51 protein-coding genes and 1 other annotated feature are annotated in these 46,064 nt (G+C 41.0%); of the genes, 14 read left to right on the top strand and 37 right to left on the bottom strand.

Annotated elements, in window-relative coordinates; genetic code table 11:
- The first annotated feature begins 261 nt into the window (after positions 1 to 261).
- Positions 262 to 705 carry a PAS domain S-box protein gene (locus EIZ39_RS23740; RefSeq protein ID WP_129203590.1) on the top strand — a complete coding sequence of 148 codons (444 nt, stop codon included), beginning with the start codon at positions 262 to 264 and terminating at the stop codon, positions 703 to 705.
- Between the two features lie 64 nt (positions 706 to 769).
- Here the strand turns inward: EIZ39_RS23740 and EIZ39_RS23735 are convergent, their stop codons facing one another.
- Positions 770 to 1,294, bottom strand: a complete 525-nt coding sequence (locus EIZ39_RS23735; RefSeq protein ID WP_129203588.1) for an HPP family protein — start codon at positions 1,292 to 1,294, stop codon at positions 770 to 772.
- 215 nt (positions 1,295 to 1,509) lie between these two features.
- Here EIZ39_RS23735 and EIZ39_RS23730 point away from each other — a divergent pair, with 215 nt between their 5' ends.
- Complete coding sequence (locus EIZ39_RS23730) at positions 1,510 to 2,376, top strand: LysR family transcriptional regulator (RefSeq protein ID WP_164985286.1); 867 nt, start codon at positions 1,510 to 1,512, stop codon at positions 2,374 to 2,376.
- A 101-nt stretch (positions 2,377 to 2,477) separates the two neighbouring features.
- Positions 2,478 to 3,431 carry a DMT family transporter gene (locus tag EIZ39_RS23725; protein ID WP_129203584.1) on the top strand — a complete coding sequence of 318 codons (954 nt, stop codon included), beginning with the start codon at positions 2,478 to 2,480 and terminating at the stop codon, positions 3,429 to 3,431.
- A gap of 61 nt (positions 3,432 to 3,492) precedes the next feature.
- On the opposite strand, the gene htpG is transcribed toward EIZ39_RS23725, so the two are convergent.
- From htpG to EIZ39_RS23690, 7 genes are all read right to left on the bottom strand, one after another.
- Positions 3,493 to 5,373: a molecular chaperone HtpG gene (gene htpG, locus EIZ39_RS23720; protein WP_129203583.1), complete on the bottom strand. Its 1,881-nt coding sequence runs from the start codon at positions 5,371 to 5,373 to the stop codon at positions 3,493 to 3,495.
- A gap of 171 nt (positions 5,374 to 5,544) precedes the next feature.
- Positions 5,545 to 5,970: a VOC family protein gene (locus tag EIZ39_RS23715; protein WP_129203581.1), complete on the bottom strand. Its 426-nt coding sequence runs from the start codon at positions 5,968 to 5,970 to the stop codon at positions 5,545 to 5,547.
- Between the two features lie 382 nt (positions 5,971 to 6,352).
- Complete coding sequence (locus tag EIZ39_RS23710) at positions 6,353 to 6,679, bottom strand: MGMT family protein (protein ID WP_129203599.1); 327 nt, start codon at positions 6,677 to 6,679, stop codon at positions 6,353 to 6,355.
- Between the two features lie 121 nt (positions 6,680 to 6,800).
- Positions 6,801 to 7,718: an oxygen-dependent tRNA uridine(34) hydroxylase TrhO gene (gene trhO / locus EIZ39_RS23705; protein ID WP_129203579.1), complete on the bottom strand. Its 918-nt coding sequence runs from the start codon at positions 7,716 to 7,718 to the stop codon at positions 6,801 to 6,803.
- 20 nt (positions 7,719 to 7,738) lie between these two features.
- A complete protein-coding gene (gene helD, locus EIZ39_RS23700; RefSeq protein ID WP_205668632.1) occupies positions 7,739 to 10,093 on the bottom strand; it encodes an RNA polymerase recycling motor HelD in 2,355 nt (784 codons plus the stop codon).
- 25 nt (positions 10,094 to 10,118) lie between these two features.
- Positions 10,119 to 10,769 carry a TetR/AcrR family transcriptional regulator gene (locus tag EIZ39_RS23695; protein ID WP_164985285.1) on the bottom strand — a complete coding sequence of 217 codons (651 nt, stop codon included), beginning with the start codon at positions 10,767 to 10,769 and terminating at the stop codon, positions 10,119 to 10,121.
- 168 nt (positions 10,770 to 10,937) lie between these two features.
- Positions 10,938 to 12,137, bottom strand: a complete 1,200-nt coding sequence (locus EIZ39_RS23690) for a DUF418 domain-containing protein (protein ID WP_164985284.1) — start codon at positions 12,135 to 12,137, stop codon at positions 10,938 to 10,940.
- A gap of 98 nt (positions 12,138 to 12,235) precedes the next feature.
- Here EIZ39_RS23690 and EIZ39_RS23685 point away from each other — a divergent pair, with 98 nt between their 5' ends.
- Positions 12,236 to 12,637 (top strand): hypothetical protein, encoded by a 402-nt coding sequence (locus EIZ39_RS23685; RefSeq protein ID WP_129203572.1) that lies wholly within the window; start codon positions 12,236 to 12,238, stop codon positions 12,635 to 12,637.
- Between the two features lie 337 nt (positions 12,638 to 12,974).
- Entirely contained in the window at positions 12,975 to 14,366 is a 1,392-nt protein-coding gene (locus tag EIZ39_RS27680; RefSeq protein ID WP_129203570.1) for a M20/M25/M40 family metallo-hydrolase, read from the top strand.
- Between the two features lie 58 nt (positions 14,367 to 14,424).
- Here EIZ39_RS27680 and EIZ39_RS23675 read toward each other — a convergent pair whose 3' ends face one another.
- Positions 14,425 to 14,787: a hypothetical protein gene (locus tag EIZ39_RS23675; RefSeq protein WP_129203568.1), complete on the bottom strand. Its 363-nt coding sequence runs from the start codon at positions 14,785 to 14,787 to the stop codon at positions 14,425 to 14,427.
- Positions 14,788 to 14,960: 173 nt separating this feature from the next.
- On the opposite strand from EIZ39_RS23675, the gene EIZ39_RS23670 reads away from it, so the two are divergent.
- Positions 14,961 to 15,212 carry a hypothetical protein gene (locus tag EIZ39_RS23670; protein WP_129203566.1) on the top strand — a complete coding sequence of 84 codons (252 nt, stop codon included), beginning with the start codon at positions 14,961 to 14,963 and terminating at the stop codon, positions 15,210 to 15,212.
- A 105-nt stretch (positions 15,213 to 15,317) separates the two neighbouring features.
- Here EIZ39_RS23670 and EIZ39_RS23665 read toward each other — a convergent pair whose 3' ends face one another.
- A complete protein-coding gene (locus tag EIZ39_RS23665) occupies positions 15,318 to 16,352 on the bottom strand; it encodes a potassium channel family protein (RefSeq protein ID WP_205668631.1) in 1,035 nt (344 codons plus the stop codon).
- A gap of 193 nt (positions 16,353 to 16,545) precedes the next feature.
- Positions 16,546 to 16,802, top strand: a binding site (T-box leader).
- A gap of 118 nt (positions 16,803 to 16,920) precedes the next feature.
- On the opposite strand from EIZ39_RS23665, the gene trpS reads away from it, so the two are divergent.
- Positions 16,921 to 17,916, top strand: a complete 996-nt coding sequence (trpS, locus tag EIZ39_RS23660; protein WP_129203564.1) for a tryptophan--tRNA ligase — start codon at positions 16,921 to 16,923, stop codon at positions 17,914 to 17,916.
- Positions 17,917 to 17,937: 21 nt separating this feature from the next.
- Here the strand turns inward: trpS and EIZ39_RS27615 are convergent, their stop codons facing one another.
- The 3 genes from EIZ39_RS27615 to EIZ39_RS26895 are packed head-to-tail and all read right to left on the bottom strand — an operon-like array spanning position 17,938 to position 19,141.
- Positions 17,938 to 18,069 (bottom strand): hypothetical protein, encoded by a 132-nt coding sequence (locus tag EIZ39_RS27615; protein ID WP_255434053.1) that lies wholly within the window; start codon positions 18,067 to 18,069, stop codon positions 17,938 to 17,940.
- Between the two features lie 20 nt (positions 18,070 to 18,089).
- Entirely contained in the window at positions 18,090 to 18,956 is an 867-nt protein-coding gene (locus EIZ39_RS23655; RefSeq protein WP_129203562.1) for a permease, read from the bottom strand.
- 17 nt (positions 18,957 to 18,973) lie between these two features.
- A complete protein-coding gene (locus EIZ39_RS26895; RefSeq protein WP_164985283.1) occupies positions 18,974 to 19,141 on the bottom strand; it encodes a hypothetical protein in 168 nt (55 codons plus the stop codon).
- Positions 19,142 to 19,387: 246 nt separating this feature from the next.
- Here EIZ39_RS26895 and EIZ39_RS23650 point away from each other — a divergent pair, with 246 nt between their 5' ends.
- Positions 19,388 to 19,831, top strand: coding sequence for a MarR family winged helix-turn-helix transcriptional regulator (locus EIZ39_RS23650; RefSeq protein ID WP_129203560.1), 444 nt, complete (start codon positions 19,388 to 19,390; stop codon positions 19,829 to 19,831).
- A 56-nt stretch (positions 19,832 to 19,887) separates the two neighbouring features.
- On the opposite strand, the gene EIZ39_RS23645 is transcribed toward EIZ39_RS23650, so the two are convergent.
- Together EIZ39_RS23645 and EIZ39_RS23640 are read right to left on the bottom strand one after the other, a co-directional pair.
- Positions 19,888 to 22,179 (bottom strand): copper amine oxidase N-terminal domain-containing protein, encoded by a 2,292-nt coding sequence (locus tag EIZ39_RS23645; protein WP_164985282.1) that lies wholly within the window; start codon positions 22,177 to 22,179, stop codon positions 19,888 to 19,890.
- A gap of 158 nt (positions 22,180 to 22,337) precedes the next feature.
- The gene (locus EIZ39_RS23640) at positions 22,338 to 22,973 is read right to left on the bottom strand and encodes a nitroreductase family protein (RefSeq protein WP_129203556.1); all 636 of its coding nucleotides are present in this window, start codon (positions 22,971 to 22,973) and stop codon (positions 22,338 to 22,340) included.
- A 175-nt stretch (positions 22,974 to 23,148) separates the two neighbouring features.
- Between EIZ39_RS23640 and EIZ39_RS23635 the strand changes: the two genes are divergently transcribed.
- Positions 23,149 to 23,583, top strand: coding sequence for a MarR family winged helix-turn-helix transcriptional regulator (locus EIZ39_RS23635; protein ID WP_368666356.1), 435 nt, complete (start codon positions 23,149 to 23,151; stop codon positions 23,581 to 23,583).
- A 70-nt stretch (positions 23,584 to 23,653) separates the two neighbouring features.
- Positions 23,654 to 24,217 (top strand): FAD-dependent oxidoreductase, encoded by a 564-nt coding sequence (locus EIZ39_RS23630; RefSeq protein ID WP_129203551.1) that lies wholly within the window; start codon positions 23,654 to 23,656, stop codon positions 24,215 to 24,217.
- 52 nt (positions 24,218 to 24,269) lie between these two features.
- Here EIZ39_RS23630 and EIZ39_RS23625 read toward each other — a convergent pair whose 3' ends face one another.
- The 7 genes from EIZ39_RS23625 to EIZ39_RS23595 form a co-directional block, all read right to left on the bottom strand.
- Positions 24,270 to 25,907 (bottom strand): catalase, encoded by a 1,638-nt coding sequence (locus tag EIZ39_RS23625; RefSeq protein WP_129203549.1) that lies wholly within the window; start codon positions 25,905 to 25,907, stop codon positions 24,270 to 24,272.
- 151 nt (positions 25,908 to 26,058) lie between these two features.
- On the bottom strand, positions 26,059 to 27,066 hold the full coding sequence (locus tag EIZ39_RS23620; RefSeq protein ID WP_129203547.1) for a DUF3231 family protein: 1,008 nt from the start codon (positions 27,064 to 27,066) through the stop codon (positions 26,059 to 26,061).
- Positions 27,067 to 27,153: 87 nt separating this feature from the next.
- The gene (locus EIZ39_RS23615; protein ID WP_129203546.1) at positions 27,154 to 28,191 is read right to left on the bottom strand and encodes a siderophore ABC transporter substrate-binding protein; all 1,038 of its coding nucleotides are present in this window, start codon (positions 28,189 to 28,191) and stop codon (positions 27,154 to 27,156) included.
- A gap of 152 nt (positions 28,192 to 28,343) precedes the next feature.
- On the bottom strand, positions 28,344 to 29,111 hold the full coding sequence (locus tag EIZ39_RS23610; protein WP_129203544.1) for an iron ABC transporter ATP-binding protein: 768 nt from the start codon (positions 29,109 to 29,111) through the stop codon (positions 28,344 to 28,346).
- Positions 29,108 to 30,064 (bottom strand): iron chelate uptake ABC transporter family permease subunit, encoded by a 957-nt coding sequence (locus EIZ39_RS23605; RefSeq protein ID WP_129203541.1) that lies wholly within the window; start codon positions 30,062 to 30,064, stop codon positions 29,108 to 29,110. Before EIZ39_RS23605 ends, EIZ39_RS23610 begins: the two co-directional genes overlap by 4 nt.
- Complete coding sequence (locus EIZ39_RS23600) at positions 30,051 to 31,007, bottom strand: ABC transporter permease (protein ID WP_129203539.1); 957 nt, start codon at positions 31,005 to 31,007, stop codon at positions 30,051 to 30,053. The genes EIZ39_RS23605 and EIZ39_RS23600 overlap by 14 nt, the downstream gene beginning before the upstream one ends.
- 327 nt (positions 31,008 to 31,334) lie before the next feature.
- Entirely contained in the window at positions 31,335 to 31,802 is a 468-nt protein-coding gene (locus tag EIZ39_RS23595; RefSeq protein ID WP_129203537.1) for a GNAT family N-acetyltransferase, read from the bottom strand.
- Between the two features lie 225 nt (positions 31,803 to 32,027).
- Here EIZ39_RS23595 and EIZ39_RS23590 point away from each other — a divergent pair, with 225 nt between their 5' ends.
- Positions 32,028 to 32,282, top strand: coding sequence for a hypothetical protein (locus EIZ39_RS23590; protein WP_129203535.1), 255 nt, complete (start codon positions 32,028 to 32,030; stop codon positions 32,280 to 32,282).
- 272 nt (positions 32,283 to 32,554) lie between these two features.
- Positions 32,555 to 33,436, top strand: a complete 882-nt coding sequence (locus tag EIZ39_RS23585) for a cation diffusion facilitator family transporter (RefSeq protein ID WP_129203533.1) — start codon at positions 32,555 to 32,557, stop codon at positions 33,434 to 33,436.
- A 39-nt stretch (positions 33,437 to 33,475) separates the two neighbouring features.
- Here EIZ39_RS23585 and EIZ39_RS23580 read toward each other — a convergent pair whose 3' ends face one another.
- From EIZ39_RS23580 to EIZ39_RS23560, 5 genes are all read right to left on the bottom strand, one after another.
- The gene (locus EIZ39_RS23580; protein ID WP_205668630.1) at positions 33,476 to 34,306 is read right to left on the bottom strand and encodes a polysaccharide deacetylase family protein; all 831 of its coding nucleotides are present in this window, start codon (positions 34,304 to 34,306) and stop codon (positions 33,476 to 33,478) included.
- Between the two features lie 114 nt (positions 34,307 to 34,420).
- Positions 34,421 to 35,140 carry a YebC/PmpR family DNA-binding transcriptional regulator gene (locus tag EIZ39_RS23575; RefSeq protein WP_129203595.1) on the bottom strand — a complete coding sequence of 240 codons (720 nt, stop codon included), beginning with the start codon at positions 35,138 to 35,140 and terminating at the stop codon, positions 34,421 to 34,423.
- Between the two features lie 139 nt (positions 35,141 to 35,279).
- The gene (locus EIZ39_RS23570) at positions 35,280 to 36,542 is read right to left on the bottom strand and encodes a hemolysin family protein (protein WP_129203530.1); all 1,263 of its coding nucleotides are present in this window, start codon (positions 36,540 to 36,542) and stop codon (positions 35,280 to 35,282) included.
- A 137-nt stretch (positions 36,543 to 36,679) separates the two neighbouring features.
- On the bottom strand, positions 36,680 to 37,309 hold the full coding sequence (locus tag EIZ39_RS23565) for a pyridoxamine 5'-phosphate oxidase family protein (protein ID WP_129203528.1): 630 nt from the start codon (positions 37,307 to 37,309) through the stop codon (positions 36,680 to 36,682).
- Between the two features lie 11 nt (positions 37,310 to 37,320).
- Positions 37,321 to 37,851, bottom strand: a complete 531-nt coding sequence (locus EIZ39_RS23560; RefSeq protein WP_129203526.1) for a GNAT family N-acetyltransferase — start codon at positions 37,849 to 37,851, stop codon at positions 37,321 to 37,323.
- A gap of 136 nt (positions 37,852 to 37,987) precedes the next feature.
- On the opposite strand from EIZ39_RS23560, the gene map reads away from it, so the two are divergent.
- Entirely contained in the window at positions 37,988 to 38,734 is a 747-nt protein-coding gene (gene map, locus EIZ39_RS23555; protein WP_129203524.1) for a type I methionyl aminopeptidase, read from the top strand.
- 45 nt (positions 38,735 to 38,779) lie between these two features.
- Here map and EIZ39_RS23550 read toward each other — a convergent pair whose 3' ends face one another.
- The 10 genes from EIZ39_RS23550 to EIZ39_RS23505 all read right to left on the bottom strand — a co-directional run bounded on the left by EIZ39_RS23550 (position 38,780) and on the right by EIZ39_RS23505 (position 45,433).
- Positions 38,780 to 39,286, bottom strand: a complete 507-nt coding sequence (locus EIZ39_RS23550) for a GNAT family N-acetyltransferase (RefSeq protein ID WP_129203522.1) — start codon at positions 39,284 to 39,286, stop codon at positions 38,780 to 38,782.
- Positions 39,287 to 39,602: 316 nt separating this feature from the next.
- Complete coding sequence (locus EIZ39_RS23545; protein ID WP_129203520.1) at positions 39,603 to 40,052, bottom strand: DinB family protein; 450 nt, start codon at positions 40,050 to 40,052, stop codon at positions 39,603 to 39,605.
- Between the two features lie 173 nt (positions 40,053 to 40,225).
- A complete protein-coding gene (locus tag EIZ39_RS23540; RefSeq protein WP_129203518.1) occupies positions 40,226 to 40,540 on the bottom strand; it encodes a hypothetical protein in 315 nt (104 codons plus the stop codon).
- Positions 40,541 to 40,635: 95 nt separating this feature from the next.
- Positions 40,636 to 41,226 (bottom strand): DNA-3-methyladenine glycosylase, encoded by a 591-nt coding sequence (locus EIZ39_RS23535; RefSeq protein WP_129203516.1) that lies wholly within the window; start codon positions 41,224 to 41,226, stop codon positions 40,636 to 40,638.
- 9 nt (positions 41,227 to 41,235) lie between these two features.
- Positions 41,236 to 42,138, bottom strand: a complete 903-nt coding sequence (locus EIZ39_RS23530; protein ID WP_129203514.1) for an MBL fold metallo-hydrolase — start codon at positions 42,136 to 42,138, stop codon at positions 41,236 to 41,238.
- Between the two features lie 70 nt (positions 42,139 to 42,208).
- On the bottom strand, positions 42,209 to 42,637 hold the full coding sequence (locus EIZ39_RS23525) for an SRPBCC family protein (protein WP_240675924.1): 429 nt from the start codon (positions 42,635 to 42,637) through the stop codon (positions 42,209 to 42,211).
- Positions 42,638 to 42,695: 58 nt separating this feature from the next.
- Complete coding sequence (locus EIZ39_RS23520; RefSeq protein WP_129203511.1) at positions 42,696 to 43,457, bottom strand: exodeoxyribonuclease III; 762 nt, start codon at positions 43,455 to 43,457, stop codon at positions 42,696 to 42,698.
- A 23-nt stretch (positions 43,458 to 43,480) separates the two neighbouring features.
- Positions 43,481 to 44,623: an N-methyl-L-tryptophan oxidase gene (solA, locus tag EIZ39_RS23515; RefSeq protein WP_240675923.1), complete on the bottom strand. Its 1,143-nt coding sequence runs from the start codon at positions 44,621 to 44,623 to the stop codon at positions 43,481 to 43,483.
- A gap of 182 nt (positions 44,624 to 44,805) precedes the next feature.
- Positions 44,806 to 45,015: a hypothetical protein gene (locus EIZ39_RS23510; protein ID WP_129203509.1), complete on the bottom strand. Its 210-nt coding sequence runs from the start codon at positions 45,013 to 45,015 to the stop codon at positions 44,806 to 44,808.
- 37 nt (positions 45,016 to 45,052) lie between these two features.
- Positions 45,053 to 45,433, bottom strand: coding sequence for a DUF3895 domain-containing protein (locus tag EIZ39_RS23505; protein ID WP_129203507.1), 381 nt, complete (start codon positions 45,431 to 45,433; stop codon positions 45,053 to 45,055).
- Between the two features lie 138 nt (positions 45,434 to 45,571).
- On the opposite strand from EIZ39_RS23505, the gene EIZ39_RS23500 reads away from it, so the two are divergent.
- Complete coding sequence (locus EIZ39_RS23500) at positions 45,572 to 45,769, top strand: cold-inducible protein YdjO-related protein (protein ID WP_129203505.1); 198 nt, start codon at positions 45,572 to 45,574, stop codon at positions 45,767 to 45,769.
- Positions 45,770 to 46,064 lie beyond the last annotated feature (295 nt).

The following is a 46,064-nucleotide window of genomic DNA, read 5'->3' as shown; positions in this document are numbered from 1 at the left end:
GTGTCCAATCCTGTTAGGGGGCTTTAGAGTTTTTACCACCCGAAGTAGAAATAACAGGAAAATCTCCGCTTATTCTTACTCCCGTAACTTCCTCCCTCTGCCTCCCATATAGATCTTGTAGATATTATGAACAACCTACTCGATGATTGTCAAATATTGTATAATATTAACAGGGAGGTATCCGGTTAAGCGCCCACAATCCCTTTCATCCAGGCTCGACCGGCCAATTCTTTCCTTAAATCATAGGGAAGGATAGTGATCATGATGTTTTGGTCTTATGTAGATGAAGTCGCGGACATGGTTGAACCTTTTCATCCAACAGTCACCCAAGTGCAAGATCTAAAACGATGGTTGGATGAGACGGAAGAAGACGTCGGAATGGTCGTAACGGATAAGCACTCTAATATCATCATGGTGAACAAAGTTTTCATGGAAGTAACGGGTTATCAACCTACTGAAGTTATTGGCAGGAATCCTCGAATGCTTCAATCTGGAAAACATAACGTTGAATTTTATAAGCTCATGTGGAATAGCCTGCTGGAGAAAGGTCGCTGGAATGGTCGGATATGGGACCGTCGTAAGAACAGGGAAATTTATCGCGAATGGCTCAATATCACCGTGATTGAAGATAAACTCGGAGAACCTATGTATTACATTGCTTCTTTTATGATCTCTAAGATACAGGCTAATGGAGCGGGGAACTAAGATTGATCGTGAGACATCATAACGGCCACGGAGTAATGAACTTACTTCGTGGCCCTTAGCTTCATTATACCCAGAATGTAGGGTACCTTCTATTTTCATCTAAGTTATTAAACAAAAGAGCCGCTACGACAATAATGATGGAACCTAACAAAACTGGAGTGAATAAAAAGCCCCAGCTGCTCCCAGCCAAAATCACCACAATAGGATCCGCCCCAGCTGGTGGGTGAGTGGTTCGTGTGACGATCATAGCTCCAATGGCCAACCCTACCCCTAAGGCTAGTACCCATGGCTGATTTCCCCAGAGATGATATAAACCTAAACCTACCGCCGTGGATACAAGATGCCCTCCGATAATATTTCTTGGCTGAGAAAGAGGAGATTCCCATACCGCAAAGGCCAGAACACAACTTGCTCCGAAGGGGGCCATCAAAAGTATAGAGGAAGTAACATTCGTCATATAGACAAGTAAAGCAATCGTTAAGAATCCTCCAACAGAGCTAATTAATAATGTTTTAGGGATCACCTTTAACGGACTTTTTCCCGTCCCTCTCATTTTTGCTATATACGGCTTAAGCTGACCCATGATCATTAAAAAATGACCTCCTCTCCATCTTTCTGCATCATCACTTGATTAGGATCACAGTTCAATCCATAATGGTTCATTGCATTCCTCTCGCCTTCTTCCAACCTCTTGCCAAATTTTAGATTTTAACTTAGTGTAGCATTAACACTAAAATGGGAGAATTTCCATTCTTCTATATAGATATAACCTAATGTTATACCCCAGCGAAAAGGATGAATCCTATGCCGAGACTTCAGCAACTGAAATACTTTATCGCGGTCGTTGAGAATGGCAGTTTGAACCAAGCAGCCAAATCGCTCTTTCTTTCTCAACCTGCACTTACTAAGCAGTTAATGATATTAGAAGGTGAACTTCAATGCCCTTTGTTTATCCGGAAAAAAACAGGAATGGAGTTAACGAGTGGGGGAAGATTCCTCTATGAGAAAGCCTGCACTATCGTTCAACAGGTAGAGCAGCTTAAGGAAGAGCTCCAGATGTTTAATCAGAAGATTCATCTCCGCATAGGCGCCCTCCCTAGCATAGGGACCTACTATTTACCTTTATTTATGGATTGCTTGACATCCCACCGGCCTTATCAATTGGAGATCATTCTCCGTGATACGACGAAAGAACTCATAGAACTAGTCAAACAGGATCTGCTCGATATCGCCTACGTTCAAGACTGTATGAAGCCCGAAGGACTGGAGTGGATTTCTTTATTCCGAGAGCCCTACCTTGCCGTCCTGCCAAAATCGCATCCCCTCGCACAACAAGAGGAGATCAGCTTGCAGGAGCTCGTAGCGCATAGAATGATACTGTATAAAGACCCTTGCGATATCCGCACATCCTTTCGAAAAAGCTGTAATGAAGCGGGCGTCCACCCAACCCAAACGATGGAACTCGAATTCAATGAATCCGTTCTTTCATTTGTAGCCAATGGGCTTGGTATCTCTATTACGCCTAATATGGTGGCTGAGCGTATTACAGACCCTCTTCTTACCACGAGAAAGGTCTCATCCCCATCTTTGGAGCGAACGGTCGACGTTGTCTACCGACAGGATAATCAAGAACATACACAAAAATTCATTCAATTCACCTTAGGGATATAACCTTGAGTTATATCCCTAATACCCGATGTGTATTACCTTGAAATTGATATCGCATGTTATCCTTTCTCTAACTTGAAAGTAGTTGGAGAAAGGAGTTTTTTATGATGCTAATTGGATATCTGTTGATGTGCTTCATTTTTGGAACCACGTACTTGGCTATTAAAATCGGACTCTCGGAGGGGCTGCCTCCACTATATATGGCCTCTTTGCGTTTTTTTATTGCAAGCTTGGTACTAGGCTTGTTTCTTATGTTAATAAAGAAAAGCTCTTACCCTAAAGGGATAAAACTTTATCTCGAAATGGCTTACTTAGGAATCCTAATGACGACGATCCCGTTCGCTGCCTTGTTCTGGGCAGAACAGCATATCTCGTCGGGGATTGCCTCCTTACTCGTTGCCACAGCTCCCTTATTCATTGGCTTGTTAAGTCGGATGGACCGGCTTCAATGGTTAGGTTTCTTCGTGGCGTTAACTGGACTCTATCTCGTACTTTACCAGGATATTTGGTCAGATGTCTCATCAACGGAGAGTCTAATGGCCAAGGGAGCTATTGTACTGTCTGAATTGTTCTTTGCCTATGGCGCCATTCGCTCGAAAAAGCTTCTATCCACAGGTCTTTCTCCGCAATGGTTTAATAGTATACAAATGGGCTTTGCTAGTCTGGCTTTGTTTCTTGCCTCCCTATTGATTGGTGAGCGTCCATTCACCTTCACCCAATGGACGCCCACCTCCATCGCGAGCTTGCTATACTTGGCTATTGTGGCTTCCGTTTTGGCATCAGGAATATACTATTGGCTCATTCATGTCACGAACCCACTATTTCCGTCTACCTGGACTTACGTGGCACCTATTATTGCCCTTTCTGCTGGTTCTCTCTTGATGGGCGAAGCCTATCCTGTCACAAGTCTAGCAGGTACTATTTTTGTTTTGAGTGGAGTCGTAATCATTAATCGAAAAGTATTTCTCTCTCTTCTTCCCAAGAAGAGAAGCGCAGAAACAAAAGGCCATCTTATCTGTTCCGAAGGTGAGCAGCGGGAAGTAGCAGGGAAGATATAATAAAGAGGCTATCCCTTTGAGGAGGTTTTACCGAACCTCTTGGGATAGCCTCTATGCCTATCTAAACCATAATTTTGCAAATGTCATTCGTAAATTCTACCGGATCTTGAATAGGCAATCCTTCAATAAGAAGAGCTTGATTGTATAACAGGTTTGTAAAGAGATTTAATTTTTCTTGATCTTTCTCGAAGGCATCCTTTAAAGACTGGAACACCTCATGGTTCACATTGAGTTCCAATATCTTGTCTGCCTGGATATTTTGATTATTAGGCATAGATTTTAGGATCTTTTCCATCTCAATGGTTACTTCCCCATCTGTTGACAGACAAACAGGATGTGTTTTTAAGCGCTTGGATACTCGAACGTCCTTTACCTTTCCAGATAGCACCTTCTTCATATGATCGAAGAGTTCTTGGTTTTCCTTTTGCTCTGCATCCGTATTGTTTTGGCTATCCTCTGCTTCAATGCCTAGATCGCCACTAGATACCGACTTGAATTCTTTTTCTTTATAAGACATCAACATCTTGATCGCGAACTCATCGATTTCATCCGTAAAGTAAAGGATTTCATATCCCTTGTCCGCAACCAGCTCGGTTTGCGGCATCTTTTCAATACGTTCATTCGTTTCACCAGAGGCATAGTAAATATATTTTTGATCTTCTGGCATTCTTGATACATATTCATCTAGTGTTACCATCTTCTTTTCTTTGGAAGAGTAGAACATGAGTAAATCCTGAAGAACATCCTTATTCGTGCCGTAGTCACTGTATACACCATACTTTAATTGGCGGCCAAAGGACTTATAGAATTGCTCGTACTTCTCGCGATCATTCTTTAATAGGTTCTGCAATTCATTCGTGATCTTCGTCTTAATATTCTTAGCAATGAGTTTCAACTGGCGATCATGCTGAAGGATCTCACGAGAGATATTTAGGGACAGATCTTCCGAGTCCACCATCCCTTTCACGAAGCTGTAATAGTCAGGAAGTAGATCGGCACACTTGTTCATGATCAATACGCCATTAGAATAGAGTTCTAGCCCTTTTTCGAATTCCTTGGAATAATAGTCGAACGGAATACTCTCAGGGATAAATAGAATCGCATTATATCTCACAGCCCCATCCACACTAATGTGGATGTGCTTAAGCGGCTGATCAAATCCGTAATGCTTCTCCGCATAGAAATTCTCGTAATCTTCCTTCGTTAACTCGCTTTTATTCTTTCTCCAGATCGGCACCATGCTGTTGACAATCTGCTCTTCTTTTACTTCTTCGAATTCAGTCTCGCTGCCTTCTTTGAGCTTTCTGGTGGTGATATCCATCTTGATCGGGTAGCGAATAAAGTCGGAGTACTTCTTGATAATCCCTTTTAATCGGTATTCCTCAAGATACTCGTCATAACTTTCCTCTTCGGTATTTTCTTTGATCTTAAGAATAATCTCCGTACCGACCGTATCTTTCTCGCAAGGAACAATCGTATAACCATCCGCACCTTGAGATTCCCACTTATAGGCCTGATCGCTGCCTAGGGCTTTACTCATCACGGTCACCACATCAGCTACCATAAAGGCGGAATAGAAACCAACCCCGAATTGACCAATAATATCATGGCCATCTTTGATCTCATTTTCCTTCTTAAATGCTAAAGAACCGCTCTTCGCGATAATGCCGAGGTTGTTCTCCAACTCTTCCGGTGTCATCCCGATTCCAGTATCTGTGATCCTGAGTGTCCGATTTTCCTTATCAGCTACTACTTTAATGTAATAGCTATCTTGATCGAAGCTAAGGGAATCGTCCGTTAAAGCTTTATAATAGATTTTATCAATCGCGTCACTCGAGTTCGAGATTAATTCTCTCAAAAAGATCTCACGCTGAGAGTAGATGGAGTTAATCATCATTTCTAAAAGTCTTTTGGATTCGGCTTGAAATTGCTTTTTTTCCATAGAAATCTCTCCTTTCCAATTCAAACATTCTTATGTAGGGATGTTAGCACTCAATCACTCCGAGTGCTAACCACTAATTAATTATCACATTTTCTGATTTATTGTCAATATCGATTTCCCAAACAAAGGGAAAAGTGCAAGTCTCCTCTGACTTGCACCTCCCCATATCTTTTAGTGTTTGCCTTCCGTACTGATTTGGAAAGTAACCCCAAACTTATCGGTTACGACTCCGTATCCAGGACTCCAAAACGTTTCTTGAAATGGCATCCCTACTTGACCATCCTGTTGCAGCGCATCAAAGATTTTCTTTGAGTGCTCAACTTCATCAGCCGTAATACAAATCGTGACTTGATTGCCTACTTGATGGGGTTGGCCTGGGAACGTATCCGATAGCATAAGTTCGGTTTCTCCAACCTTTAGCATCGCATGAGCAACACGACCCTTTGCCTCTTCGGGCATAGGGAAATTCGGGTTCGACGGCATCTCCCCGAAAGTCTGAATGCCAAGGACTGTAGCTCCTAAGGCCTTCTGGTAGAATTCGATCGCTTCCTTAGCATTTCCATTCATAACTAGATAAGGATTTAAGCGCACTGTCATGATTTAACAACTCCTAGGACAACATTTGGAAAATCATTCCTAGTATATACCGAAAATCCGTAGAAAAACATCATCCATCATAAATAAAATAAGTTCCCTGAGACATATCCTGGACATAGGATCCCTTATCTTTGCTAAAAACGCTGCAAGAGATCATTTATCGGACATAACGTTCGCTATTTGGGCCAAAACACGTAAAGGCAACCGTATATTAGCAAAATAACGGTAACCACGTCCGTTTTTCCCCAATCCATAGCGGTTTTAACTGCTTTTACGTACCTGATGTCCGCACTTGAATATGAAGAGCCATGCCTTCCACCCTGGTAAAGTAAAGGGTCACAGGTTCTCCGCTCATCCCAATGAAATAAGGGTAGGAAGTTGCTCAGCTATGTTTATCTTCCCATTCTTCCGGGTGATATTGATAGATTTCTAGATTTACAAAAGTATGGTGATGAAAGTGAACCCCTTCGCTTTCTAACGACATCTTCTGAGCTTGGACATGCTCCTCATCCTTCAAGCCAATTTCACCTTTTGCATTGATGACCCGATGCCATGGAAGCTGATGCTTTCGACTCATGGAATGCAGAATTCTAACCACTTGCCTTGCCCCTCTCGGACTGCCTGCAAGCCTGGCAATTTGACCATAAGTCATCACTTTGCCAGAGGGTATAGCTCGAATAATTTCTAACACCTTATCCGTAAACGACATGGCTTCTCTATCTTGGTCGTCCACCTGACATTCCTCCTCCCTTACCGATCAGCGGACAATAGTCCGTTAGAAAATAGAGAAATAGAGGAAGTATCCACCTCCTCTATTTCCCTAGTCACTCTTAACCTACCACTTCATCCAATTCCTCTTCTGCATGGTGTTTCGTCTGACATTCGGGGGAACAATATCCATGATGCTCTTCCTCACAATGAACGTGGGCAATGGTCTTTCTGTTGCACTTAGGGTAAGCACAGTTAATGTAGCGATCCTCGGGTTCCCCGCAATAATGACATTTCCCAATGACCCGATCTTCATCTGTACGGTTGACTGGAACAGAAATCCGCTCGTCAAACACATAAAGCTTTCCATCCCATAATCTTCCCTCTACCTCAGGGTCTTTGCCATAAGTAACGATTCCACCATGAAGCTGAGCTACATCCTTGAATCCTTCATCCATCATCCAACCCGTTAACTTTTCACAACGGACGCCTCCCGTGCAGTAGGTGATGATCTTTTTGTCTTTATATTGACCCAGGTTCTCACGAATCCACTCTGGAAATTCGCGAAACGATTTAACATCCGGACGAATTGCTCCTCGGAAATGCCCGATATCATATTCATAATCGTTACGTCCATCGATAACAATCACATCATCATCTTGAAGAGCTTCATAGAATTCTTTTGGGTCTAGATATTTTCCTGTTTTCTCAAACGGCTTAGGAGCATCCTCTACTCGGAAAGTAACGAGCTCCTCCTTATGTCGAACATGCATCTTCTGAAAAGCAGGTTGATCCACTTCATCGATTTTGAACCATAAATCATTAAAACGAGGGTCCGCATGCATATGGTCCATATATTTTTGTGTTTGTTCGATCGTTCCTGATACGGTCCCGTTAATACCCTCACTGGCAACCAAGATCCGCCCCTTCAATCCAAGCTCATTGCAGAGTTGCAGATGCTCCTGAGCGAATTCATCCGGATTATCGATAGGAACGAATTTATAATAAAGCAATATGCGATAGGGTTTATTCGTTTCCAATTCATTTCCTCCTGAAAAGTTTAGATACTTCTATTCTCCCCAACTTTAACCATTTTAGGCTGAAAACTTAGGAATGGACTGAACTCTCCCACCGAAAATAAATGCAGTTCATGCATGGCTCTAGTACAAGCGGTATAGAATAACTTCCTCTCACCTTCATCATTATATACCTCTTTGGAGGCATTATAAATAAGAACCGCATCAAATTCGACACCTTTAGCCAGATACGAGGGGATGACTACGATTCCAGTCTGAAAAGAGCTCATTTCTTTGTCGATTAGTTGCAGTTGAACTTTTTCATTCAATCGGTCATAAACTTCTCGACATTCTACTGTGGTTTTCCCAATCACAGCAATCGTCCGATACCCCGCTCTTTGAAGGAGTTGAATTTGCTCAAACAATCTTTGCACCAGCTCTTCTCTAGTTGCGACTTGAGTACAGGTTGGGGGGAGCCCCTCCCTATTAAACGGTTCTATTCCTTCTCCATTAAGAAGAAGCTCGCGAGTAAACTCTACAATGGCACGAGTAGATCGATACGTCCTCCGAAGAACGACCTGTTCTGTCTGTTCCTCCGGAAATAACGAATACAACGAAGCAAGAGCATCCTGATTTTGCGAGTGTGTATAGATGGCTTGATTCCAATCTCCAAGCACAGTCATTTTACTATGCGGGAATAACTTTCGAATAAAGGCAAATTGAAAGGCGGAATAGTCCTGCGCCTCATCAATAAATACATGACGAATGGATGGATTGGTTTGAAAACCCTCTATTCGTTCCTTCAAATATAAGTAAGGGGTTGCGTCCTCTTGCCTAAGGACATTCTTCTCCAGCATCTCCACTGTATGCTTACATATCTCGACCCAAGTGACAGGTAACTCCAAATCAGGTGCTGCTTGCCTAAGCATAGCCTGATCCATAAATAACTGGTGGTACATCGCAGTGATATCAATGAAATTTAATCGACGGATCAACGTATAGATAGGCTTAAAATGTTTTTCAACGATCCGTTTTGCTAACAATTCTTGTTCCCTGTCAAAGTCGTCAAATCGATCTTCCATTGATTTTTCTTGTTTCTTTAACTCCTTGTAAGCCCATTGGTAAGCCTCCTGCCCCAGAAGCTGCATCTCGTCTTCTACCCACGATTTCTCTCTTTCGCTCCTCTCTTTCACTTTCAACTCTTTTTCGATCCATTCGGTAAGCTGAGTTAGTCGATTAGGGATTGAGACAGAGGAATCTAAGCTATAAAATTGCTCCTTTAGCCTCTCAGCCGACAGAAGAACCTCATCATGAAAGAGAATATCCTTAAATATCAACCCTTCTTGTTCAAGGAAAGAGACGTATTGATTTAACAGCTGTAAAAACTGAGTAGAGGCCTTAAATTGAATTCCTTGAATTCTAGCAGCATACCCCTCCTCAGTTTTTGAGGTCAGGACATACTCCATTTGTGTTAAAGGATCCTCGAGCTCAAACGCCTCCCCAAGGCGATGTTCAAGATAGTCTTGGAACGTGGTCTGCTGCATATTCTCCTCCCCAAGCTCCGGCAGCACGGTTGACACATAGCTGTTGAATAAACGGTTTGGGGAAAACAAGACGATTTGGTCTGAAGAAAGCTTTCCGCGATACCTGTAAAGCAAGTAAGCTACTCGCTGTAGAGCTGCTGACGTTTTGCCACTTCCAGCCGCGCCTTGAACCACTAATAGACGGCTTCTTTCATTGCGAATTACTTCATTTTGCTCGCGTTGTATGGTTGCTACGATACTTTTCATTTGAGCGTCAGCTTGTTGCTTCCCTAGAACTTCCTGCAGGAGTTCATCTCCGATGGTCACCCCTGTATCGAACAAACTGATGAGTGAACCGTTACGGATAATATATTGTCTCTTGCCTTTCATTGTCCCGTGGATTATTCCCCCTGGCGTATCATAACTGACAGGTCCAGGCAGAAAATCATAATACAGACTTGAAATCGGCGCACGCCAATCATAGACGAGAAATTCCAAGTCATCCTCATCCATAAAGGAGGCTACCCCAATATATACTTGTTCTGCACCTTCAACACCCTCTTCTTGAACCTCAACCCTCCCGAAGTAGGGACTTTGTTGCAATCGCAGTAGGGTTTTTAACTGTTTTTCAGACTGGAGGTGACGCCGTTCTTTTTCCGATAGCCCTTCCGCGTGCTGTTTTAAACTAGCTAGTGTCTCCGCCATTTCATGTGAATCATCAAAGTTAATCGTTATATCGTCCCAAAAGCATTTACGAGATTCAATAACCTGCCCTCTTTCTGCTTGAACCTCTTGCTCTACACGTTTGATCCTTGTCTCGAGCTCCTTTTTGACCCGCTCTAGTCGCTCTTGCTCTTCTTTCTTTACTGCCTCCATCAAAGTCACACCCACCTCATTCGTGTTATTGTGCGGGATACAATTCTTCGAGATACACGCTCACCAAAGAAAAGCTCCCAGGTGCAGTTCCTAGCATCTTCTCATAAATTTCACTAACCGCCTTTACTTTCTCATTAAACTGCTCCTTCGAGCAGGCAAATAAGCTGGGGTCAAGCATGAAGTGAAGACCAACCAGTAAAAACTCGGTGATCTGCTGAGGATATAGGGTATGGAACTGACCTTCTCTTACACCTTGTTCAACGATGCTCGTTAAGATCGGGACATAGTCTTTAATCATCTGGACCTTCATTTTTTGATGAAACACGGAGTGGCCTTCCTGATGGAGATGATTCATCAATCCATCCCGGTAAGCCTGAGTCGCTTTTGCTGAGAAGGCCTCTGTGACTTGCAATAATTTCTCAACTGCAGCTACTCCCTCTTTCCTTTCAATTTCTCGCAATACAGGAATGCTCTCTTGAATCACCATCTGAATGACAGCATCCGCAATTTCTTCCTTGGAATTGAAATAATGATAAAAGGTCCCCTTGGCTACTCCAATATCTTGAATAATGTCGTTTACCGCCGTTTTCTCATAGCCCTTTACCGAAAACAAATTCGCTGCAGCCTGAATAATCTCTAATCTTCGCTCTTCTGGACGCTTCACTGTTCTAGCCAAATCATTCCCTCCCATCTTTTTCCTTTTATTATCATACAATACCGACCGACGGTCAGTCAATTATTCAAAAAAAGTATTTCTCCTTTCTCCCGAATCATGCAAAAAAAGCCCCAGTCAGACCTGTTGGACTGTTGAGACTTTTTCGTTTTCTTGCTACCTTATTTATACTCAGCGTTTCATCGGTACCTTGCCATAGGTCAAGATTCTCCACAACCACTCCATCGGCCCATAGGAATAGGACTTCAACCATAGATAACTAAAATGGATCTGAACATAGAAGATGCAGACGGTTAATAGAAGGCCCTCAGCAAGGGATAACTGATTGTAAAGATTAAACGTAAATACAAGCAGTAAAGTAAGAATCGTTTGTCCAAGATAATTACTTAAAGCCATCTGTCCCACATAACCTAGTGGAAGTAGACGATTCAAGATTTTCTTCTTAGAAGACAAGATGGCTATTGAGGAAATATAAAATAGACTCATCGTTATCCCACTCACATTGACGAAAAAGACCCGACTAACGTTTTTTCCTGCTCCTATCGTAATCCATTCCAATTGAATCGACAGTAAAACAATAATGAGAGGCAGACTTACGAGGCCGCTTCCCCACAACACCCACTTAAATGGGTTGATCTGTTCGTCAATCTTTTGAAACAGCTTTTTCTTCCCCGCATATAACCCAAGTAGAAACAAAGGAAATATAGCAAGCACTTGAGAAATTAAGTTCCCTAGAATGAGAGGAACCTCGTCAGCTAATCGATACGCAAACCACTGTTGAATACTGCCACTTTGATACGCAATTAAGGCTAAATCGATTTTTTCTGCTCCGATAAGTTGTCTAGTTTGAACATACTGCTGATAGAAGGAGGTCGGCCAAAACACCTCCATAGCAAATAACCCATAAAGCGCCGCAAGGAATAAGAAAGACCATATCAGTACAGTTATCGGCCTTCTTCTATAAAACAGAAATAGAAGCAAACCTCCTATCGCATAAATATGTAAGATATCGCCTGACCATAGAAACACTAAATGAAACAACCCAAACCCCAACATCGCTAACATCCTTCGAGAAAATAGCAGATATACATTCTCACCTTTACTGGCTGCGCGCTCCATCAATAAATAAAATCCTAGGCCAAACAAAAAGGAGAAAATAGGATAGAACTTCCCTTGAACGAATAGGTCGAAAAAAAGGCGAAGATACTTGTCTACCCCTTCATATGCATATTGGATCATGTAATAATCCTGTAAGATCGTGGGAGAATGGAATGCCGGCATATTGACGATGAGTATACCGAACAGGGCAAATCCTCTAAGAATATCAAGGCTAATAATACGATCATTCTGAACTACCGGTTTTGACTTCAAGAAGGTTCTCCTTTCACTTTGTCTTTTCATTTTAGATTACTTGTGCTAGCCTTAAATGGTCATAATTTCCCAATCGGATAAGGAGGAAATGATCAATCATGGTTAGACCCATGGGCGTTGCCATCATTGGCTATTTTTACATTTTCGGTGCTATGGTTATGCTCTACACCTCCATCTTTTATCATTCAGATGCAGATACTATCGGTGTCGCAGCAAGATTTGGACTACTACAAGAAGTGGAACGTCCTACTCGCATGATTGTAGCTATTGTATCTTTCATTATTGCATTCGGATATATGCAAATGAAAAGATGGGGATATGGGTTGATGCTTGCCTATTCGGTCATCTTTGCAGGCATTAGCCTATCACTTACATTAACCTACAATCAGCAGCCTTATATCGGAAATTTGGTTTGGTCGACTATTGTGATTATCTACACCCTACTTGTATACAGATCATTTTTCCCTGCAAAGGCTACTGGATCTCACAAAAAAGTTTAGTACAAAAAGGAGGGATTCACAATGTAGGTTCCCTCCTATACTCTTAAAACTAGGATAGGATAATAGTTTTACTTTCCAAAAATTGTATCCTTTCAACAAGAACAACTAAGACTCCAGACCCTCTCCCCCCCTCTCTAGAACTAGGACAAAAACCCCGTTTTTTCAACAAATAAACCGAAAACCACCAAAAGCTTATGAAGTATTACAGGTGTTTAGATCATTCTTTACACTAATTTAAGTCCAATGAACCAGGACGAAGAGCACTAGATTCTTTACCAAAATTGGTAGATAATTCTATTTGTATGCGTTTACATACCAATTTATCTAGGAGGCTACTATGAAAAAGTACTTAAGAACCTTATCTCTCTCATTATTAGCAAGTAGTTTATTGTTTTCTGCCACCCCAATATTCGCCCAAAAGCTGGACAACCCTTCCATCCATGCTTTTGACAATAAAGTCATTAAGAAGATTGATGTTGAGAATATCTACGGAAATGTCGCTTATTTTGCTAATTCCATTGGAGCCCGTGTAGCTGGAACTGAAAATGAAAAGAAAACTGTTGATTATATCGCTGCACAGTTTAAGCAATTTGGATATGATCAAGTAGAAATTCAACCATTTGAGTTTATCCAGGGATATAAAGCACCAACTAAAACAACCTTCACTGTAGATGGACAAGCCTTTGATGTGGGTGCTTTTGGTTATAGTTCCAATACACAAGGTGATATAACAGGCGAGCTAGTTTACATTGGATTAGGGAAGCTTGAGGATGTAGAGGGCAAAGACCTAACGGGAAAAATCGCTCTAATTAAAAGAGGCGATATTGCTTTCACAGAAAAAGTAAAAAATGCTAAGGAGGCTGGTGCGGTTGGCGTTGTCATTTTCAATAATACTTCAGCCCCTTTCAATAGCAGTCTAGGTGCAAGTGAAACGAATCTACCAACCGTTTCTATGTCAGGCACACTCGGTGAAGAATTAGTAAACATCCTAGAAAATGGTAGTCTATCAGCTACACTAACCATTGAAGGGGCAGAAATCATGAAAGGAACTTCCCATAACGTTATTGCCACGAAGAAGCCTCATCCCAAGCATGATACTGGACAAGTCATTATCCTTGGAGCTCATCATGATTCGGTAGCTGTCGGTACAGGAGCTAGCGATAATGCTTCTGGTACGGCTGTATTATTGGAAGCGGCCAGAGTGTTGGCTAACACCCAAACTGACACTGAAATTCGTTTTATCACTTTTGGAGCGGAAGAAAGAGGACTACTAGGATCTAGATTCTATGCTCAAAACATGTCTGATGAGGATATCGAACGAACAGTAGGTATGTTTAATATGGATATGGTCGGAAGCAAGAATTCAGGTGAGAAACTAGTTATGTTTACTTATGATGGAAAGGAAAATACGGTAACGACACTAGGCAATTCAGCTGGATCTCGCTTACATGAGCCTGTTCCGTTTAATCAAGTGGGTCGCAGCGATCATCAGCCTTTCACTGAAGTAGGTATTGATGCGGCTGTATTCTCGTATGCCCCCTTAGAACCCGAATACCATTCTCCAGGCGATGTCCTTGAACTAATTAGCAAAGATAAACTGTTAATGACAGCTGAGGTGATTATTGCATCCATCTACCATGCCGCTCGCCCGGATACCCCAGCTCTGCAAAGGGCAAAGGTAGCACCCGTTTTAATCCCTGCGGAAAAAGATGAGGACGTGAAATTGTAATATTCGTGAAGAGGGGCCTCAAGTGAGGCTCCCCTTTTTATTCTTCAGCAAAACTTAATTACTGGTTACCATTCCTTGTTCTTAGATCAGCTTGCGTTCGATTCTGCCCCATCGGCCCCGTAACAAACGCTCCCTGATACTCATATACGTCTTCTTGGGCCCGATTCGTTTGAGTCTGCCCATGTCGGACATTGTTGGTAGTTCCGTATGGACCTGCCCCCTGGATTTTTTGATTGTCTCCCACAATCCCAGTACTGCCTCTGTTCCCCTGATTAAAATTCTGGTACTGATCCACTCCAACCCCATGCGTCCCAACTTGGTTCATCTGGTTGGTTTGAGCTCCCCTGTCGTTATTCGCTCCACATCCAATAAGAGAGAGGGTTAAACCGATTATAGAAAGAACGCGAAATGAATGTCTCATAAACTAACCTCCTTTTACCTTAGGATGACAAAAAGATAAACAATTTACTCGCGGCTTTGTACCTATCACGTCACTAATTCAGAGCACTCCCCATACTAGATTCCTACATCATTAATGTATATAATCAGTTCATATAGATGGTAGAAAGTTTATTATTAAAAGAGGTTGTATACATGGGAGATATAATACCTTTTCCAATACAAGAGAAGCTACATTGGAATGGGCGATATTTAACGTATCAAGAACTGCGATACGTTCGTGAATACTTACTTTCCGTATCAAGGCGAATTAGAATTAAACGGTTAAGTTTTTCAGGGATTGATTTCCGGGGTAATGATGTGAAAGTAATCATTGATCAACTTTATGAGAAAAAAATCATTGGTCCTGAAGAAAGAAACCGCATCTATAACAAAATAAATGTCTGAAGAACACCCATGCAAAATAAAAAGGTCTTCCTAGAGGAAGGCCTTTTTATTCTCCAAACGCAAACATCATTTCCATCTCACAAACCAGTTCTCCATCTACAGTAGCTATAGCTCTCCTTTACTAATTTTCTGATAGGTTTCTTCATTACAAACGATAAATAGCTTAGCTCTTTCAGGAATCGCCTCATCTAGGCGGCGATTAATGTCTAATTGGTTTCGGTCCGCAAGTAAGGTAGCTCCTTGTTCGATTAGATCTAAGAATGCATCTCGGTACGTCCTCCAATGTGGTTGAGTATGAATCTCATAGATGTTATCCCCATACTGTTTACTAGTGAGCTGTCGGAACAGCTCGCTTGACCCCTTATGAAGAGATGCTTGAGCCACTAATCGAGAAACAGCTTCATTAGATAATATAAATTCATCCACATTGGCATGACGAAACTTCGAGATATGGCTTTCCATCATAATTTCTACAATGGTGTAGATTTCTTTGCCAGATTCCTTGGAAATAGATTCAACCGCAGACGCAATAAGAAGGGTCTTCCCATCAGAAAATACAGCATCAGCCATGTGATCATCCGCAAAGATAGAGACACTAACGGACTCAAGGATATTAGCTTTTAATAAAGTCTCTTCTTCTGATGGATCCCCTTCAATATAATGGACGTTACCTAAGGGAATGGGGTTATGCTCATATGTACCAATGAAAACAAAAGATGCCTCTTTTTGAACTTCGGCTACCTCCTGAATCGCTTTCTTCACCTTCACTAAATTCCCTATAAATATATAATGTTTGCTCCCCGTAAATTTCAATTTCCCGCTCTCCTTTAAACGTTGGAATGTGCTTAAGGAATCTATAACCTTTCCGATCAGTACACCCACTAAGCCAATACCAAAAATATAGAGAAAAATCATGGTATACAGTTTTCCTAATGAGGTCTGGGGTGAAACATCTCCGTACCCTACTGTTACTACTGTCGTCATCACCCACCATATCGCTTCAAAAATGGTGGGAAAGGTATCCGGTTCCAAAGTACGGATAACCACCGAGCTAATTAGAATGAGTAGGGTACACAATAACAACACCGTACCAAATCCCATACGAATTAACCGAGACCAAATACGCGCAAAAATGTACATAATTTCCTTCCTTCCCCGTCCAAACAGGTGATTTTTAGCCATTGAACGAAGCTTGAGTCCGCAGCCACTTACTCATCACGTTACTACTCCATCATAATGATAAAGTTGATGAAACTTCAACCTTTTTTACCAATTATTATAAAATAATTGTCATCTGATTCCCCTTTGAATTATAATAACAATGAACTTTAATATTTCTGCGATGATAAAGAAGAGTAGACATGATGGACACTTCAGAGAGCTGATGGTTGGTGCGAATCAGTGTGAAAGTGATGTTGAATGGGCTTTTGAGCAACCAGACCGAAAAATCACAGAGTAGGTCTTGGCGGATGTCTCACCGTTACAAGAGACAGGGTATCGAAACTTATTGTCGTTTCCGTACCTTGCATAAGTGCGTTTGCTTTGTTTAGCAGACGAATGAAGGTGGCACCACGGCTTTCCGTCCTTTGATATAGGGATGGAAGGCCTTTTTTTGTGATCTAAGAGGAGGGATACATCATGGAAGATGGCTGGTGGATGAATTCTATACGTCAATGGATAAGGAAAACCAAAAAATGGAGGGATTTTGATGGCTAGAGAAATTTTAACTTCAGGAATAAGACCCACGGGGGAACTGCATTTAGGCAACTACTATGGCGCGATGAAAAATATCCTTGAATTGCAGAATAAATATCAAGCTTATTTTTTTATCGTTGATATCCATTCTCTCACTACCCATCCGAAGCCGGATAGCTTGATGAGAAATGTGTTAGAAATTGCAAAGGATTACTTGGCCGCAGGGCTTGACCCCGAGCAATCTACCTTTTACACGCAATCCTCTATTGCAGAGGAAATATGTGAATTGCATACCTATTTAAGTATGGTCATGCCGTTAGGTGACTTGTTGCGTTGCCCAACCTTTAAAGAAAAGGCGAAGAAGCACCCTGATAATGTCAACTATGGATTAGTAGGTTATCCCGTATTAATGGCTGCCGATATTCTCATCCACAAAGGTAAACTGGTTCCAGTGGGTGAGGATCAACTTGTTCACTTGGAGATGGCTAGAACCATCGTCCGTAAGTTCAATCAGCTCTACGGTGAAATATTCCCTGAACCAAGACCTATTATAGAAAACGCTGTGCGTATTCCTTCTCTTTCTGGAAAGGGGAAAATGAGTAAGTCAGATCTAGCAAACAGTTATATCAGCATGAAAGACAGCAAGGAAATCATTCACGAAAAGGTAAGAAAAGCTTACTCTGACCCGACTCGAGTCTACAAACATCAAGCAGGCAATCCCTCGAAAGAAGGGTGTAATGTTTATCATCTTCATACTTATTTTACAGACCAAGAAACACTAAATGAAATTCAAGTAAATTGTCAGGGAGCTGCTATAGGGTGTATTCAATGTAAATCGCTTTTAAGTAACTCCATTCAAACCCTTATTGAACCCTTTAGAGACAAACGTGAAAAGTTGACAGATGATTATATCTATGATGTCTTAGCACTAGGGCGCCGAAAAGCAAAAGAATCATCACAAAAAGTAATTGCTGAAGTAAGAAAAGCCATCGGGTTGAGAATGTTTTAATAAAACTGAGGGGAAGATCCTTTAAGAATCTTCCCTCTCCCTGTTCCCTTCCTGCTCCCCTTCACAGCACTTTTCCTCATTTTTTACTTCTTCAAATTTAATATCACAGCAAGAACTCGATTTTTTACTAAACAAAATTTGAAATAGACTCATAATAAAATCCTCCTCTAGGATTAAATAATATAGAACAAAAATCCGGATAATGTAGACATCAAGAACACTGAACCGACGAAAGCAGCGACTAACTTCTTTTTAAATATGCTGTTGAGTAGGGTGAGTTCCGGCAAGCTAGCCCCAGCCGAACTAATCATTAAAGCCATTACTGGTCCTAGAGCCATCCCTTTAGCAATCATAATCTGAGATATTGGAATCATTGTCGATAGTCTTATATAAAGAGGGATGCCAATCACTGCAGCTATTGGCACTAGCCACCATTTATCACCGCCCATATAAGAAGTTATCCATTCGGTAGGGACAGCTCCATGAATGATGGCTCCAATAGCTGCTCCCGCGATAAGATAAGGGTACACGGTCTTCATAAGTCCCCATGTTTCGGCAAAGGCCAAACTGATATTGAATTTTTTTACGCCTGGCTCATACCCTTTCATAATCACTTGCTTGACTTGGGACTCAAATCCTAATTTCTCCAGTGAGAAACCAATGATAATCGATAAAACGGAGGTAATAAGCGTATATGCTATCGCTACTTTAACCCCAAGGATAGCTGTCATTAGTGTCAGGATTGTAGGATCAAGAACAGGTGAAGCAAAAAGAAATACCATAACAATTCCAAAGCGCACCTTCTTGTTCAGCAAATTAACTACAACAGGGATCGTTGAGCAGGAGCAAAATGGAGTAACAAAAGCAAATCCTAAAGCAATAAATGCACTTGCTAATGGATGATTCCTCCCCATCCATCTCTCCATCTTTTCGTAAGAAACTAGGCCTTGCAGGAGACTAATAAGAAATGAAATACCTATAAACAGAACAGTCAATTCTAAGGCAATATAGAGAAAGCTTTCAAAAACTTCCGTCCACACACAACCTCCCTCCTTTCTTAACAACCAACCTCACAGCAATCCGAATTTTTCTTCACAAAACTAAATCCATTAATCCAATTTGCTATTCTTACACCAACCTTCACCTTCTTTCTCATATAGAAAGACTGTTGTAGTTCTTTTACCTTTTCTTCTGCCATTTTCTCCATGATATAGAAATTCCCCATCTTCTCCACCCCTTATTTGCATTTTGCAAGTATTAGTTTTTATTAAGCAATTATCATCTTGCTCACTTTGTTGCTTCTCATTTTTACCAATTTTTCTTTCTGATATATTTATATCACCATAACTTGCATTTTACAAGTATTTTTTTAAAAATAAAAGACGGTTGATCCCTGAGGTTAATTTTTCTTGCAGTACACCTCCATTTCCTTTATCATCAAACATGACATGCTATTTTAAGGGGTATATTTATGGACTATCGCGACTATAGTTTGGACAAGTCCCTTGGTCATAAATTGGCCAAATCCTCCCGATTACTAACTAACCGGTTGAATCAGAGGTTTAGGGAGAATAACCTTTCAATCACCGTTGAGCAATGGGTGATCATGGTGCATTTGTGGGAGAATGACGGCCTTACCCAGAATGACCTCTCAAGTCTGACGGGCAAGGACCAACCGAGTGTATCTCGTCTCATCGATAATATGATAAAAAGAGATTTAGTAAAGCGACTCCCTCACCCAACAGACAGACGAACGAATTTAATTTATCTAACTCCATATGGAAAAGAGATTCAGAAGGCTCTTATTGCTCAAGTCATGACGGCTCTAGCCGAAGCCTCCCATGGCATAGATCCTAAAGAAATGGAAATCTGCTTTTCTGTACTGGATCGTGTCATTGTGAATCTTAGTGAATAAAAAAGAGGGTAATCCATGCGACAGTTTGGCGTCGTTTGAAGTTACCCTCTTTGTTTTTAGTTCAAGTAAATCGTTTGTGTTTCTGAGTCCCAGCCTACATTAGCCCCTAGAGCTTCTGCAATCACTCGCAAAGGCAAGAATACTCTACCTCCACGGTTGATCGCTGGGCTATCATTCTGTACGTATACGCCTCCTATATTGATAACGTAACTGCCAACAGGAATAGAGATGGCTTTACCATCCTTGAGAATGGTTACGACTTGTCCCTTCGGATCCCAGCCTACAACAGCCCCGAAAGCTTCCGCGACAGCACGTACAGGAACGAGTGTTCTTCCATTACGATCAATGAATGGAGCTTCATCTAGAGCCTTTTCTTCCCCATTTACGGTATAGCTGGTAGAACCAATGGTGAATATCGCTGATTTCATGATATTTCCATTTGCGGGGATTATTACGTTTGCAGCCGCTATTCTTGCCACATGTTCAACTCCCGTTGTCTGAACCATGGACCCAGATAGGCTTACCATTAAACCACCTTCCGGAACCGTGCGGTCTACGGTCACTTTAACGCCCTTAAGAGTTAGGGTTGATGAAACCGTACTTGATGATTTCACTGGTATTTGAATATACCAGCGACCTTCTTGATCTTTTTCCGTGATCGCACGATTCGATTCTACAACCAGATCTCCATCCACTTGGATTTGCGAAGCATCAGGCGTGTTCGGTCTAATTCCCGTTTCAAAAGTAAAACGAATAAAGGAATCTGAGCTAGCATCAATAGCTCCAGCCACCGATTCTTTTACTACAAGATCACCAATCGTTTGGTTTTGCACCCCACCTTGGACTGGTTTTAGAAAGGAGCCCGGCACCTCCATGGAAACAGGCGCAATCACCCTTGCAATGACCCCTGCATCTCCTGATACACCAGCTGTCCCATCCAGGACAGCCCGGATCTCAGTCGGACTTACGTCAGCAGCGATATCCAGCAACCCTTTGTTAAGCACCAATTTGGCACCTTTTGCACCATTCGAAGTGGTTTTGATCGTTGCACTGATGGTATCTCCAGAACTTCCCAACAATTCCCACTCACCAAACTCAAGGCCTTGCAGGTCAGATAAAGATGCGTTAACTTGAGGAGGCTGTATTAGTTTGCTCTGATGATCTACCGCCCACTTCACTCCTCCCGTTAATTCAATTCGGATGGATCCCCCGGAACGCAAGGACCCCGGTGCCTGCTCTTCAACAACCAGCTGACCCATTTCTGTATACATAGGATCCCTTGAGCCTGATCTCCCAGCAAGCACATCTTTTGGATTTTCGGTTTTTGCGATAACTCGATACGGCGCATATTTGCCTATGACAAGAGAAGTACTATTCGTTTTACTTGATCCACTCACTGTCATTACAATGTCACCGAACTTCACAACGGAGGAATCCTGTACTCCGATCTCAGCATGATGGATTGTAAAATAGCTAGCCGATTTGGTAGATGTTGGTACATATATTTCTAATTCTCGTGTATCTGATGAACGCCTAGCCGTTATTTCTCCTACTACTCCACTATCCCCATCCACAAAGCTTACTGGATAATTCGTTTCTGTCCATTCAAACCCAAAAGGCAAACGAAGCTTCAAACTAGAGCTTCCTGCCATTAATGCTCCAGGGATATCTTCTTTGAATCGAATCGTATCTAACGTCCCGGTACCGCCTTCTGGAATCGTTTTTAGGGAATCAACTGACACATCGATTAATCCAGTCCCTCTGTTCGCTACGATTACCTGTTGGTCGTTAAAGGCACTTCCCGCTTTACCTTCTATTACCGCTTGAATAGCCGAATCCGCATTCCCCGGAACGTATACACTTCCTAGACTCATTTTTAAAGTCGTATCTACGTCCGTCCCTGCTCCTTCTGCCTTCGCCACATTTTTCACAATCACTTTGAGCTCGTTGTGGTTCGTTTGATACACAGAAAGATGCTGAGCTGCCCCATCATTCCATGGATCATTTAAACCACCAACTACTTCAATTAACGGTTTGACTGAGCCATCAGGCTTTGTAACCATAGCACCTGAGATATCGGTCATTCCATCTGCTGCTGCTGGAATATTGAATTTAAAATCGGCTGGTAATCTTAAAAAGAAGAAGTCATCATTGTTTAAATCTGAAATTGGAACTTTTAGTTTAATATCGCCTAAGTCCTTATAATCTGTATTCGTAACACTAGCATTAATCGCTTGCACTCCAACTACGCTAAATGCGGTTGCCGCTTGTCCCATGCTTGGCCAAGCCAGACTAGCTAACAGTGCCGCTATAGAAAGGACGGAAACAAATTGATTACATTTTCTCATCCTATTTTTCCTCCATCTATATGAATCTTGAGAAAGTCTAGGATAATTTATCATAATTCCATAGCATATTCATTAGTGAAAGCCTGCCAAGCCTTCCAAGAAAAAGCACATAAAAAAGAAGACGAGCATCATAGCTGTCTTCTTTATAGAATAGGTGATCAAGTAAAACTGCGAATCATAATTTCCTCAACAGGAAATCGAGGCGTTTGGTGAGCAGGGGCTTCTGCATATCCGATGGGTATCATCATGTTAATTGTATAACGATCTGGGATACGAAGTTCTTGACGTAATGCATCAGCATTAAAACCACCCATAGGTACAGAATCCAAGCCATAGGATTTAGCAGCCAACATGAGCTGCATGGCCGCCAGAGAAGCATTTCGTATGGCCTCAAATAATCCAAAGTTATGCACATTATGATAAGCCCCGTTAATATTCTCTACCAATTTTTGTCTAGCTTCATTTGTCATGTATCCAACCTTAACCGCATCTTCATATATTCTGTCGGCATTCTCATTTGCTTGAATATCGCCAAGTACAATAATGAGCGCCGAGCAATCACTTACTTGCTGCTGACCATATGCTATCGGTAACAATTTGTCTTTTATGTCTTGATCTTCAATAATCAGAAACTTCCAATGTTGCAAGTTCCATGAGGAGGGTGCACTCCCAGCTAATTCAATAATATCCTTTAAAATTTCCGGAGGGATTTTCTCTCCACGTTTATATTTTCTTACACTACTCCGTTCTTTCATGACTTTATGGATCTCTCTCTCCGCTGCAGATATACTCATTCTACTTCCCTCCCTGTTTGATAAGATAGTACTTTACTATTTTGCTCGAGTAAGCTTAGATCAGGTATGTAAATGTCTGACAGCTTGACAGCAGGATGTTTCACAGATTTGAATTTTTCAATATTTTCCCTTATAATGTTTTTGTACCTTAACTGTTGTTATAGCAATAATTGGAGTGATTCAGTTGAGATTATCCTTGAATGACTATATCAGTATTTTCATTCATCAAACAGACCTAACCCTGACGAATCATGTAAAGGGAAAATTAGCTCCCTTTAATCTTGCCCCTGAGCAGAATCTGATCCTCATGCTACTCTGGGAGAAAGACGGAATGAATCAACAAGAACTTGCGGATAAACTTCAAAAAGATAAAACAAATATTGCTCGCATGGTTCTTAACCTTGAACAAAAGGGATTTATCCGACGAATCAGCGGGGAACATGATCGGCGTTCATTAAGGGTTTTTCTGACAGAGGAAGGAAAGGAACTTGGCGATCATATCATACCAATTGCTGAAGCATTCAATTCACAGGTATGCAAGGGAATTTCAAAGGAAGAGCTTCAAGAAGTTAGGAGAATCCTTTCTAAGATGTGTGCTAATATCCAGTAAGGATCCTACCTTGCATTTCTTCGTCAAATGGTTGCTATAGCAACGTAAATTTTAAAATAGGGGTGGAAGTATGTACGATATCGCTATTATTGGTGCGGGGCCAGCGGGGGCCAGTGCAGCTTTGTTTGCGGCAAAAGCAGGGAAAAAGACATTAGTTCTTGATCATGACAAAAGTATGACCAAGAGAGCATGGGTAGAAAATCACTATGGAGTTATGGAGATTACCGGACCAGACCTAGTGGAGATCGGAAAAGAACAAGCAAAGAAGTTCGGCGCAGAAATCGTAACAGATACCGTCCAAAACATTACGAAGGCGGACAATGGATTTAAGATCGAGACGGACAATGAAACTTTTGAAGCAGATCACATCATTTTCGCAACAGGAGTTGCTGTGGAATTAGCCGAGAAAGTAGGAATAAAGACAAAAGAAGGTACAGAGCCGCGTATCAAGACCGTTCTTGATGTCGATGCCAAAGGCCAAACCTCCGTCTCAGGCATCTGGGGAGCAGGTACGGTAGCTGGTGTTAGCGTTCACACAATCATTACTGCTGGTGATGGTGCAAGAGTAGCGATCAACGTCATCAGTGAATTAAACGGCGAACGTTATGTCGATCATGATGTATTAAAATCGTAGTTACAGAAGAAATTAAAATCACCAGGGCTTTCCTCCTGGTGATTTTGTCTTTTTAATATCCGTCCGACTTATGACCCATATTTTCCGCATTCTTGCTAGCCATATCTGCAGCTGCTGTACTCATATGATCGTTTATTTCCTGTTTAGCCTTCTCTAGTCCTTCTTTCACACGCTGACCATATTCGGGGTCAGCATTCGTAAAGTATTCAACCATCTTATCTTGAATATTCGGTTTGCAAATTTTTAATGCATCCACTAAATTCGAGACAAGCTCATTTTTCTCAACATCATCAAATGCACGATACGTTTTCCCCGCTTGAGCAAAGTCATTCGTCCGATCAATCTTTTGGCGAACAAGCTTGGCCTTGTAATGAGGTTCATGCTCAGTCCATCTCTTCGGTGCTTCCTTCAATCCGCCAAGCGTGGAGGGTTCATAGTTGACATGTGGATTTTGTCCTGGTGCCATGTCTACTTGATATTCCATTTGACCATCCCGTTGGTTTGTCGCCACATGCTTCTTGGGTGCATTTACAGGTAATTGCAGATAATTTGTCCCTACTCGGTATCTTTGCGTATCTGAATAAGAAAAAGTACGTCCTTGGAGTAATTTGTCATCGGAAAAATCTAGCCCATCAACCAGCACCCCTGTACCAAAGGCGACCTGTTCCACTTCTGCAAAATAATTTTCAGGATTTTTGTTCAGAACCATCTTCCCTACAGGCAAGAACGGAAATTGTTCAGGATCCCATAATTTTGTCGGGTCAAGCGGATCAAAATCTAGTTCAGGATGCTCATTATCACTCATGATCTGAACGCAAAGCTCCCACTCTGGGTAATTGTCTTCCCTAATGGCCTGATATAGATCCTGAGTGGCATGATTATGGTTGGTTGACTGAATCTGATTTGCTTCATGTTGCAGTAGGTTCTTAATTCCCTGATTGATAGGTTCCCAATGATATTTAACTAGCATGGCTTCCCCCGCTTGATTTACCCACTTATAGGTATTCACGCCGGAACCTTGCATCTGTCTATAATTAGCGGGAATCCCCCAAGGAGAAAATAAAAAAGTAACCATATGGGTGGCTTCGGGCGTCTGAGAAAGGAAATCAAACATTCTTTCTGGGTCCGGTAAATTCGTAACTGGGTCTGGCTTGAAGGAGTGAACCATATCAGGAAACTTAAGGGGATCACGGATAAAGAAAATCTTTAAATTATTACCTACTAAATCCCAGTTTCCATCTTCAGTGTAGAACTTGGTAGCGAAACCGCGAGGGTCGCGCAAGGTTTCAGGTGAGTGTCCCCCGCCCACTACAGTAGAGAAACGGACAAACACAGGCGTTCTCTTTCCTGCTTCCTGAAATAGTTTGGCTCTTGTATATTTAGAGATCGGTTCATTACCAACTTTTCCATACGCTTCAAAATAACCGTGGGCTCCTGCTCCACGTGCATGAACAACTCTCTCGGGAATTCGTTCGCGATCAAAGTGAGATATTTTTTCCAGAAAGTCATAATTCTCTAATGTTGTTGGTCCTCTGTTTCCTACGGTTCTCACATTTTGATTATCGGTTATGGGGTGCCCCTGCCTATTGGTTAAGGTTTCTTGACTTTCCCCTTCCGAAAGTCGGTTATCTGTAGAACCTCCAACCCCGTTTACAGAAGTTCCATCTTCATTCCTATTCTGTTTATCCATATGACACCTCCTGAAAATCAACACTTCGAAACTTATCTTGTCCATACACGAAACCCTGTATACAATATTTGCCACAAAACCACCTACATGACTAAGGAAATGGAATATGAAAAAAAGATCGCACACGCGATCTTTGAAAGAACTACCATTTTTACTTTTTAGTTAGAGCTTCTCGGTCCGTAGCCATTGGCGGTTGTTCCATCCAGCCATTCTTGATCAAGATGTTTGCACCATCTTCAGCAAACAAAGCGATCTCTTGCATAAAGCGGGTATAATGCATTCCGATATCACGTCTTGGACTCGACCCCAAACTTGTACCATAGTGACTCAACGAAGCCCCTGTTAAAGCAGCCACGTGAAACATCATGAGCTTTTCAGAGAATGTAGGTGTCGTGGATTCGGTGGGGATCGTATCCCAAGTCATAGAAGCAGATAGATTAGATTCCGAAAGTAAAGATCCAAAGACTTCAATTTGTTTACTTGCAATTTGTTTACCCCTGACAAAAAAATCAATGACTTCCTTTGTTTGGGCAACTTGAGAAAAACCCATGATTAATGATCTTCCAATTTCATTGCGTTCAATATTAAAGAAAATATTCATAACCTCTATACAATTAAGGGGTCTTCGATCACCCAGCCACCCGTTAAGAAAACCTTGTTTTTCAACAAACTCCACACGTTTAGGCAATACGATTTGAGGCGGTCTCAGAAACAGGCCCTTCGACAGGAGAGTTTCCCTTGTTCTGTTATAAAGTTCTGCGGATGCTTGAACACACCCCTCAAAAAATTTAGATATATCTGTTCTAGCGCTATTAGCTAAAGACAAAGAGTAGCCATTCCCACCAATCTTGCCCATATTATGTAAGTAAAATAAATAAAACGTATCGGAAAATAATCGTGGAGCTGACAAGTCGACATCATTTTGCTCACTAAAACCTTCTGGGATTGCAATGTCTTCGTTATTAAAAAGGCTCGAAATATGATGAAGATGCTCTTGGGATAGGCTTAATGCGAAATGGAGTAAACCCTCTATTTCCTTATCTTTGACATGGCCTAAAAATTGCTTTAAAACACAAATCGCCATGCTATCGTTCATGTAGGTGGTCCACAAATGAGCTAATTCAGATGTCGACATCATCACTTGTCTTTCACTTTCCATTTAAGGCCTCCTGGAAAAACTAACATATCGATATCGGATAGTATTTCTCATTTGTGAGGTTTAATACAGACTTCTTACCCATTCCACCTATTTTAATTCTGCTAAAACTTCTTCAATTTTTGCTAGCTCAGATTGTAAACCGCCACCACTTAAGTACCAAAGCGGACCATCTAAGTAAACGATTTTATTGTTTTGGAATGCTTGTGTTTTCTTAATGATTTCATTTTCCATATCAGCTTTAATCTTTGATTCGCCACCTACAGCTGCTGTACGGTCGATTACGAATAACACTTGTGGATCAAATTCTAAAAGTGCTTCGAAACCGAAGTTTGAACCATGAGAAGAAGCGGCGATATCCTCTGTTACTGGTTTGAAGCCATAGATATTATAAATGTAACCATAATTAGAGTTCGATGCAAAACCAGATAATTTACCTTCGTTGTACATCGCAACTAATGATGTTTCATAGTTACCAGCTAAAGTCTTAATTTTTTCTAGTGCGGAGTCATATTTTTCTAGGTACTCTTCAGCTTCCTTTTCCTTACCGAACATTTTTGCTGCAACATCTACAGAAGCTAAGAAAGTGTTCCAATAATCATTTTGAGAGGTTCCTACGAATACTACAGGAGCAATTTCTTTAAACTCTTCATAGAATACAGATTGACGACCTGAGATAAAGATTACATCTGGCTTAAGCGCTGCGATATCTTCAAGTAATGGGCCCTTTAAAGTACCAATGTTTGTGTACTCATCACCTGAATAGTCTTCTAGGTGAGATGGTAATGTGGAGTCTTTAGCAACTCCGGCAATTCCCTTAACACCAAGTGCATCCAATGTATCTAAGAAACCATAGTCAAATACTACAATCTTTTCTGGCATTTTTTCGAATGTCACATCTTTAAAAGTGATTGTACCTTTTTCTTCATTTTTTGTTGAAGCTAATGTTGGAGATACAGTCATTGGATACGCAGGACCGCTCTCTTCTGCAGCTGCAGGGGTTTCTGCAGTTTTAGTTTCTGCTGCAACTTCCTTTGGTTGGGCTGTTGTAGCTTCTTCATTAGCGCCACAACCGGCAAGCAATAAGAACACAGCTAATGTTGCACTAACTAACTTTAGTTTTTTCATGGTTCTTTCTCCCCTTTTTATATTTGTTGTTTTATTGTTAATGATAATTAATATCATTAATAACCGTTATCAGTATACTGTCATCATTTATTACCGTCAATACGATTCTCTATAAATTATCTAGATGTTTATTTGTGACTTTGTGATTTGGATTAAGTATAAGAATTAAAATATACACAAATCCGAGAGCCTTCTTGTTCCTGAATAGGAATATGCATATCGTAAATGTCTCGCAGTGTATCCGAATTAATAATTTCATGCGTTGGCCCGTCTTTTACAAGCTTACCGTCTTTCAACGCGACAATACGATCGGAATACACAGACGCAAAGTTAATATCGTGTAATACAATGACTACTGTTTTACCAAGATCATCTACAAGCTTACGTAGAATTTTCATAATTTGAACAGAGTGCTTCATATCTAAATTATTTAAAGGCTCATCAAGCAAAACATAGTCCGTATCTTGTGCAATAACCATCGCGATAAACGCACGCTGTTTTTGACCGCCCGACAATTCATCTAAAAACTTATCTTGCATCTCTGTTAAGTTCAGATATTCAATGGCTTGATCAACGAATTTTTCATCCTCTGCTGTAAGACGTCCTTTAGAATACGGATAACGCCCAAATGCAACAAGCTCACGTATCGTTAATCTCACATTTATGTAATTGGCTTGCTTCAAAATCGAAACACGCTTCGCAAATTCACCAGACGCCCATCTTTTCACACTACTTTGATCCAATAATACTTCCCCAGTGTCTGCTTCAAGTAATCGGCTTACCATAGAAAGCAGTGTAGATTTACCAGCACCATTAGGTCCGATAAACGATGTAATCGTCCCCGGCTCGATTGATACAGATACGTCTTCTACAACAGGCTTTTTACCAAATCGCTTTGTTAATCCCTTGATTTCAATCATCCTGCCGCCCTACTTTCCTTTAGTAATAAGTAAATAAAGTAAACACCACCAATAAAGTTGATAATAACACTTAAGGTTGTACGCAATTCAAATATATGCTCGACAAGGAATTGACCACCTACCAGTGCAATAATACTGATTAAACTTGCACCTAAAATTAAAACTGAATGCTTATACGTAACCAAATATTGATAGGAAAGATTCGCTACGATTAATCCAAAAAACGTAATCGGACCAACCAAGGCTGTTGATGTCGCAATTAAAAACGACGATAGAATTAAAACATTCATGACCATACGGTCGTAGTTAATACCAAGGTTAATTGCATTTTCACGACCGAGGGACATAACATCTAGCTTATCCATAATGAAATAACCATAAATAAGTGCAATGAATAATACACCGATGGAAAGATATAATAAGTCAGCCTTTACGTTTATAAAGCTTGCGAATAAGCGCGTTTGCAGGCTTAAATATTCCACTGGATCAATCAATACTTGTAAAAATGTCACCAGACTTACCAGTAGCGTTCCTAATATCATCCCAATCAAAAGAAGCAAATAAATAGGGTGCTTATCCGCTCGGAATAAGAAACGATATAAGATCAGTGCAAATAATACCATGGCTATAATAGATGAACCGAAATTCAGATATTTATTTACTACCCAAATCGACATCGAGCCTGCAAAGAAATAGATGACCGTTTGGACGACTTCGTACATAGAATCAAGGCCTATCATAGAAGGGGTTAAAATTCGGTTATGTGTAATGGTCTGGAACACGACCGTTGAATACGCAATCGCAATCCCTGTTACAACCATTGCCGCCACACGAATCATACGCCTTGGAAAGGCGTAATCAAAGCCACCTTTGATATCATAAAATCCGAAAAGCAAAATACTGATAGTCGCTAACACCGCTAGAACAATCAACTTCGCACTATTTTTTTGCATATGCTCTTCCCCTAAACAACATGATTAAGAAGATCGCACTACCGATTACTGCCACAGTTACATTTACTGGAATCTCATAAGGGTGAATAACAATGCGTCCAATAATGTCACATACTAGTAGGAAGACAACCCCTAAAACCGCTGTATGCGGAATGGTTTTACGTAAATTATCACCTAAATATAGAGAGACAATATTAGGTACAATTAAACCTAAAAAGGGAATAACGCCGACAGTTAGCACGACAGTTGTAGAAATAACGGCAACTAAAATAAGACCTATATTTAATACAAGCTTATAACTTAAGCCCAGGTTTTTCGCAAAATCCTCACCCATACCTGCGACTGTAAATTTGTTAGCATATAGATAAGCTAAGATCACCGCTGGAACACTTACATATAACAACTCATAGCGACCAGAAATAATCAAGGTGAAACTTCCCATTAACCATGAAGAAATATTTTGGATAAGATCTGCTTCGTATGCAAAAAACGTCGTAATCGATGACAAAATATTCCCGTACATAATCCCGATTAACGGTACAAAAATAACATCTTTAAACTTAATGCGATCTAGTATTTGCATAAAAATCAAGGTTCCTACTAGCGCAAATGCAAAACTGAAAATCACTTGTTGCATATACGTTGCACTGGTAAAAAACAGCATAGATATTAGAATTCCTAGCTTTGCTGCATCTAACGTACCGGCAGTCGTTGGCGATACAAATTTATTTCGACTTAAAGACTGCATAATCAAACCAGCAATACTCATTCCTGCTCCCGCCAAGATAATCGCCATTAGACGAGGCACTCGACTGATTAAGAAAATCTGTGCCTTATCCGAATCCCAATCAAGCAAGTCACTCATCTTGATATCAATCGCACCTATAAATAGCGATACACAGGCTAGAACTATAGTTGCAACGATTAAAATGCATAGTCTCATAATATGTAATCCTCATAACGTGTTTATTTTCAGCGTGATGATTATGCTACTCCCTTTCCCCTCCCAAATAATCATGAACTATTTCTTATTGCAAAATTTTGCATAAACAATAATTAGTCAAACATAAATTGTTCAAACAATAGTTATACAAAAAATATATTTGTTATTGCTAATAGTCATTCATAAAAATTGATAATCAATATCAATCCCTATGAACTAAATAATAATCAATCTCAATAGCCCTGTCAACCCTCTTTTTTCCTCGTATAGGAATACTACCTTTCGTGAAATAAAAAAAGCGGAGCCGTTTTGATCCTCGCGGCTCCACTACATTTTGTTAGGGAAGTTTTCCCGATCCCAATTGCCCCATCCTAACAAGAGAGTTGGCTTACCAGTCGGCCCCTTTACAACTTCTATAGCGACCATTCCAATGGAGAAAGAAGTACTTAAACTCGGTATATTGTCCATTGCGATCCTAGCATAGAACCTATCCATTCTTTTAGTAACTTCCCTTAGTAGCAATTTAGCAATCCCTCTTTTCCTGTGATCATTGTGGACAGCAATGAAGGAGTGGTGTATACCGAACTGAGCAACTACTAAGACGCCTATTAACTCCCCTCTTTCTATGGCTATTGCAATACCATTTCCCCTCTGCTTCAATTCATCCACTGACAATACATCTAACCATCGTATCGCTTTGTGTGTAATTCGCTTATCCCCAAACCGCTGAATAAAGTCTAAAAGGTTTTGCCTAATCAGCGGAAGCTGAAACGCTTCAATCATTCCTATTTGCATAATGGGCCCCCAAAGCTCATAACGTTTCTCATAAGTAGATCACCAGCCTTATAATATGCATCAACTGGAAAAGGGGATATTACATTTTCCCAGTGGGAAAATTTCCTATCTTGTCATAATCTCTTAGCTCTTCTCTATAAATTTTAGTTGACAATGATTATCATTAATTGGTATACTGTATACCATAAGGAACATAAAATCTTGCAACACATAGGAGGAGTAAAAATGATGAATTGGTTATTTCGATCATCCGTTGAAAAATTGGTAGAAAAGAAGATGAACAGTTTAAACAAGACGATGAACTACAGCAAAAATCATACCATCGAGAATGTTGGTCCCCATAAAAAAATCAGAGAAAATGGGGATAAGAAAATATTTATCGGGTTATCTGGAGGTACTGTTGAGGAGTTGGTAGCTAAAAAGATGAAAAGTCTTAACAACACGATGAACTATAGCAAAAAGAACAAAGGGAGAACATAATGATCCGTTGGTAATAACCCTCTATTTCACATACGATAGAGGGTTTTTATTATCTATTAACTCTCAAGCTTGTGCTAGTCCCCATCAAATGTTTACCATATCCAATTTAGTTGTATATCTATTAAAAGGTTTAGTTTATGAAAAAACGTTTCTCTAGACCCACACAATAGATGATTGTTACAATTGGTTAAGAAGAACAAATGGTATACCAAACTTTCCAGATGAATCATAAACAATGTTTCTTAGGAAATACCTCATTAAGGAGAAGTACTATGGTTTCACATAATGTGCAAAAGAAAGTAGAATATGGAGCTTGGTTGAGTATAACTGCCTATATCCTTCTGACTTTTTTTAAATTACTGGTTGGTTATATCGCCCAATCAAAAGCCCTTACGGCGGATGGTTTGAATAATTCTACGGATATTCTTCTGTCAGTAGCTATACTTATTGGAATCCGGATCGCAAGGAAACCACCAGATGCTAATCATACATATGGCCATTCCAAGGCAGAATCTATCGCTTCTTTAGCTGCGTCTTTTATCATGGTAAGCGTTGGCCTTAACATTATACTCAAGTCAATTCAACAACTATTTTTATCTCCATCGATTATCGTTGTACCTGACACTCTTGCTGCATGGACAGCTATCTTCTGTGCGCTTGTCATGTATTTCGTTTACCGCTTCAATTACAAAGTGGCAAATCAAACCAATAGTTCTGCCCTACTTTCTGCAGCAAAAGACAATCTATCTGATGCCTGGGTAAGTATCGGAGCAGCCATCGGTATCTTCGCTGCCCAATGGAACATGCCTTGGCTAGATCCCCTTGCCGCATGTATTGTTGGGATATTAATTTGTAAAACAGCCTGGGAAATATTCCAAGAATCCTCTCGCGTATTAACAGACGGATTTGATGAAGGAGCATTGTCCCAATTTACCCATACCATCATGCTGATCAAGGGAGTCCGAGTAGTAGATGATATAAGGGCCCGAAGCTATGGATCAGATATATTTGTCGATGTAGTGATTCATGTCGACCCAGAAATTAATATCATCGAGAGTCATCATATCTGTAATCAAATTGAACAGATCATGCTTGATAGACACCAGGTTTCCAATGTGCATATTCATATTGAACCATACATTAACGTTTCATAATAAAGTCGATAATCCCTCTACGGATTACCGACTTTATTCTTACCTTAAAGGAAATTCCGTCAATTTGACAAAGCGATATCCTCTGCTAATTAATTCTGGAATGGCTGCCTTGAGCCCCTCCGCTGTACCTCCATTAGGTTTATTCATATGAAGTAGTACAATGGAACCTGGTTTAGCAGACAACAAGGCATTCTTTACTTGCTCCGCCGAGAACGTAGCTCCCGCATCTCCCAAAACATTATAATTAACAACCCTCTCTCCTACCTCACCGACAACTTTGACTCCAATATCATCATAATAGGCTGTTCCTGAGCGGAAGAACTTAGGAGGTTTACCTGTTATATGTTGAATTTTTCTATGGTTGACCAATACCTCATCTACCATGGCACCAACACCTTCTGTCCCCTTTATGCCCCATGCCGATCTTCCATTAGCGGAAAGAGGCTTATGTAGATAACCATGGTTCTCTATTTCAAATAGAGGGATCTGAGAAAGAGCCAAAAATGTCCAGTAATTCGCATCTATCCATCGACTATTCACAAAAAGGGTAGCTGGAATATTTCTTTGCCTTAGGTAATATATCAATTCTGCATCATAACCGCTTCCAGCAGGTCCACCACAAGCATCAAGTGTTAAAGCTATCACTTTATCACGAGTATTGAGCGCTGTATAGACACCAGATATATTCTCTCCCCACTGTTTGGGTTGCTGATTTCTATATTTCATGACAATCCGATTCTTGATAGCCAAGTCGTCTGCAGGTAAATGTGTATTCAACTGCACATCGTAAGTGGAAAGGTTTTTCTCATTCGTACATCCGTTTAACATAAAGGGTATCATGAGGCAAAGCACGAGTTGTAGCAAACGCACAAAGGACACATCCTTTTAGAGTTAATTTCCCCCAATGTGTGCCTGTGATTCATCGATATTTCTCAAAGCGATTAAAATTGAAAAAGCAGACCTAAACCGGTCTGCTCTTCTGGATTATTCACCAAAATCTACATTATGGTACACTTGTTGCACGTCATCCAAATCTTCTAAAGCGTCAATTAGTTTTTCGAATTGGGCTTGAGCGTCTTCTGGAAGAGTCAAATCATTCTGAGCCAGCATAGTAAGTTCAGCTACTGTAAATTCTGTAATTCCCACGATCTTAAATGCTTCTTGTACAGCGTGGAACTGTTCAGGTTCCGCGTAAACAATGACCGCTTCATCTTCTTCGATGATGTCACGTACTTCAACATCCGATTCCATGAGAATTTCCAATACTTCGTCTGCTGTCTTGCCTTCTAAACCAATAACGGCGGTTGCATCAAACATGTAGGCTACAGAACCACTAACCCCCATGTTTCCCCCGTTCTTATTAAAGGCAGATCGTACTTCTGCCGCCGTACGATTCACATTATTCGTCAGGGCATCAACAATTAACATAGATCCGTTTGGTCCGAAGCCTTCATAACGAAGCTCTGTATAGTTTTCTTCCGCTCCGCCTTTTGCCTTTTCAATTGCACGGTCAACGATAGCTTTAGGAACCATATAAGTTTTGGCACGCTCTAGGACCACTTTCAATGCGCGGTTCGATTCCGGATCTGGTTCACCTTGTTTTGCTGCAACGTAAATTTCCTTCCCGAACTTAGCGTAGATACGACTCGTATTTTTATCTTTTGATGCTTTTTTCTCTTTAATATTATTCCACTTACGACCCATTCTTGTTCCACTCTCTTTCGACTTCAAAAAATAGTAAAGTAAAATGATTCACTAACCTAGATTATACCTTAATTGTATCTCCTTTTGCGAATTTATTCCTGCCAGTTTTTTATAGTAAACTAAAGGAAAAAGATCCCTTTTAAATTTCAGCTACTTTAAGGGCTTCCACTTGTAATTTTCGTATTCTGTAATTCTCTACTTCTTTTATGAAGATTTTCAGATTTCGATATTCCAATTCTTCCCCAGACCTAGGAATTCGTTCTAACCTTTCAAATATCCATCCACCAAGAGTATGATAAGAGGTTTCTGGCAATGGTACATCTAATAATTTGGCAAAATCATCTATTGGGAACTGCGCATCGAACTCATAGACGTCTTCCCCTAATTTGGTCATGATGCTTATTTTTTCATCATGTTCGTCCCAGATATCACCGACTAATTCCTCAAGTATATCTTCTAATGTAATCAATCCGGAAGTTCCTCCGTACTCATCTAACACGATAGCCATATGACTCTTGGTCTTCTGCAATTCTGGCAAGAGGGAAGAAATTTTCATAGAGGTAACGACAAACATAGGCTTCCTTAATAAGTCTCTAACCTTCACTTCCTTGTGCTGAACTAGTTCAGCAAAGAACTCACGTTCAGATAAAATACCAATGACATTATCTATATGTTCTTCGTAAACTGGGATTCGAGAAAATCTTTCCTCAAGAAACACCTGTTTAATTTCTTCTATAGGGTGGTTAACTTCAATAGATATCATATCAATTCTAGGAGTCAGGATTTCACCGACAAGAATCTCATTAAATTCCAGTGAGCGATGGACTAGTTCCTTCTCACTCTTATCTAACACGCCCTCTTCCTCGCTGATATCCACCATGACTTTAATTTCTTCTTCTGTAACCGATGGGGCAGACTCACTCTGGTTGGAAAACATTCTGGAAACTAGTGATTTCAGTTTACCAAACAAGAAATTAATCGGTTTAAGCAGGTTAATGAGCAAAAGCAGGATACCCGATATCTTCAAGGCGTATGTTTCAGCATTTTCCTTCGCAATGGATTTTGGTAGAATTTCGCCAAAAATTAAGATAAGAACCGTCATGACCAAGGTACTGATCACAAGTCCACTGCTCGCGCCAAATAAATCAGTAGCTACTTTCGCAGAAATACTAGCTGCTGCAATATTAACGATATTGTTTCCGATTAAGATGGTGGATAAAGCATTGTCAAAATTATCCGAGATAAACAATGCCTTCTTACTGCCTGGCTTGTTCTCACTGACATAATTTCTGAGCCTTATTTTATTTACACTCGAGTAAGCCGTTTCCGCTGACGAGAAAAAAGCGGATAGAAAAATTAAAATTCCTAAAAAGAATATAAGACCTAAGGGCACTTCGTCCAAAAACATTCACACTCCATAGACTTTTATTTGATGGCTATACACTATTATATTAGCATAAAAGCGAAAAAATATCGTCTCTCCCTATGAAGGAGAAAAGCGACCCATGATCGGATCGCCTTCTAATACAACAATCTATCTTAGTAGAGTCGTTTTGTATAGCTTTCTTGAAGCAGTTTTGCAACCTCCACAGCTGTAGTTCCCGGGATATTTGCATGATCTGTCAGTATTTTTGCAGGAGAAGGTAGAGTTTCACGATTCGGCCACGTATCGTGTTCCCAAAGTCTAGAACGTTTAAAGGCTTTAGCACAATGAATAAAACACTCCTCGACTTCAACTCCAATCCCTAAAAGTGGAGCTTTATCGTTAACAGACAACTTTCTGAGTATCTCTTGATCTTTTATAATACATGCTTTTCCGTTTACACGAAGAGTCTCTCCAAGTTGTGGAATTACGAATACTAGACCTACTTGAGGGGTCGACAAGATATTGCGCATGGAATCCACTCGTCGGTTGCCAGGCCTTTCAGGAATGACCAAGTGGGACTCATCCAAGATGTGTACAAAACCGGGTCCATCCCCCCTTGGTGAAACATCGCATCTCCCCAATGAATCTGCCGTAGCTAAAAACAATAGAGGTGATCGTCTAATAAACATTCGACAATGATCATCAATGTAGGAAATAACCTTATTCCTTACAAGTTCGCTTGGCTCACCGAGAAGCGTACGCAACTCTTCTTCCGTAGTTACTACTTCTTTAAAATAGTTCATGTCTTATCCCCTTACATCCGTGTTAACTCCCAAGTCTCCCAAATCATCTCTTGGCCATAACTATGATTTTTCTCTTCTTGCACAAGTTCAAAGCCTTTTTTCTGATAGATATGACGCGCCTCTACTAATTTACTATTAGTCATTAACATAATCTTGTGGTAACCTGCATGCTTCGCGTATTGAATACACTCGTCCACAAGTCTAGTACCTAGACCTATCCCGCGGGCTTTTGGATCGACAAAGAACAAGCGTAACTTTGCTACTGTCTCACTATGCTGTACGATAAATATAGAACCGACAATTTCTCCATCCATCTCAGCTATCCAACATCGTTCCTTGTTAGGCTTGTATTGGTTAACAAAATCAGCAACAATCTGCGCGACAAGTGCTTCAAACCTTTCATCCCATCCATACTCCTTATAATAAAGAACACCATGTTTATATGTAACATAGCCCATGTCCCCTGGCTTATGTGGTCGTAGGATATACCGTTCGCCTGACTGGTTCTGGGTTTTCGGTTGTTCAAATTTTATTTCGGACATAATCAACCTCCTTTTTCTTTCCTAATATCTTATATATAAGAATAACAAGCAAACTGTAGCAATGGAAGGGGACGTTTTACACTAGGATTAACCTTTATTTAAGTTGTAAAAGATGAATTTGAGAGGAGTAAAGTCGATGATTACCATGAAAAGTGAACGACAAATCCAATTGATGCAGCAAGCAGGAAAGTTGCTCGCTTCATGCCATAAGGAGATTGCGAAGCGGATTAAACCTGGGGTAACCACTCTTGAAATTGATGCATTCGTTGAAGACTATTTAGCCAAGCATGGAGCCACTCCAGAACAAAAGGGGTTTCAGGGATATGAGTATGCCACGTGTGCTTCTGTTAATGACGAGATATGCCATGGGTTTCCCCGAAATACACCGCTGAAAGATGGTGATATTGTCACCATTGATATGGTCGTGAATTTAAAAGGAGGATTAGCCGATTCCGCCTGGACTCATACCGTTGGAAAGATCTCTGACACAGCAAAACGATTACTAAAAGTTACAGAAAGATCCTTACGAGTGGGAATACAGCAAGCCAGACTAGGGAATCGGATTGGAGATATTGGATTTGCTATACAAACATATGTTGAGGCAGAAGGTTTTTCCGTGGTGAGAGATTTTTCAGGTCATGGCATTGGACCCACTTTACATGAACCCCCTTTTGTTCCCCACTTTGGCATAGCCGGGAAGGGGCCAAGACTTAAGGAGGGAATGGTCATCACAATCGAACCGATGGTCAATGTAGGAACATGGCACAGTCAGATGGACTCCAACGGATGGACTGCAAGAACCCTAGATGGCAAACTCTCTGCCCAATACGAACACACCATAGCTATAACTAAGAATGGACCATTAATCCTGACAGAACTGTAATATAGTAGATAAAGGGGAAATCCACGCTATATTCCCCTCTATTTTTTAGATTATCTTATAATAATACACTGTAGCATGAAGTTCACCGTTGGCTGATCTCGCATAGTTAGGAATACGGCCGGCCTCCAGGTATCCAAGCGATTGATACAGCAGATTGGATGGATCCCCTTCCCTCGTATCAAGGACTATTAGTGAGATTCCTTCCATCCTAGCTCTCTCCTCTGCCGCTTGCATGAGTAAACGTCCTATCCCCTTTCTCCTAGCTTTAGGGTCAGTCATTAACTTTGCAATTTCAGCTCGATGATTTCCGTTCTTCTTCGTACATAAGTGTAACTGTATGCTCCCTAGAATTTCATCGTTAACTCTGGCTACCCATAGTTTCACTTCAGTCGAGAGAGCCTGTTCCCAATAACTTCTAGCATCAGAGTAAGACAATGGAGGCAGAAACCCAATGGACGCTCCATCTTCAACCACTTGAGTTAACAATTGAGCTAGCTCATCGATCTGTTCGTTCGTTGATTTTAACTCTTCTACTGTTACAACAGTATCCATATATTCTCCATTCTGTATATTCTTATTGCCCACTCCAAAACATAACGGATGTCATGTCGACTCCTAAACGGCAGATTCTCCAGTGATTGCTCCGAGGAGGTGTCCTACCCACCCAGAAAATTACCGGAGAAACTTCCGCTATTTACCCCAACTCGCTAAAATGGGCCGAAATAACGGAACGAATTCCGTCTATTCGCACCACAAGCCTAAAAATGAGTTACTTTTAACCAATTAACAGGAAATCTTCCGCTTATTTCAAGCCAAATTACCGAATCCAACCACTTTACGGAGCTTTTTCCGCTTATCCCCCAGTAGCCTACGCCTCAATCCACCGTTTCATCGCTTTCATTTGACCAAGGTGTTCCGCTTCATGATACATCATGAGTTGAAACAATTCCCCAAAGGTTTGAATATTACCGAATGGAAATTTAAAAGGAAGCGACTGGGCAAAGTATTCCTCGTTGAGATCGTTAATACGCCGAGTCTGATCTTCTAGGTAGCTTATTAATTCCGTCAGCGTAGTGATATCTTCTGTCCATTGGGAAGGCTTGGTCCCTAGACCAAACATGGATTCGTAAGCAGCTGGTATGTTAAGAGAACGCTTGGGATAACCAAACATAAATTTCTCTCCAACAAATAAGAGGTGTCCAACATGCCATCGGATCGTATTATTAAAGCCTTTAGGTTGTACATCTATTATTTTTTCATCCAACTCCTTTAGAAATTGTAGCAATGCCCCTCTTGTAAGTTCAAATTGCTTAGACATTTTCCGTTTCTCCTCCATTCGAGTAATATCACTATGCATCTAACTTACATCATTTTACCACCTGCCTCACAAAAGTCCCATTCTTATATTAGTCAGCCATGAAAAACAAACCACAATCGAGTAAAAATAAAAAAAGCAAGGCATTTACTCCCTGCTTTCTATCCAACCTTGATTTAGTTGTAAAAAGACTCGTTTCTCACCCACGAGCCTCCTTCATCCGTACTCCGATAAACCATCGTAGCCGAAAGAAGGGCACCCCGAGCTGCTTCTTCTACAGTGGCGAAACGATTGCCTTCGGAAAGACGAGGATCTGCATGATCTGCGCCCCGATAGGCATGACTCAATTCATAAAAGAAATGTCCGGACTGATTCTTGAGAATTTGAATGTGAATCTCTTTACCGTCAACACGTGCCTTAAGATGATGGACCACTTCGCTAACAGCTTCAATATCGGGATGGATATCCTCGAGTTTACCTAAATCCAGCAAGGAAAACTCCTCCTTCTTTTTCAGTCAATAGGCGTCGGAAACTCCTCCGTTATTTTTTACCCAATCATCCTTATTTATGAAACGAGTCTTCCTTTTCACCGTGAAACAAAACGATTCCCGCTAACCCAAAACCGCCATGGATAATCTTTAGCCTCACCACTGTTGTCGATACCAATTCTTGGTCCTGCTTCGATGGAATGGATCTTCTTTCCCTCTGCTATATAAAGCGGAGGCTCAAAGATAGGGCTTCCGTAATCCTCCTTTACAATACCTAAAGCTTTGGTCAGCTTCCCAGGACCATTCGTGAGATCGGGTAGTTGTTTATCTTTACCCCGGCGTTCGAACATCAATTCTATACCTGTGCAAGGTTCTACTGCCCGTATTAAAACCGCTTCGGGATTTCCTTCCCTCCCACTTACCACATTGACTAAACAGTGAGTATGCATTACATACGTATAAACATAACCGGGAGGACCAAACATCACTTCTGTTCTAGGAGTCCTTCTATTTCCAAAGCTATGGGCCGCACGATCCAGAGGACCAATATAAGCCTCAGTCTCTACAATCCAACCAGAAGCCGTCCCTGATTCTGTTTCTTTTACCAGTAGCATTCCCAACAACGACTTTGCGAGCTCCAAAGTAGGTAGTTGAAAAAAGGAACGATCTAAGGGTTGACATAACGACATGCCCTCACCTCACTTTTTCATCCAACGCCAACTATTTTGATGAAATTTAATTTCTATTCTCTGTTGAGCATGCAATGACCTAAGATACCCCATTACAGCTGTTTGATATAATACATAGGAAGTCATGTTATCAATCATAATTTCATGAAGATGGGATAACGCGGCCACAAGTTCATCCGTGGTTGCCCCATTGCTATATCCGTCAATCAACTTTATTAATCTGTCCATATTATCCTGATGCCATTGCACATTAAACCGAATCGTCTCGGCTACTTCTGTCCGACTCTCCATATTCCCATGTCCTGGTATATAAAAGGAGGAATCACTATGTAGTATTTTTTCACAAGACTTAACAGCTTGGTCTGCATCGACTAAGAAAGGAATCTTATGCTTCTTCATGACCTCAATTCCAAAATAACCATCCCCTGCAAAGCAAACCCCATCCACCGTTAAGGTAAGCTGTTGGTGAGCATGTCCAGGTACAAAGTCCACTTCAAACTTCCATTCGTCAATTGTGAAATCTTCTTCAATAACGATATCTACTCTAGAGGCTTCCCCTTTTAGAAACTTATTCTGTAACTCCTTTGGAGGAGTCGCACCAGAAAAAAGAGAGATCCCCTCTAGTTCTGGGTAACGGATAAAGGCCTCCTCTACTGAAGGAGCCCACACTTTACTATTGGGATATTTTTTTAACAACGTACGATTCCCGCCAAAATGATCCGCATGGGAATGAGTATTCATGATATGAAGAAGGGTTGAATTCCATGACTGGATCACCTTATCTATCCTACCTGCAGAAGACTTATCCAACCCCGTATCAATAACAATAACACCGTTATCCCCTTTTAGGAGTCCGATGTTAACCGCTCCTTTTAAATAAAAAATCTTCTCTTTTACTTGAATCAATTCCATAATAACTCTCCTCAACCTTTAACTGAAGTAATAAAAAAACCGACATTGTCGGTTTTTCTGCACATAATTCCTAGCTTTCTAATGCTTTGCGAAGATTCTCTAAAATCCCAACCCATCCTTGTTCCATCCGAGCACGTATGACCGAGCTTTTCTCGTTGGCTTTAGGAAGAATCTCATCGGATTGTTTCCATCCACCATGGACTAGAGTAAATTGGGTTTGCTCCCCAAGTTCATCAAGGATAAATGAAACCACCCAACCTTCTGTATCCCATGTAAAAGAAAGGCGATTCGGCGATTCTAACTCCATTAACTTACAAGGAGATGAACAGAACGGTGTTTGCAAATGAAAATCATGTCCTAAGATCGGCTGCATATCACTTGGCATAAACCACAAGGCCATACCCTCAGCAGTCGAAACCCGTTCCCATACCTTTTGAATTGGTGCATGTAAGAGAATCGTGTGTTTAATATCTGGTAATGTATTTTGGTTTTCTGCCACAAGAATACCCTCTTTCTAATTTAAAACTACTCTCCACCATTTTACCACGAATATCCAACTAATACTCGTCCAAGAGTTCAAGAACAATGGGGCAGTGATCACTTCCCATAACATGGGAATGGATTTGGGCCTCCTTCAACCTATTCTTCCATCTCTCAGATACAATAAAATAGTCAATACGCCACCCAATATTCCTTTCTCTCACCTTGGCCATATAAGACCACCAAGAATAAGCGCCCTCCTTATCAGGATACAAATCTCTGTAAGAATCAAGAAATCCTTCAGCAAGTAGGGCTGTCATTTTACCTCGCTCTTCATCGGTAAAGCCTGAATTTCCTTTATTCGTTTTCGCATTCTTCAAGTCTATTTCTTGATGAGCAACATTCATGTCCCCACATAGAATGACCGGCTTAATGGAATCTAGTTCCTTTAGGTATTCACGGAAGCAGTCTTCCCACTTCAATCGATAGTCGAGACGGGCCAAATCTCTCTGGGCATTAGGCACATACACATTCACCATAAAGTAATCCTCGAACTCTAAGGTAATTAACCTTCCTTCTGAATCAAACTCTTCAAAGCCTAAACCATATCTTACGGATAGAGGTTCCTTTTTGGTAAAAATAGCGGTTCCTGAATAGCCCTTTTTGAGGGCGTAATTCCAGTATTGATCATAACCCTCAAGCTCAAGCGTAATTTGTCCCGCTTGTAATTTTGTTTCTTGTACACAAAACACATCTGCATCTATTTCCTTAAAATAATCAAGAAAACCTTTAGTAACACAGGCTCTAAGTCCATTAACGTTCCAGCTTACGAATTTCATCTCATCCACCAAATCTCCTATTTCTACCCCTTAATTGAAAAGCGGTCTAGCTTAAAGAGAGACATATCTATCTCAGACTTGCCATCTGCGACCATTTGACCAAGTGCTTCTCCCAAGGAACTCACAAACTTAAATCCGTGACCTGAGAAACCCGCTGCCAGTACTACATGCTTGTAATTAGGATGATGATCTATAATAAAGTGCTCATCAGGAGTGACCGTATAAAGACATGTTGATCCTTTCAATAAGGAACCGGAAGCTTGCGGCATATAGGAATTGAGACATTGGCGCAAATCCTGTTCGTCTTCGGCGAAGCTTCCAAATGGAGGAATGACATCTCCAAATTGAACCTGTTGGCCTCCATCGTGGCGTCCAATTTTCAATCCTGCACCGTCCATATCAGGGAACCCATAATAATCGGTTGTTCCTTTTGTAATGACAAAGCCCGGAAAGTTAGGAGATCGGAACTTTTCCCCTTCTGTTGAAAACCACCCTACGGCTTTACGCATGACCTTCAACGGCAGTTCCAGCTCTTGTAATAAACGAGTGTTTCCCGCACCGGAAGAAATTAGTAGTTTGTCCGCTGTAAAGGTTTGATCTTTTGCTTGCACGGTCACCCCATTGTTATGGTAAGTGATGTTCTCGATACGCGTGTGGGGGTGGATCACAGCGCCCTCTTGAATGGCTAATTTTCTGTAAGATTGAATAGCCTTCTCCGGTGACAAGATGCCGGCTCGAGTTTCCAAAATTCCTTCTGCAATTTCCGGCAAGGTGAAGCCTGGCCATCTCTTAAGGATTTCCTCTCTTGAGTAACGTTCCACAGATAGGGAAAATGCTCTTGCCGCTTCTAGTTTAGACTCTAGTGAAGAGGGTCCATCAACAGCGATGCTTAAGACCCCTGTCTGATCGAGAATTTTTTCTGATGCTTCCGCCTCTAATTCTTTCCAAAGGTCTAGTGCTCTTAAAGCAAGAGGCACATAAGGTCTTTGATCTTGATATGTATAACGATATAAACGTGTTTCCCCGTGATGGCTTCCTTCAATATGAGGTGGATCATTGGCATCTAGCAGGATCGTTCTTACTCCTCTTTTTGCCAGATAGTATCCAGCCGCCATTCCCATGGAACCTGCTCCAATAATTAATACTTCAGCATGATGCTTACCCACTCTATCATCCCCTTACATTTTATATTAAACTAAACTCTAGTAAGAAAACAGGTTTCACAATATTTACATTACTTTCATTATAGCCAGTCTACTACCTTACTACAAATCTTCTTATTCAAGACAGTATAACAGTAGAGAGAAAAAAAGACCTGCACATAGCAGATCTGATCTGTCTGTATTCGTTATTTTCTCTCTGTTACTTTACTAATCTCAATTTTTGGATTCTTTTTTAGATCATCGACATAACGAAGTGCGGCATCCTTCGTTTGGAAATGAGCATCTGATAAGTCCTCGTCCAATACCCATTCATTTGCTTCCAGATAATAGACCTCTACATCCCAAGTTTTATCTTGCTCTAGCATGATATCAATCTCTACCTTCTTTTTAGACATCTACAATTTCCTCCCTTCCTATTAGACCATATTATCCCTAGCGATTGGTTACTATTCTCTCATAGACCCGGTCACTCTTATCTTCTTTGGATTCCACTATCTTGATATCGCTTCTATGATCAAGGTATCGACATACCGAAGCATATAACCGTGGTTTCCCTGATAGATATCGATCCTCCGTTGCTCCAAACTGCTTAATTAATTTTTCCGCCATTTCTCTTGCACTAGTTATTCCTTCATCAAGAAGATGATCCACCCTACTGCTATAGTGAGGTTGTAGGAAGGTCTGCTTAGAATCAGCAACAACCTCTACCTTCGGTAATTGTGGTTTCTCCACAACCTTTACCTTTTCCTCTTTCTTGGTCCTTGGTTCTTCCTCTCCTCCAAAGAGAGAGAGTTGCTCTGTAATGTCAGCCATCGCTTTGACCTCACTTCCTAAAACACTTGTATGAATTCATTCCTCCATCATACTATGGTTAAAGCAATACGTAAAACCTTCTGATACCCGGCATGAAGAAGGAATTTCCTGGGCAGATTATAGCAGGAGGTGTTTGACATGCTTAGCCAAGATACATCGAAACCGAACACAGTTCCTGTCCCCATCTGGCGATGCAGGAACAAGGAATGTAAGGCATTCATACGGGAAGAAATGGCCTCTTCCCCATCGCCTGCCTGTCCATTGTGCAACGGACCGACGATTCGAAGCATGAAACACTTGCCAGAACTTGTAAAGAAATACAAAAAGCCAAAGTAAGTAATTGCTGTTTACCCTGTATATGTATACAGGGTTCTTTTTCATCTCACTAGTTTGACTCCAAAATAGACGATCCAGCTGCTTAACGGAGAAATTTCCATTAAAGTTCTGGTGATCCTTCTGGCGGCCTCATGACCTGAAGAATAACCGTACTATTTTCCTCTATTCTCCCCAAGTAGCCCAACATGGCCAAAATAGCGGAGTGAATTCCGGTTATCGGCCTCGAAAAGCTAAAAACCAGCTATTTTTGGACCCTTAACAGGAAATTCGGCTTAGCCCCCTAAGTTTGGACACT

The sequence above is a fragment of the Ammoniphilus sp. CFH 90114 genome (genome assembly GCF_004123195.1).
GTDB lineage: Bacteria > Bacillota > Bacilli > Aneurinibacillales > RAOX-1 > YIM-78166.
The sequence above is the reverse complement of the archived record's forward strand: the minus strand, read 5'-3'. Positions and strand labels throughout refer to the sequence as shown.

What these genes read in the sequence shown, in the direction of transcription:
- EIZ39_RS23740 (WP_129203590.1), top strand. Translation starts at nt 262, where the DNA reads ATGATGTTTTGGTCTTATGTAGATGAAGTCGCGGACATGGTTGAACCT.
- EIZ39_RS23735 (WP_129203588.1), bottom strand. Translation starts at nt 1,294, where the DNA reads ATGATCATGGGTCAGCTTAAGCCGTATATAGCAAAAATGAGAGGGACG.
- EIZ39_RS23730 (WP_164985286.1), top strand. Translation starts at nt 1,510, where the DNA reads ATGCCGAGACTTCAGCAACTGAAATACTTTATCGCGGTCGTTGAGAAT.
- EIZ39_RS23725 (WP_129203584.1), top strand. Translation starts at nt 2,478, where the DNA reads ATGATGCTAATTGGATATCTGTTGATGTGCTTCATTTTTGGAACCACG.
- htpG (WP_129203583.1), bottom strand. Translation starts at nt 5,373, where the DNA reads ATGGAAAAAAAGCAATTTCAAGCCGAATCCAAAAGACTTTTAGAAATG.
- EIZ39_RS23715 (WP_129203581.1), bottom strand. Translation starts at nt 5,970, where the DNA reads ATGACAGTGCGCTTAAATCCTTATCTAGTTATGAATGGAAATGCTAAG.
- EIZ39_RS23710 (WP_129203599.1), bottom strand. Translation starts at nt 6,679, where the DNA reads ATGTCGTTTACGGATAAGGTGTTAGAAATTATTCGAGCTATACCCTCT.
- helD (WP_205668632.1), bottom strand. Translation starts at nt 10,093, where the DNA reads ATGGAGGCAGTAAAGAAAGAAGAGCAAGAGCGACTAGAGCGGGTCAAA.
- EIZ39_RS23685 (WP_129203572.1), top strand. Translation starts at nt 12,236, where the DNA reads ATGGTTAGACCCATGGGCGTTGCCATCATTGGCTATTTTTACATTTTC.
- EIZ39_RS27680 (WP_129203570.1), top strand. Translation starts at nt 12,975, where the DNA reads ATGAAAAAGTACTTAAGAACCTTATCTCTCTCATTATTAGCAAGTAGT.
- EIZ39_RS23675 (WP_129203568.1), bottom strand. Translation starts at nt 14,787, where the DNA reads ATGAGACATTCATTTCGCGTTCTTTCTATAATCGGTTTAACCCTCTCT.
- EIZ39_RS23670 (WP_129203566.1), top strand. Translation starts at nt 14,961, where the DNA reads ATGGGAGATATAATACCTTTTCCAATACAAGAGAAGCTACATTGGAAT.
- EIZ39_RS23665 (WP_205668631.1), bottom strand. Translation starts at nt 16,352, where the DNA reads ATGTACATTTTTGCGCGTATTTGGTCTCGGTTAATTCGTATGGGATTT.
- trpS (WP_129203564.1), top strand. Translation starts at nt 16,921, where the DNA reads ATGGCTAGAGAAATTTTAACTTCAGGAATAAGACCCACGGGGGAACTG.
- EIZ39_RS27615 (WP_255434053.1), bottom strand. Translation starts at nt 18,069, where the DNA reads ATGAGTCTATTTCAAATTTTGTTTAGTAAAAAATCGAGTTCTTGCTGT.
- EIZ39_RS26895 (WP_164985283.1), bottom strand. Translation starts at nt 19,141, where the DNA reads ATGGGGAATTTCTATATCATGGAGAAAATGGCAGAAGAAAAGGTAAAA.
- EIZ39_RS23650 (WP_129203560.1), top strand. Translation starts at nt 19,388, where the DNA reads ATGGACTATCGCGACTATAGTTTGGACAAGTCCCTTGGTCATAAATTG.
- EIZ39_RS23645 (WP_164985282.1), bottom strand. Translation starts at nt 22,179, where the DNA reads ATGAGAAAATGTAATCAATTTGTTTCCGTCCTTTCTATAGCGGCACTG.
- EIZ39_RS23640 (WP_129203556.1), bottom strand. Translation starts at nt 22,973, where the DNA reads ATGAGTATATCTGCAGCGGAGAGAGAGATCCATAAAGTCATGAAAGAA.
- EIZ39_RS23630 (WP_129203551.1), top strand. Translation starts at nt 23,654, where the DNA reads ATGTACGATATCGCTATTATTGGTGCGGGGCCAGCGGGGGCCAGTGCA.
- EIZ39_RS23625 (WP_129203549.1), bottom strand. Translation starts at nt 25,907, where the DNA reads ATGGATAAACAGAATAGGAATGAAGATGGAACTTCTGTAAACGGGGTT.
- EIZ39_RS23620 (WP_129203547.1), bottom strand. Translation starts at nt 27,066, where the DNA reads ATGGAAAGTGAAAGACAAGTGATGATGTCGACATCTGAATTAGCTCAT.
- EIZ39_RS23615 (WP_129203546.1), bottom strand. Translation starts at nt 28,191, where the DNA reads ATGAAAAAACTAAAGTTAGTTAGTGCAACATTAGCTGTGTTCTTATTG.
- EIZ39_RS23610 (WP_129203544.1), bottom strand. Translation starts at nt 29,111, where the DNA reads ATGATTGAAATCAAGGGATTAACAAAGCGATTTGGTAAAAAGCCTGTT.
- EIZ39_RS23605 (WP_129203541.1), bottom strand. Translation starts at nt 30,064, where the DNA reads ATGCAAAAAAATAGTGCGAAGTTGATTGTTCTAGCGGTGTTAGCGACT.
- EIZ39_RS23600 (WP_129203539.1), bottom strand. Translation starts at nt 31,007, where the DNA reads ATGAGACTATGCATTTTAATCGTTGCAACTATAGTTCTAGCCTGTGTA.
- EIZ39_RS23595 (WP_129203537.1), bottom strand. Translation starts at nt 31,802, where the DNA reads ATGCAAATAGGAATGATTGAAGCGTTTCAGCTTCCGCTGATTAGGCAA.
- EIZ39_RS23590 (WP_129203535.1), top strand. Translation starts at nt 32,028, where the DNA reads ATGATGAATTGGTTATTTCGATCATCCGTTGAAAAATTGGTAGAAAAG.
- EIZ39_RS23585 (WP_129203533.1), top strand. Translation starts at nt 32,555, where the DNA reads ATGGTTTCACATAATGTGCAAAAGAAAGTAGAATATGGAGCTTGGTTG.
- EIZ39_RS23575 (WP_129203595.1), bottom strand. Translation starts at nt 35,140, where the DNA reads ATGGGTCGTAAGTGGAATAATATTAAAGAGAAAAAAGCATCAAAAGAT.
- EIZ39_RS23565 (WP_129203528.1), bottom strand. Translation starts at nt 37,309, where the DNA reads ATGAACTATTTTAAAGAAGTAGTAACTACGGAAGAAGAGTTGCGTACG.
- EIZ39_RS23560 (WP_129203526.1), bottom strand. Translation starts at nt 37,851, where the DNA reads ATGTCCGAAATAAAATTTGAACAACCGAAAACCCAGAACCAGTCAGGC.
- map (WP_129203524.1), top strand. Translation starts at nt 37,988, where the DNA reads ATGATTACCATGAAAAGTGAACGACAAATCCAATTGATGCAGCAAGCA.
- EIZ39_RS23550 (WP_129203522.1), bottom strand. Translation starts at nt 39,286, where the DNA reads ATGGATACTGTTGTAACAGTAGAAGAGTTAAAATCAACGAACGAACAG.
- EIZ39_RS23545 (WP_129203520.1), bottom strand. Translation starts at nt 40,052, where the DNA reads ATGTCTAAGCAATTTGAACTTACAAGAGGGGCATTGCTACAATTTCTA.
- EIZ39_RS23535 (WP_129203516.1), bottom strand. Translation starts at nt 41,226, where the DNA reads ATGTCGTTATGTCAACCCTTAGATCGTTCCTTTTTTCAACTACCTACT.
- EIZ39_RS23530 (WP_129203514.1), bottom strand. Translation starts at nt 42,138, where the DNA reads ATGGAATTGATTCAAGTAAAAGAGAAGATTTTTTATTTAAAAGGAGCG.
- EIZ39_RS23520 (WP_129203511.1), bottom strand. Translation starts at nt 43,457, where the DNA reads ATGAAATTCGTAAGCTGGAACGTTAATGGACTTAGAGCCTGTGTTACT.
- EIZ39_RS23510 (WP_129203509.1), bottom strand. Translation starts at nt 45,015, where the DNA reads ATGTCTAAAAAGAAGGTAGAGATTGATATCATGCTAGAGCAAGATAAA.
- EIZ39_RS23505 (WP_129203507.1), bottom strand. Translation starts at nt 45,433, where the DNA reads ATGGCTGACATTACAGAGCAACTCTCTCTCTTTGGAGGAGAGGAAGAA.
- EIZ39_RS23500 (WP_129203505.1), top strand. Translation starts at nt 45,572, where the DNA reads ATGCTTAGCCAAGATACATCGAAACCGAACACAGTTCCTGTCCCCATC.